This is a genomic window from Rhizobium sp. SG741, assembly GCF_012275435.1.
GTDB lineage: Bacteria > Pseudomonadota > Alphaproteobacteria > Rhizobiales > Rhizobiaceae > Rhizobium > Rhizobium lusitanum.
Map to the genome: position 1 here is coordinate 561,450 of NZ_JAAZQP010000003.1, position 56,052 is coordinate 617,501.

At 61.4% G+C, this 56,052-nt stretch carries 54 protein-coding genes and 1 tRNA gene (1 of these 55 cut by a window edge); 36 read left to right on the forward strand and 19 right to left on the reverse strand.

Annotation, left to right across the window (positions count from 1 at the left end; all coding sequences use genetic code 11):
* The first annotated feature begins 320 nt into the window (after positions 1 to 320).
* Both FHT29_RS11120 and FHT29_RS11125 read left to right on the forward strand, forming a co-directional pair.
* Positions 321 to 2,249 carry a DEAD/DEAH box helicase gene (locus FHT29_RS11120; protein WP_047640460.1) on the forward strand — a complete coding sequence of 643 codons (1,929 nt, stop codon included), beginning with the start codon at positions 321 to 323 and terminating at the stop codon, positions 2,247 to 2,249.
* 157 nt (positions 2,250 to 2,406) lie between these two features.
* On the forward strand, positions 2,407 to 2,808 hold the full coding sequence (locus FHT29_RS11125) for a GFA family protein (RefSeq protein ID WP_168599671.1): 402 nt from the start codon (positions 2,407 to 2,409) through the stop codon (positions 2,806 to 2,808).
* 93 nt (positions 2,809 to 2,901) lie between these two features.
* Here FHT29_RS11125 and FHT29_RS11130 read toward each other — a convergent pair whose 3' ends face one another.
* Positions 2,902 to 6,495, reverse strand: a complete 3,594-nt coding sequence (locus FHT29_RS11130; RefSeq protein ID WP_047561003.1) for an ATP-binding protein — start codon at positions 6,493 to 6,495, stop codon at positions 2,902 to 2,904.
* 221 nt (positions 6,496 to 6,716) lie between these two features.
* Here FHT29_RS11130 and FHT29_RS11135 point away from each other — a divergent pair, with 221 nt between their 5' ends.
* Together FHT29_RS11135 and FHT29_RS11140 are read left to right on the forward strand one after the other, a co-directional pair.
* Positions 6,717 to 7,166: a phasin gene (locus tag FHT29_RS11135; RefSeq protein ID WP_037199021.1), complete on the forward strand. Its 450-nt coding sequence runs from the start codon at positions 6,717 to 6,719 to the stop codon at positions 7,164 to 7,166.
* A 215-nt stretch (positions 7,167 to 7,381) separates the two neighbouring features.
* Positions 7,382 to 7,458 (forward strand) — tRNA-His (locus tag FHT29_RS11140).
* 49 nt (positions 7,459 to 7,507) lie between these two features.
* Here FHT29_RS11140 and FHT29_RS11145 read toward each other — a convergent pair.
* The 3 genes from FHT29_RS11145 to FHT29_RS11155 all read right to left on the reverse strand — a co-directional run bounded on the left by FHT29_RS11145 (position 7,508) and on the right by FHT29_RS11155 (position 9,746).
* On the reverse strand, positions 7,508 to 7,654 hold the full coding sequence (locus tag FHT29_RS11145) for a hypothetical protein (RefSeq protein WP_162693744.1): 147 nt from the start codon (positions 7,652 to 7,654) through the stop codon (positions 7,508 to 7,510).
* Positions 7,655 to 7,769: 115 nt separating this feature from the next.
* Positions 7,770 to 8,483, reverse strand: coding sequence for a hypothetical protein (locus FHT29_RS11150; protein ID WP_052212594.1), 714 nt, complete (start codon positions 8,481 to 8,483; stop codon positions 7,770 to 7,772).
* Positions 8,484 to 8,864: 381 nt separating this feature from the next.
* Positions 8,865 to 9,746, reverse strand: a complete 882-nt coding sequence (locus FHT29_RS11155) for a LysR family transcriptional regulator (RefSeq protein WP_047561005.1) — start codon at positions 9,744 to 9,746, stop codon at positions 8,865 to 8,867.
* A 112-nt stretch (positions 9,747 to 9,858) separates the two neighbouring features.
* On the opposite strand from FHT29_RS11155, the gene FHT29_RS11160 reads away from it, so the two are divergent.
* The 11 genes from FHT29_RS11160 to FHT29_RS11210 all read left to right on the forward strand — a co-directional run bounded on the left by FHT29_RS11160 (position 9,859) and on the right by FHT29_RS11210 (position 21,469).
* Positions 9,859 to 11,355, forward strand: a complete 1,497-nt coding sequence (locus tag FHT29_RS11160; RefSeq protein ID WP_047561008.1) for a CoA-acylating methylmalonate-semialdehyde dehydrogenase — start codon at positions 9,859 to 9,861, stop codon at positions 11,353 to 11,355.
* A 145-nt stretch (positions 11,356 to 11,500) separates the two neighbouring features.
* Positions 11,501 to 11,848 (forward strand): VOC family protein, encoded by a 348-nt coding sequence (locus FHT29_RS11165; RefSeq protein ID WP_092573029.1) that lies wholly within the window; start codon positions 11,501 to 11,503, stop codon positions 11,846 to 11,848.
* 228 nt (positions 11,849 to 12,076) lie between these two features.
* A complete protein-coding gene (locus tag FHT29_RS11170; RefSeq protein ID WP_047561011.1) occupies positions 12,077 to 13,144 on the forward strand; it encodes a YjgN family protein in 1,068 nt (355 codons plus the stop codon).
* On the forward strand, positions 13,116 to 14,219 hold the full coding sequence (locus FHT29_RS11175; RefSeq protein WP_080760636.1) for a M48 family metallopeptidase: 1,104 nt from the start codon (positions 13,116 to 13,118) through the stop codon (positions 14,217 to 14,219). Before FHT29_RS11170 ends, FHT29_RS11175 begins: the two co-directional genes overlap by 29 nt.
* A gap of 120 nt (positions 14,220 to 14,339) precedes the next feature.
* Complete coding sequence (gene rirA / locus FHT29_RS11180) at positions 14,340 to 14,828, forward strand: iron-responsive transcriptional regulator RirA (protein WP_037199013.1); 489 nt, start codon at positions 14,340 to 14,342, stop codon at positions 14,826 to 14,828.
* 342 nt (positions 14,829 to 15,170) lie between these two features.
* Positions 15,171 to 16,766, forward strand: coding sequence for an ABC transporter substrate-binding protein (locus FHT29_RS11185; RefSeq protein WP_047561014.1), 1,596 nt, complete (start codon positions 15,171 to 15,173; stop codon positions 16,764 to 16,766).
* A gap of 89 nt (positions 16,767 to 16,855) precedes the next feature.
* A complete protein-coding gene (locus FHT29_RS11190; protein ID WP_047561018.1) occupies positions 16,856 to 17,860 on the forward strand; it encodes an ABC transporter permease subunit in 1,005 nt (334 codons plus the stop codon).
* A gap of 9 nt (positions 17,861 to 17,869) precedes the next feature.
* Positions 17,870 to 18,763 (forward strand): ABC transporter permease subunit, encoded by an 894-nt coding sequence (locus tag FHT29_RS11195; RefSeq protein WP_047561021.1) that lies wholly within the window; start codon positions 17,870 to 17,872, stop codon positions 18,761 to 18,763.
* Positions 18,763 to 19,779, forward strand: coding sequence for an ABC transporter ATP-binding protein (locus FHT29_RS11200; RefSeq protein ID WP_037199007.1), 1,017 nt, complete (start codon positions 18,763 to 18,765; stop codon positions 19,777 to 19,779). Before FHT29_RS11195 ends, FHT29_RS11200 begins: the two co-directional genes overlap by 1 nt.
* Positions 19,776 to 20,729 (forward strand): peptide ABC transporter ATP-binding protein, encoded by a 954-nt coding sequence (locus tag FHT29_RS11205; protein WP_037199004.1) that lies wholly within the window; start codon positions 19,776 to 19,778, stop codon positions 20,727 to 20,729. The genes FHT29_RS11200 and FHT29_RS11205 overlap by 4 nt, the downstream gene beginning before the upstream one ends.
* Positions 20,730 to 20,941: 212 nt before the next feature.
* The gene (locus tag FHT29_RS11210; protein WP_168599672.1) at positions 20,942 to 21,469 is read left to right on the forward strand and encodes a gluconokinase; all 528 of its coding nucleotides are present in this window, start codon (positions 20,942 to 20,944) and stop codon (positions 21,467 to 21,469) included.
* 8 nt (positions 21,470 to 21,477) lie between these two features.
* Here the strand turns inward: FHT29_RS11210 and FHT29_RS11215 are convergent, their stop codons facing one another.
* The 3 genes from FHT29_RS11215 to FHT29_RS11225 form a co-directional block, all read right to left on the reverse strand.
* Complete coding sequence (locus FHT29_RS11215; RefSeq protein WP_168598396.1) at positions 21,478 to 22,725, reverse strand: FAD-binding oxidoreductase; 1,248 nt, start codon at positions 22,723 to 22,725, stop codon at positions 21,478 to 21,480.
* A 129-nt stretch (positions 22,726 to 22,854) separates the two neighbouring features.
* Positions 22,855 to 23,352 (reverse strand): isoprenylcysteine carboxylmethyltransferase family protein, encoded by a 498-nt coding sequence (locus FHT29_RS11220; RefSeq protein ID WP_047561081.1) that lies wholly within the window; start codon positions 23,350 to 23,352, stop codon positions 22,855 to 22,857.
* Positions 23,352 to 24,404 (reverse strand): type III polyketide synthase, encoded by a 1,053-nt coding sequence (locus tag FHT29_RS11225; RefSeq protein ID WP_168599673.1) that lies wholly within the window; start codon positions 24,402 to 24,404, stop codon positions 23,352 to 23,354. Before FHT29_RS11225 ends, FHT29_RS11220 begins: the two co-directional genes overlap by 1 nt.
* A 195-nt stretch (positions 24,405 to 24,599) precedes the next feature.
* On the opposite strand from FHT29_RS11225, the gene FHT29_RS11230 reads away from it, so the two are divergent.
* The 3 genes from FHT29_RS11230 (at position 24,600) to FHT29_RS11240 (ending at position 26,645) form a co-directional block, all read left to right on the forward strand.
* The gene (locus tag FHT29_RS11230) at positions 24,600 to 25,142 is read left to right on the forward strand and encodes a tetratricopeptide repeat protein (protein WP_037198995.1); all 543 of its coding nucleotides are present in this window, start codon (positions 24,600 to 24,602) and stop codon (positions 25,140 to 25,142) included.
* A gap of 62 nt (positions 25,143 to 25,204) precedes the next feature.
* The gene (locus FHT29_RS11235) at positions 25,205 to 25,849 is read left to right on the forward strand and encodes an RNA polymerase sigma factor (RefSeq protein ID WP_047561087.1); all 645 of its coding nucleotides are present in this window, start codon (positions 25,205 to 25,207) and stop codon (positions 25,847 to 25,849) included.
* Positions 25,842 to 26,645 (forward strand): anti-sigma factor, encoded by an 804-nt coding sequence (locus FHT29_RS11240; protein ID WP_246703022.1) that lies wholly within the window; start codon positions 25,842 to 25,844, stop codon positions 26,643 to 26,645. The genes FHT29_RS11235 and FHT29_RS11240 overlap by 8 nt, the downstream gene beginning before the upstream one ends.
* 144 nt (positions 26,646 to 26,789) lie before the next feature.
* Here the strand turns inward: FHT29_RS11240 and FHT29_RS11245 are convergent, their stop codons facing one another.
* Positions 26,790 to 27,143, reverse strand: coding sequence for an antibiotic biosynthesis monooxygenase (locus FHT29_RS11245; RefSeq protein ID WP_037198993.1), 354 nt, complete (start codon positions 27,141 to 27,143; stop codon positions 26,790 to 26,792).
* Between the two features lie 130 nt (positions 27,144 to 27,273).
* On the opposite strand from FHT29_RS11245, the gene FHT29_RS11250 reads away from it, so the two are divergent.
* The 4 genes from FHT29_RS11250 (at position 27,274) to FHT29_RS11265 (ending at position 31,081) form a co-directional block, all read left to right on the forward strand.
* A complete protein-coding gene (locus FHT29_RS11250) occupies positions 27,274 to 28,161 on the forward strand; it encodes a LysR family transcriptional regulator (RefSeq protein ID WP_168599674.1) in 888 nt (295 codons plus the stop codon).
* 176 nt (positions 28,162 to 28,337) lie between these two features.
* On the forward strand, positions 28,338 to 29,918 hold the full coding sequence (locus tag FHT29_RS11255; protein ID WP_037198990.1) for a Ppx/GppA phosphatase family protein: 1,581 nt from the start codon (positions 28,338 to 28,340) through the stop codon (positions 29,916 to 29,918).
* A complete protein-coding gene (locus tag FHT29_RS11260; protein ID WP_037198985.1) occupies positions 29,915 to 30,634 on the forward strand; it encodes an RlmE family RNA methyltransferase in 720 nt (239 codons plus the stop codon). The genes FHT29_RS11255 and FHT29_RS11260 overlap by 4 nt, the downstream gene beginning before the upstream one ends.
* 63 nt (positions 30,635 to 30,697) lie before the next feature.
* Entirely contained in the window at positions 30,698 to 31,081 is a 384-nt protein-coding gene (locus FHT29_RS11265; protein WP_037198982.1) for a VOC family protein, read from the forward strand.
* A gap of 25 nt (positions 31,082 to 31,106) precedes the next feature.
* On the opposite strand, the gene FHT29_RS11270 is transcribed toward FHT29_RS11265, so the two are convergent.
* Complete coding sequence (locus FHT29_RS11270) at positions 31,107 to 32,537, reverse strand: MFS transporter (RefSeq protein WP_037198979.1); 1,431 nt, start codon at positions 32,535 to 32,537, stop codon at positions 31,107 to 31,109.
* 347 nt (positions 32,538 to 32,884) lie between these two features.
* On the opposite strand from FHT29_RS11270, the gene FHT29_RS11275 reads away from it, so the two are divergent.
* The gene (locus FHT29_RS11275; RefSeq protein ID WP_037198977.1) at positions 32,885 to 33,757 is read left to right on the forward strand and encodes an MBL fold metallo-hydrolase; all 873 of its coding nucleotides are present in this window, start codon (positions 32,885 to 32,887) and stop codon (positions 33,755 to 33,757) included.
* 71 nt (positions 33,758 to 33,828) lie between these two features.
* On the opposite strand, the gene FHT29_RS11280 is transcribed toward FHT29_RS11275, so the two are convergent.
* Positions 33,829 to 34,716 carry an alpha/beta hydrolase gene (locus FHT29_RS11280; protein ID WP_168599675.1) on the reverse strand — a complete coding sequence of 296 codons (888 nt, stop codon included), beginning with the start codon at positions 34,714 to 34,716 and terminating at the stop codon, positions 33,829 to 33,831.
* Positions 34,717 to 35,044: 328 nt separating this feature from the next.
* Between FHT29_RS11280 and guaB the strand changes: the two genes are divergently transcribed.
* From guaB to FHT29_RS11305, 5 genes are all read left to right on the forward strand, one after another.
* Complete coding sequence (guaB, locus tag FHT29_RS11285) at positions 35,045 to 36,529, forward strand: IMP dehydrogenase (RefSeq protein ID WP_037198972.1); 1,485 nt, start codon at positions 35,045 to 35,047, stop codon at positions 36,527 to 36,529.
* A gap of 3 nt (positions 36,530 to 36,532) precedes the next feature.
* Positions 36,533 to 37,120: a hypothetical protein gene (locus FHT29_RS11290; RefSeq protein WP_168598391.1), complete on the forward strand. Its 588-nt coding sequence runs from the start codon at positions 36,533 to 36,535 to the stop codon at positions 37,118 to 37,120.
* 42 nt (positions 37,121 to 37,162) lie between these two features.
* Positions 37,163 to 37,585, forward strand: coding sequence for an MAPEG family protein (locus FHT29_RS11295; RefSeq protein WP_037198967.1), 423 nt, complete (start codon positions 37,163 to 37,165; stop codon positions 37,583 to 37,585).
* Between the two features lie 154 nt (positions 37,586 to 37,739).
* On the forward strand, positions 37,740 to 38,621 hold the full coding sequence (locus tag FHT29_RS11300; protein ID WP_168599676.1) for a dienelactone hydrolase family protein: 882 nt from the start codon (positions 37,740 to 37,742) through the stop codon (positions 38,619 to 38,621).
* Between the two features lie 208 nt (positions 38,622 to 38,829).
* Complete coding sequence (locus FHT29_RS11305; RefSeq protein ID WP_047640456.1) at positions 38,830 to 39,462, forward strand: TetR/AcrR family transcriptional regulator; 633 nt, start codon at positions 38,830 to 38,832, stop codon at positions 39,460 to 39,462.
* 39 nt (positions 39,463 to 39,501) lie between these two features.
* Here the strand turns inward: FHT29_RS11305 and FHT29_RS11310 are convergent, their stop codons facing one another.
* A complete protein-coding gene (locus FHT29_RS11310; protein ID WP_037198961.1) occupies positions 39,502 to 40,455 on the reverse strand; it encodes a LysR substrate-binding domain-containing protein in 954 nt (317 codons plus the stop codon).
* A gap of 201 nt (positions 40,456 to 40,656) precedes the next feature.
* On the opposite strand from FHT29_RS11310, the gene FHT29_RS11315 reads away from it, so the two are divergent.
* The 3 genes from FHT29_RS11315 to FHT29_RS11325 all read left to right on the forward strand — a co-directional run bounded on the left by FHT29_RS11315 (position 40,657) and on the right by FHT29_RS11325 (position 43,455).
* Positions 40,657 to 40,956, forward strand: coding sequence for a DUF1127 domain-containing protein (locus FHT29_RS11315; RefSeq protein WP_168599677.1), 300 nt, complete (start codon positions 40,657 to 40,659; stop codon positions 40,954 to 40,956).
* A gap of 190 nt (positions 40,957 to 41,146) precedes the next feature.
* The gene (locus FHT29_RS11320) at positions 41,147 to 41,725 is read left to right on the forward strand and encodes a dienelactone hydrolase family protein (RefSeq protein WP_037198958.1); all 579 of its coding nucleotides are present in this window, start codon (positions 41,147 to 41,149) and stop codon (positions 41,723 to 41,725) included.
* 119 nt (positions 41,726 to 41,844) lie between these two features.
* Positions 41,845 to 43,455 (forward strand): ABC-F family ATP-binding cassette domain-containing protein, encoded by a 1,611-nt coding sequence (locus tag FHT29_RS11325; protein WP_168599678.1) that lies wholly within the window; start codon positions 41,845 to 41,847, stop codon positions 43,453 to 43,455.
* A gap of 101 nt (positions 43,456 to 43,556) precedes the next feature.
* Here the strand turns inward: FHT29_RS11325 and FHT29_RS11330 are convergent, their stop codons facing one another.
* Entirely contained in the window at positions 43,557 to 44,435 is an 879-nt protein-coding gene (locus FHT29_RS11330; protein ID WP_092572979.1) for an aldo/keto reductase family oxidoreductase, read from the reverse strand.
* A gap of 110 nt (positions 44,436 to 44,545) precedes the next feature.
* Between FHT29_RS11330 and FHT29_RS11335 the strand changes: the two genes are divergently transcribed.
* A complete protein-coding gene (locus tag FHT29_RS11335) occupies positions 44,546 to 44,956 on the forward strand; it encodes a hypothetical protein (RefSeq protein ID WP_210255422.1) in 411 nt (136 codons plus the stop codon).
* Here the strand turns inward: FHT29_RS11335 and FHT29_RS11340 are convergent.
* Entirely contained in the window at positions 44,953 to 45,831 is an 879-nt protein-coding gene (locus FHT29_RS11340) for a DUF937 domain-containing protein (protein ID WP_037198953.1), read from the reverse strand. The genes FHT29_RS11335 and FHT29_RS11340 overlap by 4 nt on opposite strands.
* Positions 45,832 to 45,968: 137 nt before the next feature.
* Positions 45,969 to 47,342 carry a glutamate--cysteine ligase gene (locus tag FHT29_RS11345; protein ID WP_037198951.1) on the reverse strand — a complete coding sequence of 458 codons (1,374 nt, stop codon included), beginning with the start codon at positions 47,340 to 47,342 and terminating at the stop codon, positions 45,969 to 45,971.
* Positions 47,343 to 47,587: 245 nt separating this feature from the next.
* Here FHT29_RS11345 and FHT29_RS11350 point away from each other — a divergent pair, with 245 nt between their 5' ends.
* Complete coding sequence (locus FHT29_RS11350; RefSeq protein ID WP_168599679.1) at positions 47,588 to 48,199, forward strand: LysE family transporter; 612 nt, start codon at positions 47,588 to 47,590, stop codon at positions 48,197 to 48,199.
* Positions 48,200 to 48,314: 115 nt separating this feature from the next.
* Here the strand turns inward: FHT29_RS11350 and FHT29_RS11355 are convergent, their stop codons facing one another.
* The 3 genes from FHT29_RS11355 to FHT29_RS11365 form a co-directional block, all read right to left on the reverse strand.
* Entirely contained in the window at positions 48,315 to 49,052 is a 738-nt protein-coding gene (locus FHT29_RS11355) for a 16S rRNA (uracil(1498)-N(3))-methyltransferase (protein WP_168599680.1), read from the reverse strand.
* 18 nt (positions 49,053 to 49,070) lie between these two features.
* Positions 49,071 to 50,612 (reverse strand): inorganic phosphate transporter, encoded by a 1,542-nt coding sequence (locus FHT29_RS11360; RefSeq protein WP_168599681.1) that lies wholly within the window; start codon positions 50,610 to 50,612, stop codon positions 49,071 to 49,073.
* 97 nt (positions 50,613 to 50,709) lie between these two features.
* Entirely contained in the window at positions 50,710 to 51,207 is a 498-nt protein-coding gene (locus tag FHT29_RS11365; protein ID WP_037198946.1) for an NUDIX hydrolase, read from the reverse strand.
* 264 nt (positions 51,208 to 51,471) lie between these two features.
* On the opposite strand from FHT29_RS11365, the gene FHT29_RS11370 reads away from it, so the two are divergent.
* A complete protein-coding gene (locus FHT29_RS11370; protein ID WP_168598882.1) occupies positions 51,472 to 52,371 on the forward strand; it encodes a LysR substrate-binding domain-containing protein in 900 nt (299 codons plus the stop codon).
* Between the two features lie 109 nt (positions 52,372 to 52,480).
* Entirely contained in the window at positions 52,481 to 53,644 is a 1,164-nt protein-coding gene (locus FHT29_RS11375; RefSeq protein ID WP_168599682.1) for an adenosylhomocysteinase, read from the forward strand.
* A gap of 12 nt (positions 53,645 to 53,656) precedes the next feature.
* Here the strand turns inward: FHT29_RS11375 and FHT29_RS11380 are convergent, their stop codons facing one another.
* Complete coding sequence (locus FHT29_RS11380) at positions 53,657 to 54,220, reverse strand: O-acetyl-ADP-ribose deacetylase (RefSeq protein ID WP_051963984.1); 564 nt, start codon at positions 54,218 to 54,220, stop codon at positions 53,657 to 53,659.
* Between the two features lie 31 nt (positions 54,221 to 54,251).
* Entirely contained in the window at positions 54,252 to 55,151 is a 900-nt protein-coding gene (locus tag FHT29_RS11385) for a LysR family transcriptional regulator (RefSeq protein WP_037198940.1), read from the reverse strand.
* Between the two features lie 119 nt (positions 55,152 to 55,270).
* Between FHT29_RS11385 and FHT29_RS11390 the strand changes: the two genes are divergently transcribed.
* Positions 55,271 to 56,052, forward strand: the 5' portion of a protein-coding gene (locus FHT29_RS11390) for an FAD-linked oxidase C-terminal domain-containing protein (protein WP_037199062.1). 658 nt of this gene lie beyond the right edge of the window; the window shows 782 of its 1,440 coding nt (coding positions 1–782); it begins with the start codon at positions 55,271 to 55,273; the stop codon falls past the right edge of the window.

Consider the following 56,052-nt stretch of genomic DNA (forward strand, 5'->3'; position numbering starts at 1 on the left):
CCCTCTGCTAACTTCGCGTTAAGAAAGATTGGTCAAAGGTAAAAGCCGACTTGAGACCGTTCGCATGAGCTATGAGCGGATTGGAGCTTCCCCTGGCTCCCGAGACATGAAGTTAACCGACTCGAGCTTTCGTTAGGCAGCATCAACTTCAAAGGCAGCGCGTTCGCTGCCTTTTTTTCGTTCCGTCGCACGCAAATACGCGCCCGCTCTGTACATTGGCCTACCGACCAAGTATGTGCAGGCTTGAAGAAGAGGCCTGCGACGTGCGGGCCACGATGATCCGTGCCGCTTGGCACGCGAAGAATTCCGAAAGACAAGATATGACCGAATTCGAAGGCATCGTTCCTGCGATTGCCCAGGCTTTGGCAAAGCGCGGTTACGAAGTGCTGACGCCGGTGCAAAAAGCCATGCTCGATCCCGACCTTGCCGGCAAGGACGCGCTGGTCTCGGCCCAGACCGGCTCCGGCAAGACGGTAGCCTTTGGCCTGGCGCTTGCCCCAACCCTGTTGGATGGCGCAGAGCGCTTTGGCCGCGCCGGCACGCCGCTGGCCTTGGCGATCGCGCCCACCCGCGAACTGGCGCTTCAGGTCCAGCGCGAGCTGGAATGGCTCTATGAATTGACGGGCGCCACCATCGTCTCCTGCGTCGGGGGCATGGACATGCGCACCGAAAAGCGGGCGCTGGAGCGCGGCGCGCATATTGTCGTCGGCACGCCGGGCCGCCTTTGCGACCATATCCGCCGTAATTCGCTCGATATTTCCGAGCTGAAGGCCGTCGTACTGGATGAGGCCGACGAGATGCTCGATCTCGGCTTCCGCGAGGACCTTGAATTCATCCTGGAAACGTCGCCGGCCGAGCGGCGGACGCTGATGTTTTCCGCAACCGTGCCGCGCTCGATCGCCAAGCTTGCCGAGAATTACCAGCGTGACGCCGTGCGTATCGCCACGGCTTCGGAAACCAAGCAGCATGTCGATATCGACTATCGCGCCCTGACGGTTGCGCCGAGCGACAGGGAAAACGCCATCATCAACGTTCTGCGCTACTACGAGGCGCAGAATGCCATCGTTTTCTGCTCGACGCGTGCAGCCGTCAACCATCTGACGGCGCGCTTCAACAATCGCGGCTTCTCTGTCGTCGCCCTGTCGGGTGAGCTTAGCCAGAGCGAGCGCACACATGCGCTGCAGGCCATGCGCGACGGCCGCGCCCGCGTCTGCATTGCCACCGACGTCGCTGCCCGCGGTATCGACCTGCCGGGCCTCGATCTGGTGATTCACGCTGATATACCGACCAATCCGGAAACGCTGCTGCATCGAAGCGGCCGCACCGGCCGTGCCGGCCGCAAGGGCGTCAGCGCTCTGATCGTGCCGCTCAGCGCCCGCCGCCGCACCGAACGCCTGCTGGAGGCAGCTCGCCTGCGCGCCACCTGGGCGAAGCCGCCGTCGGCGGATGAAGTGAACGAACGCGACGACGAGCGTCTGCTCGCCGATCCGATTTTCTCCGAACCGCTACGGGATGAGGAGCAGTTGCTGGTAAAGCGGCTGCTGGAAAGCCATGGCGCCGAACAGATCGCGGCCGCATTCCTGCGTCACTATCGGGCGCGTCACTCCGCGCCGGAAGAGCTGCAGGACGTGCCGGCTGAAGGCGAGCGCAAAAAGCCTCGCCGAGACGATTTTCCTGTTTTCCGCGATGACGCGCCCGGCTCTTCTTCCTCTGGACGCAACGATTTCACCGACGGCGTCTGGGTGTCGCTTTCTGTAGGACGCAAGCAGAACGCCGAGCCGCGTTGGCTGATCCCGATGCTCTGCCGCAACGGCAACCTGACCAAGCGTGACATCGGCGCGATCAAGATGCAGCCGGAGGAAACCTTCGTCGAATTTTCACAGGAAGGCGCCGAGCGCTTCCTTGCAGCTATCGGGCCTGACAAGACGCTGGAAAGAGGCATCCGCGTGAAGCCGCTCGCCGGAGTGCCGGATTTTTCGCAGGCGAGGAGGGAAGGGGATTTCGAGAAAAAGAAACCCTTCGCCGACAAGGGCGCCCGCCCGCAGGAGGGCGGTAAGCCGAAATGGAAATCCGACCGCAAACCGGAACGGACGCAGGCAGGCGAGAGCGTTGCTTCGGAACGCCAGGATAAGAAGCCCTGGGTGAAGAAGCCCGGCAAACCGCATTTCGCCAAGAGCGATGCAGCCCCGGCGCCCGGCAAGCCGAATTCGCGAGCCAAGCGCAAGGCGACGAAGGTTCGGGGGGAGTGATTTCCGCTGTGCTGCGCCTGGGTCAGGCGCGGCGCATGCCGGCGCGATACGAATTGAGCTAGGGGTAGGCATAGAGAGAATGTCCGGCCCGCGCCATTTGCAGGCGCTCGAGGACTGAGGCAGAATGCCGCCATCGAATATGCGGCAGGATAGGCTCATGCTCATTGGTTCATGTCATTGCGGCAAGGCAAGTTGGACCCTCGAGGGTGATCCAGGCTCGATCACGGCATGCAACTGCACTCTCTGCCGGCGTTATGGCGCGTTGTGGGCCTATGACTACGAAGGAGAGCGTATCTCCATCGCCGGACAGACTGCCTCCTATACGCGCGCCGCAGAGAAGCAGCCCTCTCTCGAAATACTATTCTGCCCAGCCTGTGCCTGTGTATTGAGCTGGCGCGGCTTGAGGCTTCAAAGGGACGGCCGCCGGCGTATGGCCGTCAACCTGCGGCTTGCACCACCGGATCTTGTCTATGACCTGCCGATCGATCATTTCGATGGGCTGGACACGTTTGAAGACCTACCTTCCAAAGGCCGCTGTGTGCGTGATCTCTGGTTTTGACAGCGGCAGCCCCGCCGAAGGTTACGATGCACCTTGGCTGCAGCTATTGCCCGATAGTGGTGCGTTTCCACCACCATCAAACTAAGATCATCTTCAATTCGCCAGCACCCTCGGCGACGGGAAGGTGATTTCCACCAGCGTTCCTTCATTGGGCGCGGAGTTGATCGAGAAGCTCGCCCGGTTGGCGTCGACCATGGCTTTCGTCAGCGGCAGGCCGAGGCCGGTGCCGTCGCCGCGCTTGCGGGAATTGGTCGACACCTGTCGGAAAGGCTTCATGGCCTGTTCCAGTTCCGAGCGTGTCATGCCGACGCCCGTGTCCCGGATGCGCAAGACAACGCTGCCATTGCCTTCATAGGAGGTCGACACGACGATCTGGCCGCCTGAAGGCGTGAAGCGGATGGCGTTGGACAGGATATTCAGCGCGATCTGCTTGATCGAACGCTGGTCGGCCACGACATTCGGCACGGCTTGCGACAGCGCGGTGCGGATGATGACGCGCTGGCTGTTGGCCTGTGGCTGCACCAGCGAGACCGACTCGGTGATCGCCTCGTTCAGGCCGACCGACGCGAATTCCAGATCCATCTCGCCGGCCTCGATCTTGGAAATGTCCAGCAGATCGTTGACGATGTCGAGCACATGCCGGCCGGAGCGGCCGATATCGGTCGCATATTCGATATAGCGCGAATGGCCGATCGGCCCGAAACGCTCGCCGGCCATCATGTCGGAAAAGCCGATGATGGCATTGAGCGGCGTGCGGATCTCGTGGCTGACGCGGGCGAGGAAATCCGTCTTGTGGGCATTGGCGGTTTCGGCGGCGCGTTTGGCGTTGCGCAGCTCTTCTTCAGTCCGCTTCCATTGCGTGATGTCGCGGATGACGGCGCAGTAGCCGTTGGAGGAATTGAGCCGGCCCATGGTCATGAACAGCGGCACGAAGCCGCCAGACGCCTCGCGGCCGATCACTTCGCGGCCGTCGTTGAGCACGCTTGCGACGCCGTGGCCGGAAAGGCCGCTGAGATAATCGAGCACCGCCCTCTGGCTTTCATGGGCAAACAGCATGGTGAAAGGTTTGCCGCGGGTTTCCTGGTCGTCGTAGTTGAAGAGCGCGCTCGCCGAGCGGTTCACCGAGCGGATCTCGCCCTCCTGGCCGATGATGATCACCCCGTCGGTCGCCGTTTCCAGCGTCGAGCGCAATTCCTCGATCTCGACCTGCAGCTTGGCGACCTTTTCGAGGATGCGTTCGGGGCGGGCTTCCTCGGCAACCGGTTGCGGCGGGGCAGACGGCTCGCTCTTCTCCACCGGCATCAGCGCCAGCATCAAGGCGGTGCCGTCCTCCCAGCGGATCGATTGCAGCCGCGCGGTGACCGGCACCAGCGCGTCGTCGGCGCGCACGACCATCATCGTGCCCGGCTGCTCGGTCTTGCCTTCCAGATCGTTGCGCTGCAGGAGCGCGTCCAGACCGCCGACGTGCTCGAGATCCGTCAGGCTCTCGTAGCCGGTCAGCCGCAGAAATTCCGGATTGCCGTGGATCAGCCGATCGCCGGCATGAACGAGGATGGCCAGCGGCAACTGATCGACGATCTCAGCCGACAGGCCGGTGTGCATTTTTATGCGCGGCGGAATGGCGGTGCTCAGAACATCAAGCGGATCGAAATCCTCTTCCGGCTCGGCTGAGGCGCCTTGCGTTTCGGCGGGAGGATTGCCGGTGGCGGCATCGTCCGGCTCCTCCCCAGCGTCGGCGGGTTCCTGGCTCGGTTCGGATGCCAGTTCGCTCGCTTCCGCCGCAACGTCGGCATGCTGAGCGTCGACATTGTCGTTTCCGACGGTCGTTTTGGCCGTGTCGGACAGGATTTCGTCGGCCGCGTTCGGTTGCGGCGCGATGTCGACGCTTTCCTCAGATTGCTCCGTGGGCGGCTCAGTGCGCTTGCCGAAGGGTTCGAGCTGCCGAGCGATTTCCCGAAAGGCGGCCTGCTCGCTGGCGGAAAGGCCGGCCGGTGTCAGCGGACGGCGCTCGTAGAGCCGGATGACCTTGTCCGACTCGCGGCGGTTCGGCGTGTCGGCGATCTGTAGAGCCGGTGGCTCCTCGCTTTTGGTGGGGGCGTCTTCAATCGTTGCATGGCCGATATCCTCGGCTTGTTCGGTCGCCGCCTCTTCCATCTCCGGCGTTTGGTCGATAGCGGCAGGGGGCGTGGACTGGTCGTCCTGCTCGCCCAGGGTCATTCCACGCTTCGTCGGGTCTTCGATGGTATCCGCCAGACGGACGACGCCGAAGCCTCTGAAGCCGTCGAATTCGCGGCTGCGCGTATAGGTCGGCAAGGCGGCCAGGTCGACCGGTACCATCAGGCCCGTGCCTTCCACCGGCCAATAGATCGTCCGACCCGACCAGGTGTCGCGCCGCGCCAGCAGTTCGGCGATCTTGCCGTCCGGATCGAGATTGAAGCGGGCGGCGACATCGGTAAAGGCGGCGCCTGCAAGCTGCGCCGCGTGCGGTCCCACAGCATCGGCGAACTCACGCGAAACCTCGCTGAAGTGGCCTGCGGCATCGATCTTCCACACGAAGCGGGTGGCGCGGCCGTTGCGCTTGAAAGTGAAGCTCTCCGCGTGATCGTCTTGGGCAGCGGGCGCTTCGGACGCGGCGGCCGGCTCGGCGCTCACATCCGTTGGGGCATCGGCGATATGGTCTTCGCCATCATCTGCCGCTTCCATATTCGGTTCGTCGGATTGGGCGGCTGCTTCGACATCGGCGTCGCTTGCGCCATCCATCAGGGCCAGCGCATGCGTGTCTTCCGCTGCGCTATCGGTGGCCGGAGCTGCCTCGGCCTGTTCGTCCGGCTGATATTCCGGCGTCTCGTCCAGTTCCTGAATATGCGCCACCGCATCGATGACGTCGCCGAAGGGCGCTGTCGCAGCGGGGGTGGGGGCTTCCTCCAGGGCCGCACCTTCCAGTTCCCGGCGGGCCTCTTCCGCCTGCGGTTCGGCCGAAGCCGACGCGGCGCCGAGGCTACCTGTCGGATCGAGGTGACCGAGGGCGGTTTCGACGACGAACAGCAGGTGCAGGGCGGGGATTTCCGACAGCTTGCCGATGGCGGCCGGCAGATAGCCGCGACCGGTCGGGATCGGCCGCTTGATCAACCGGTCCGGCTGCGCGCCGGCCATGGTCGTCAGCATTCTCGCCGTCTGCGGCGTGACGCCCAGCGTGCCGAAGCGGGCGGATGCCGCGATCACTTCGCCGTCGCGGCCGACGACGGCCATGTGGGTATCGGGGTCGTCGAACCCATCGATCATGCGCTTGGCGCATTCGGCTGATGCCATCGGCTTGGCCGAGACCGGCGAGGAAAACAGGATCGCTTCCTCGTCCGCCTGAATGCGGATGAGTTCGACCGCCGCGTTGACGACCGCGCGCTGGAAGCCGGAGGCCATGCGGATCAGGAAGGTACGCTGGTCGCCAATGCCGCCAAGTCCGCGCGCCGTCGCTTCGATCTGGCGGAACGAGACGTCGCCGGGCTTCGGTCCCTGATCGAGGAAATCGTAGATGACGTCGTAGCCGAAGAGGTTGGCGCCGGCGCCATTAGCCCACAGCACGCGATCCATGCCGGTCGAGAACATTACCATGGCTTCACCACGGGCAAAGCGTTCCCGAACGCGCGGATGCACGGCAATGTCAATGAACGGATATTGAACTGCGGGCATATTCCAACCTGTTTTGCGGGCGTGACCGCCTCTCGTGTTTTAACGGTTTATTAATAACCGTACCCCGCTTTTGGGTCCAGCAAAGGCCCCATCTTTCGGCCGGAAAGGTTAATGCGTTGTGCGTCGCACAATTATGTTGCACTGCACAATTTTTTATATTATATAAGCCTCACACAGTTCACGAAGGGTGCCTCGAAGAGGACCCGTATAGGAGCGTAATCATGGCTACTGTAAAGAAAGACGACGTTTTTTCAACGGCTGCATTCGATCCTTCCAAGGTCTCCGAATCCTTCCGCGAATTCGCGGAAAAGGGTGCTGCCCAGTCCAAGGAAGCCTTCGCTAAGATGAAGGCTGCCACCGAGGAAGCCGGCAAGACCGTCGAAGCGACGGTGCAGACTGCACAGGCTGGTTCCGTTGAGATCGGCCTCAAGGCAATCGACGTTCTGCGCACCAATGCCGAAAGCTCGCTGGCACACATGGAAGCCCTGCTTCGCGTCAAGTCCGTTGCCGAACTCTTCGAACTTCAGACCTCCTTCATCCGCAAGCAGGCCGAAGTCACCATCGAACAGGCCAAGTCCATTCAGGAAACCACCAAGAAGGTTGCTGAAAAGCTGGCAAAGCCGGCCAAGGATGCAGCCGAAAAGGCAATGGCTTCCTTCAAGGTCGCCTGATTTCCCAAAAGCCTCCCAAGGCATGAACGTCCCGTTTTCAGGTGAAAGCTCTGAAGGCGGGACTTTTCGTTTAGGGATGGTTCCTGTTCGTGAAATGCCGGCGGCGCCCCACCATCCGGATATCTTTGAAGCTTTTTTGTATTGCGGGGAGATAGGACTTGAAATAATTTCAAAGTCCTCGTATGTCACCCCCGTTCGCGGCGACGCGAGCATGTGCGGTTGTAGCTCAGTTGGTTAGAGCGCAGGTTTGTGGCACCTGAGGTCGGAGGTTCGAGACCCCCCAACCGTACCATTCTCTCCCAGTCGATCAGACATGATAGTTCTCCCGGCACCGCCGAGGGCTATTCCTTGCTTTCAGGTTTCTTTACGACATGCCCCGGCGAGATCGGATCGCTTGCGGGAAAGGTTTCCTCGAGCGCCTCTTCAAGGTAGTCGTCCTGTTCCTTGTGGTCTTTCTCAGCCTGCTTCGGTTTCTTTTTCTCGCTCATCATCCTTACTCCCCAAAGTGCTCCTGAAATAACTAGACCACGGGATGCCCTTGTCCAGCGTAGCCTCATCTGAGCGCCGTGTCGCGCGCTTCTTGGGACTCACCGGGAGATGCTCTTAGAATGTAATCCGCGACACGATCGTAGCGCGGCCACGTGGTGGTATTGCGGGCGTCTCGGGGGGAACTCTGAATGTCTTTCGCACGGCGCGCGGCGCGGCGCCGGGGATGGCGCTTTCGACTGCGGCGATATCCTCGGGTTTGACTTTGGAGGCGCTGCAGGCACCCTGTTTGTTCCAGAGGCTTTCAGCAATGCTGCTGCCCACCGCGGCGGTGATGGCTGTTCCGGCTATATCGTTCTGCTGAACTTTATTTGCTTTCACCATCCCCCGGATGGCCTCGCCGAGTATCTTGGCGGAATCCTCGAACGACACGTTGCGTACCTGGTCGAACCGCTTGCTATTCTCGCCATCCACAATGCAATGGTGCGCCGTGAACAGCCAGTCGTGGATCATGTAGGCCGGCGCATAACCCCACGGCGACAATCCTTTGAAGACCTGCGCGATCTTCGGAATAGAGCCACCGTCCGTGTACATCAAGCCGGGCTGGATTTCGGCGCCGGGTAGGGAGCGATCAGCTCGGCGGAACGTCAAGGGATCGGCAGGATCGGGAACGAAGACGAACTTGCCATCTCCGCTGGAATCGCCCTCGCCAACCCACATCACGAACAGGCTGCCGGTTAGCGTCGCCGGAGCAAGCTGTGAAAAGTCGACAGTCGTGCATGCGCTGAGACCAACGGCAAGCGCCGTGAAGAATACCCCGCCTTTCAGCATCAAGCGCTCCCTCGGAATCTGCTCGAATGAAATGAAAGCCTGCCACTCTACTTATGCACGAGCTGGCCGCATGCGCAAATAAAACCGAAAGTCTTGCACGGCGAGGACACGGTGCCGGCTTCCGACGATGGACCAGCGAGATTTCCCATGGAACCCTGCCTGCTCCCGACCGTTAGCCAATATCAGCAACAAGACGGAAGGAACTGGCATGTCCGTGCCGCGCGAGCCGATTCCCGAGACGCCACCGATGCCTGATCCGGGTTGGGCACCGAAGCCGCCGATTGAGGAGCCGGATCCGGATAGGATGCCGGATGAAATTCCCGTGCCCAATCCTGATGAGAACGAGGAGCCGCCGAAACATGCTTAGGGCGAGGCGGGCCTTTACAGGAACATCCGCCGTTCTTCGCTGACCAGTTCCTGCAGGAAATCCGACACGGTGCGCACTCGCACGAGATCGCGGGCACTTTCGTGATAAACAGTCCAATAGGCGCGCTTGATGGAGATATCGGGCAGGATGCGGGTGAGTTCCGGGAATTGCCTGGCGATGTAATCGTGCAGGATGCCGATGCCGGCGCCGGAGCGAACCGCTTCCGTCTGGCCGATGGAGGTGGAGATTTCGAAAGAGGCATCCCAGCTGCGCATGATCTCGCCGGAGAAATTCAGCGAGGCGGTGAAGATCAGGTCCTCGACATAGCCGATGCGCGGATGCAGCTTCAGCGCTTCCACGCTATCGGGCAGGCCTGCCTGCTCCAGATAGGTCTTCGAGGCATATAGGCCGAGCGTGTAATCCGTCAGCTTGGAGGAGACCAGGCGGCCCTGCTCGGGGCGCTCCAGCGTAATGGCGATATCGGCCTCGCGCTGGGACAGTGAAAAGGAACGAGGCACCGGCACAAGCTGGATGCGCAGCTCCGGATAGCGCGCGATCAGACGACCGAGGCGCGGCGCGAGGAAGGAGACGCCGAAACCGTCCGGCGCGCCGATGCGCACCGTGCCGGTAATGGCGCTGTCGAGGTGGCCGACGCTTGCCTGCGCGCGCAGCATCTCGGTTTCCATGCGCTCCGCCGCATGCAGGAAGATCTCACCCTCTGCCGTCAGCTCGCAGCCATTGGTGCGGCGCACCAGCAGCCGTGTCTTCAGCCGCTCCTCCAGCGTCGTCACCCGCCGGGAGAGCGTGGCATGGTTGACGCCGAGCCGCTTGGAGGCCGCCAGAATTTGCCCCGTGCGGGCGACGGCGAGAAACATGCGGACATCATCCCAATCCATATGCACATCCAGGGCTTTAATTTTTGCACAACGGTTGCTTATAACAGCTCATTGATTTGTGCAAATTGAAGTGCGATCCTGTATACATCCAAGAAAACGAGGAGGCACATCCATGCAAGAGATCGGTCATTTCATCGGCGGCAAGCACGTCGCCGGCACCAGCGGACGCACCAGCAATGTCTACAATCCGGCAACCGGCGAAGTGCAGGCGACGGTAGCACTCGCCAGCGTCGCGGAGATCCGCGCAGCGGTCGAAAATGCCAAGGCAGCGCAGCCCAAATGGGCGGCCACCAATCCGCAGCGCCGCGCCCGCGTCTTCTTCAAATTCGTCGAGCTTCTAAACAAGCACATGGACGAACTGGCCGAGATGCTCTCCAAGGAGCACGGCAAGACGATCGAGGATTCCAAGGGTGACATCATCCGTGGCCTGGAAGTCTGCGAATTCGTCTGTGGCATTCCGCATCTCGCCAAGGGCGAATTCACCGAGGGCGCCGGCCCGGCGATCGACATGTATTCCATCCGCCAGCCGGTTGGCATCGGGGCCGGCATCACACCGTTCAATTTTCCGGGCATGATCCCGATGTGGATGTTCGCTCCGGCGATCGCCTGCGGCAACGCTTTCATCCTGAAGCCTTCCGAGCGCGATCCTTCCCTGCCGATCCGCCTGGCCGAACTCATGATCGAAGCCGGCCTGCCGGCAGGCATCCTCAACGTCGTCAACGGCGACAAGGCTGCGGTCGACGCCATCCTGGCCGATCCGGATATCGCTGCGATTTCCTTCGTCGGCTCCACGCCGATCGCCCGTTACGTCTACGGCACGGCTGCCATGAACGGCAAGCGCGCCCAGTGCTTCGGCGGCGCCAAGAACCACATGATCATCATGCCGGACGCCGACATGGATCAGGCCGTCAACGCCCTGATGGGCGCCGGCTATGGCTCGGCCGGCGAGCGCTGCATGGCGATTTCTGTCGCGGTACCGGTCGGCGAGGACACGGCCAACCGCCTTGTCGAGAAGCTGGTGCCGAAGATCGAATCCCTGCGCATCGGTCCTTATACCGATGACAAGGCCGATATGGGTCCGCTCGTCACCAAGGACGCTTATAACCGCGTCAACGGCCTGATCGATCGTGGTGTCGAAGAGGGCGCCAAGCTCGTCGTCGACGGCCGTGGCTTCAAGCTGCAGGGATATGAAGACGGCTATTTCGTTGGCGGTTCGCTGTTCGACCACGTCACGCCGAGCATGGATATCTACAAGACCGAGATCTTCGGACCGGTTCTGTCCGTCGTCCGTGCCAAGAATTATGAAGATGCGCTCGACCTGCCGATGAAGCATGAATACGGCAACGGCGTCGCCATCTACACCCGCGACGGCGATGCTGCCCGCGATTTCGCCTCGCGCATCAACATCGGCATGATCGGCGTCAACGTTCCGATCCCGGTTCCGCTCGCCTATCATTCCTTCGGCGGCTGGAAGGCTTCCAGCTTCGGCGATCTCAACCAGCACGGCACGGACTCGATCAAGTTCTGGACGCGCACCAAGACGATCACCGCCCGCTGGCCGTCCGGCATCAAGGATGGCGCCGAATTCGTCATGCCGACGATGAAATAAGGATCGTCATTATCGAATGATTTCAACCGCCGTCCGACATATTTCCGGGCGGCGGTTTTTTGTTGCGATTGTTTTGGGTAGAGTGAGCTTGTCTACGCCATTGTTTTGCTCTAGAACAAAACAAGAACAGTGGGAGGGCCGCATGGTGTCCGTGACCTATCAGATCGACTATCTTGAATTTCCGTCGAAAGATGGCCTGAAAACCCGGCGCTTCTTCCAGGAAGCTTTCGATTGGAGCTTTGTCAGCTACGGGCCGACCTACCATGTTATCGAGGCGGCGGGTATAGACGCCGGCATCGACGGCGATGCGGGGGAAGCGGCCGGCGCGCCGCTGCCTGTGGTGCGCACCACCGATCTGGAAGAGGCCCAGCGCGCAGTCGAATTCGCCGGCGGCGTCATAACCCGTCCCGCCTTCGATTTCCCCGGCGGCCGACGCTTTCACTTCCGCGAGCCGGGCGGCTGCGAAATGGCCGTCTGGGTCTCCGCGCCCTGAGCACCAGGCCAGTGTGGCATTAAGGTTGCAGCTACGGGGGCTATTTGCCCCCCTGGCGGGGCGAATGCTGCCGTCGGATATTTTTCCGTTGATCGGCGCTTATTTTCCTGCTCTCAAGTGCAACGATAAGGCGAGTGATGTGGTGCGCAACACATCTCCCTGCGGCCCGTGCTCATGTGGAGTGCCTCCGGGAAACGCTCGTCCTCTCGTGGGGTAGGGGACTACAATATGGCAACTGTCGAGCAAAGCTATCCGTTGGGCGGAAAGCCCTTTTTCCAAAGGGCTTCCTTCACGGGCAACGCCTCCGAATATTTCGGCATCTGGATCGTCAATATTCTGCTGACGATCGTTACGTTGGGCATCTATTCGGCCTGGGCAAAAGTACGCCGCAACCGGTATTTTTATGGGAATACCGCCCTTCTGGGCCACAGCTTCGAATATCATGCCAAGGGCAAACAGATACTCATCGGCCGGCTGATCGTGTTCGGCTTTCTTATCGTGGTGAATATACTTTCACACGTGGCGCCGTTGGCGGTGCTTGCGATCTGGCCTGTCATGCTTGTGGTATTCCCATGGTTTCTCATGCGCGGACTGAGGTTCAATGCGCGCGTGACAAGCTATCGCAATGTGCGCTTCGATTTCGTCGGGACCTATGGCGGCGCGTTCAAGGCGATCTTCCTGGGTACCCTGGTAACGATGATATCGGTCGGGCTGCTGTCTCCGGTCGCAACCCGCTGGTTCTATAAATACGTCTTCGACAATCTGCGTTATGGAGATCGACCCTTCTCGACCGAGCCGCGATTGGGCGCGCTGTACGAGGCGTTCATCACCGTAGTCGCGATTGTGATCGCCGGCCTCGTGATTTTGGGACTTTTCGGTGCTGCCGCAGGCGGTTTCAGCGGCAACTCGATGGGTCGGGGAATGGGTAGCATCAGCCTGTGGCATTGGATGATTGTGCTTATTTTCCCGATTTACATATTGGCCGGCCTCTACTATCGCGCGACGGTGCGCAACATCATCTGGTCGGCCGCGATGATCGATCATCGCCATCAGCTCAGAAGCGATCTCGGTCGCCGGCGCTATGCGTGGATTGCGATTTCCAATGTCGTTGTCACCTTGGTAACCCTCGGATTGATGCGCCCCTGGGCGGCCGTGCGCATGCAAGTTTTTCTTACCGAGCATACTGCTGTCCATGTCGACGGTGAAATCGGCGTGGTCTTCGACCAGATCCGCTCGACCGGCAACGCCATCAGCGCGGAATATCTCGATGTCGATGGATTCGACTTTGGCTTCTGATCCGCAAGCGATCGCGACGGGCATCTGGCATCCGCCGCATTCCAGCCGGGAGGTTCCGGCCCGGCTGTTGGATGTCGGCGGATCGCTCATCGTGCTGTCTGACGAAGAGGGAGACGCGAGCAAGCGGCTTGCCTGGGGCATCCGCTCCGATATCGACGTCAGCCAGCGCGTGGGCTCCATCCCGCGCCGTATCGTGTTCGGAAACGAATCGGTTTTCGAAACCCGCGATAACGACGCCGTCGATGCCTATCTGCAAAGCCGCGGCGAAAAGCGCAGCAGCTTTGTTCATCGGCTCGAGATCGTCCGCCCCCGGCTGATCGCCTTCGCCCTGGCGGTATTCTTCCTGGCCTCGATCATCTATCGTTATGCCCTGCCGGCCCTCGTGGAAGTCGCCGTCCTGGTAACGCCGCCGGTGGTGCCGGAGATGATGTCGGCGGGAACGCTGAAGACATTGGATCGAGTGACCTTCGGCCCCAGCAAGCTTCTCGAGGCGCAGCAGGCGGAAATTCGCGATGATTTCATCAGGATAGCCGCGAACGCTGAGGGCGGTGCGGGCCGCTATCATCTGAATTTCCGCGATGGCGGCCTCATCGGCCCCAATGCCTTCGCGCTGCCGGACGGCAATCTCGTCCTGACCGATCAGCTCGTCGAACTGGCCGGCGGCGACAAGGAGATGATCACCGCGGTGCTCGGCCATGAGATCGGTCACGTCGAATACAAACACAGCCTCCGCCAGCTGTATAGGGCCGCCGGTGTCGCCGGTCTCGTGTTGCTGATCGCCGGAGACGTGGGCTCTGGCGTTCACGACGTATTGACACAGGGCGGCGGCCTTCTCGCGCTTTCCTACTCCCGGCAAGCCGAGGCGCAGGCCGACCGCCGCTCGGTGGAGCTGATGCTGGCCGCCGGCAAAGACCCGGCAGCGTTGTCGCGCTTCTTCGATCTCCTCGAAGCCAAGCTCGATGATCATAGTGACACCAGCATGCTGTCGACCCATCCGGGTACGCCGGAGCGCAAGCAGGCGATCCTCGATTATGCCAGGGAACTGAAGGAGAAGCAGGCGAGGACGGGCGGATGAGGAGGTCGGCGCCGTCAGAATAACGTGAATATGAATTTCATATTTTGGAATTGTTCAAAACTAAGAAAGTCTCTATATACGGATCGACCCCCTAAGCAGCCTCGATTCCAGGAGATCGGCATGCGCTTGACGAAACAGACCAATTACGCGGTGCGCATGTTGATGTATTGCGCCGCCAACGACGGCCATTTGAGCCGCATCCCGGAAATCGCCAAGGCATACAGCGTTTCCGAGCTTTTCCTCTTCAAGATTCTGCAGCCGCTGACGAAGGCAGGTCTCGTCGAAACCGTACGCGGCCGCAACGGCGGCGTGCGCCTCGGCAGGCCTGCGACCGCCATCAGCCTTTTTGACGTCGTTCGTGTCACCGAGGATAGCTTCGCCATGGCGGAGTGCTTCGAAGAGGGCGTGGTGGAATGTCCGCTGGTGGATAGCTGCGGTCTCAATACGGCGCTGCGCAAGGCTTTGAACGCTTTCTTCGATGTTTTGACGGAATATTCCATCGACGATCTGGTCAAGGCGCGTCCGCAGATCAACTTCCTGCTCGGCCTGACTGATCTGGATCACCGGGCGATCGCCAAGAAGCCGCGGATCGCCGCTCCCGCAGCCTGATCGCCCTTCGCGAATTCCATCATGTTTGCGATCCGCAGTTGCCTCCGGCCGCTGCGGATTTTTGTTGGTATTGCCTCCTATCGAGGCAATAGAGGGTTAGCCGATTGCAAGAGTAAAATGTCAAATCATTCTGAAACTGCTAAATCGGCGCAAAATTTTGCCAGATTATTACCAATTCAAAGGCTTTTTTGTCCAAAAATTTCCAAACTCCATAATTTGGAAAAAATTTAGGCGGCGCTTGTTGCTTTCAAACTTAAAATAAAGTTCCATCGGCCCGATCCGGAAGGGAACCTCTGGGGTGTCCACGGCTTCAAAAGAATAACAAACCTGGGAAACGATATCATGAAAAAGATCTCTGTCCTGCTGGCAGTGACAGCCTTGACTTCGGTCATGGCGACGTCCGCCTGGTCGAAAACACTCGTTTATTGCTCGGAGGGCTCGCCGGAAGGATTCGATCCGGGAATTTATACTGCCGGTACCACATTCGATGCTTCTTCGCGTACGGTCTACAGCCGCCTCGTCGAATTCAAGCACGGCAGCACCGAGGTCGAACCTGGCCTTGCCGAAAGCTGGACCGTTTCCCCCGACGGCAAGGAATACACCTTCAAGCTGCGCAAGGGTGTAAAGTTCCAGACGACCGATTTCTTCACGCCGACGCGTGACCTCACTGCCGATGACGTTATTTTCTCCATCGGCCGTCAGATCAGTGCAGACGGCCCCTGGGCCAAGTATGTCGCCGGCGGTTCCTACGAATATGCTGACGGCATGGGCTTCACCAAGCTGATCAAGTCGATCGACAAGGTTGACGACCTTACCGTCAAATTCGTGCTGAACCATCCGGAAGCCCCGTTCCTCGCGGACCTCGCTATGGACTTCGGCTCGATCCTGTCGAAGGAATATGCAGACAAGCTCCAGACCGACAAGAAGATGGAGCAGATGAACCAGCAGCCGCTCGGCACCGGCCCGTTCACCTTCGTCGCCTACCAGCCGGATGCCGTCATCCGCTACAAGGCAAACGAGACCTATTTCAAGGGCAAGGAAAAGATCGACGATCTCGTCTTTGCGATCACGCCGGATGCATCCGTCCGCGCGCAGAAGCTGAAGTCCGGCGAGTGCAATATCATGCCGTACCCGAACGCGGCCGACATCAAGGATCTGAAGGCTGACAAGAACCTCAAGGTTCTCGAGCAGGCCGGCTTGAACGTTTCTTACCTCGCCTACAACACGCTGATCGCGCCTTTCGACAAGGTCGAAGTGCGCAAGGCGCTCAACATGGCCGTCAACAAGCAGGCCATCGTCGACGCCGTCTTCCAGGGTTCGGCTTCGGTCGCGACCAACCCGATCCCGCCGACCATGTGGTCCTATAACAAGGACGTCAAGGACGATAAATACAACCCTGACGAAGCCAAGAAGATGCTTGAAAAGGCTGGCGTCAAGGATCTCAGCATGAAGATTTGGGCGATGCCTGTGTCGCGTCCCTACATGCTGAATGCACGCCGCGCTGCCGAGCTGATGCAGGCTGACCTTGGCAAAATCGGCGTCAAGGTCGAGATCGTCACCTATGACTGGGCTCAGTATCTGAAGCTTTCCTCCGCCAAGGACCGTGACGGCGCGGCCATCCTCGGCTGGACCGGCGACAACGGCGACCCGGACAACTTCCTTGACACGCTGCTCGGCTGCGATGCCGTCGGTGGCAACAACCGTGCGCAGTGGTGCAACAAGGAATTCGACGACCTGGTGAAGAAGGCCAAGCAGACGGCCGACGTCAAGGAGCGCACCAAGCTCTACGAACAGGCCCAGGTCGTGTTCAAGCGTGAAGCACCGTGGATGACCATCGACCATTCGGAAGAGTTCATCCCGATGACGAAGAATGTCACCGGCTACTTCCAGGATCCGGTCGGCGTTCACCGCTTCGACGGCGTCGATATCGCCGAATAACAAAAAGTCTGTGAGAATGCCCGGCTAGAACCGGGCGACCCGGCGGTCAGGCAATCTGCCTGACCGCCGGAAAAATTTGGACAACTGTCATGTTGCGATTTCTTTTCAGCCGTCTTGTGGTGCTGATCCCGACATTCCTCGGCGTATCGATCGTCGCCTTCTCTTTCATCCGTCTGCTTCCCGGCGATCCCGTCATGCTGCTGTCGGGCGAACGCGTGATGTCGCCGGAACGCCATGCCCAGATCTCGCACGATCTCGGCTACGACCAGCCGATGGTCGTTCAGTACGGCAAATACATCTGGAGCGCCTTGCACGGCGACCTCGGCACCTCGATCACCACCAAGCGTGACGTGCTGACCGACTTCTTCACCTTCTTCCCGGCAACGCTCGAGCTGTCGATCTGCGCCATGATCCTGGCGATCTGTCTGGGCATTCCGGCCGGCGTTTTCGCCGCCGTCAAACGAGGGACATGGTTCGACCAGACCGTCATGGGCGTCGCCCTCGTCGGCTATTCCATGCCGATCTTCTGGTGGGGCCTGCTGCTGATCATCGTCTTCAACGGCTATCTGCACTGGACGCCGGTTTCGGGCCGCATCGGTCTCATCTACTTCTTCAAGCCGATCACCGGCTTCATGCTGATCGACAGCCTGCTGTCCGGTCAGAAGGGCGCTTTCTGGTCCGCGCTCAATTCGCTGATTCTGCCGACGATCGTTCTCGGCACCATTCCACTTGCCGTCATCGCGCGGCAGACGCGTTCGGCCATGCTGGAAGTGCTCGGCGAGGATTATGTGCGCACCGCCCGCTCCAAGGGCCTGTCGCCGCTGCGGGTCGTCTCCGTGCATGCGCTGCGCAACGCCATGATCCCTGTGGTCACCACCATCGGCCTGCAGGTCGGCGTGCTGCTCGGCGGCGCCATCCTGACGGAGAGCATCTTTTCCTGGCCGGGCATCGGCAAATGGATGATCGACGCCGTCTTCAAGCGTGATTATCCGGTGGTGCAGGGCGGCCTGCTGCTGATCGCCGGCATCGTCATGCTCGTCAATCTGGCTGTCGACGTGCTCTACGGCTTCGTCAATCCACGCATTCGTCATTAGGAGCGGCTCATGAGCACGGTTAGCGTCAAATCCGACCGCCCCTCCGCTCTGGCGGAGTTCTGGTACTACTTCTCTCGCAACAAGGGCGCCGTCATCGGCCTTGCGATCTTTCTTTTCGTCCTGTTTCTGGCGATCTTCGCCGGCCTCGTCGCTCCGCATGATCCCGATGCCGCCTATGGCAGCGACATGCAGCGCCTGCCGCCGTTCTGGGCGCAAGGCAGCAACAGCAGCTTCCTGCTGGGCACCGATGCCAACGGCCGCGATCTCCTGTCGCGCCTCATCTACGGCACACGGTTTTCGCTGTTCATCGGCCTCGTGGTCGCCTCGCTTTCGGCAATCGCCGGCATTCTTATCGGCCTCCTCGCCGGCTATGTTCGCGGCCGCACCGATACGATCATCATGCGCATCATGGACATCATCCTGGCCATCCCGTCGCTGCTGCTTGCCCTGGTGCTGGTGGCGATCCTCGGGCCTGGCCTGACGAACGCCATGATCGCGATCTCCATCGTCAACCAGCCGCATTTTGTGCGCCTGACGCGCGCATCGGTCATGACCGAACGCGACAAGGAATATGTCATCGCTTCGCGCGTCGCCGGTGCTGGTCCGCTGCGGCTGATGTTCAAGACGATCCTGCCGAACTGTCTGGGGCCGCTGATCGTGCAGGGCACGCTCGCGTTCTCCTCTGCCATTCTCGATGCCGCGGCTCTCGGCTTTCTCGGCCAGGGCGCCCAGCCGCCGACGCCGGAATGGGGCACGATGCTCGCCGACTCGCGCGAGTTCTTCCAGAGCAACCCCTGGCTCGTCACTTTCCCCGGTCTCTGCATCCTGATCACGGTCCTCGCCATCAATCTGATGGGCGACGGCCTGCGCGATGCCTTCGACCCGAAGCTGAAGAGGTCGTAATGGCGCTTCTCGATATTGAAAATCTCACCGTTGAATTCCAGACCTCGTCCGGCCTGTTCCGGGCAGTCGACGGTGTCTCGCTCACCTGCGACAAGGGAGAGATCCTCTCGATCGTCGGTGAATCCGGTTCCGGCAAATCGGTCTCCATGCTCGCCATGATGGGGCTCTTGCCCTGGACGGCGAACATCACCGCCGACCGCATGATGTTCGACGGCAAGGACCTGCGCGGCATCTCCGCGCGCCAGCGCCGCAAGATCATCGGCAAGGACATGGCGATGATCTTCCAGGAGCCGATGTCGAGCCTCAATCCGTGCTTCACGGTCGGCTTCCAGCTCGGCGAGACCCTGCGCATCCATATGGGTCTCGACCGCAAGGCGCGCCGCCAGCGTTCGATCGAGCTTTTGAATCTCGTCGGCATTCCGGCGCCCGAAGATCGCCTGTCGAACTTCCCGCACCAGATGTCGGGCGGCATGAGCCAGCGTGTCATGATCGCCATGGCGCTCGCCTGCAATCCGAAGCTTTTGATCGCCGACGAGCCGACCACCGCGCTCGACGTGACAATCCAGGCGCAGATCCTCGATCTGCTCGCACGCCTGCAGCGGGAGCACGGTATGGCGCTGGTGCTCATCACCCATGACATGGGCGTCGTCGCCGAAACGGCTGAGCGCGTGCAGGTGCAGTATGCCGGCCAGAAAGTGGAGGAACAGCCGGTCAAGGCGCTGTTCCGCGATCCGCATCATCCCTATACGGCCGCGCTTCTCTCGGCGCTGCCGGAGCGTGCCGTGGTCGGCGAGCGCCTGCCGTCCATCGCCGGCGTCGTCCCCGGTCAGCACGATCGGCCCACGGGCTGTCTCTTCGCACCGCGTTGTTCCTTCGCCACGCCCGAATGCGACAAGGGCGTCACACGCCAGGGCGTCGATCTCGGCAGGACCCTTTGCAACTATCCGCTGGAACATGGCAAGCCGCTCGGCCATCCCGGCATTGCCGCCACGCAAGCAGCAGGAGGTGCCGCATGACCGGCGCTGTTCTCGAAGGGCGCGATCTCGCCCGTTTCTACACCATCAAGCGCGGCAGTTTCAAACCGGAGGCGACCGTCAAGGCGCTGAACGGTGTCAGCTTCAGCCTGCAGTCGGGCCGCACGCTCGCCGTCGTCGGTGAATCCGGCTGCGGCAAGTCGACGCTCGCCCGTCTGGTGACGATGATCGAACACCCGACATCAGGCGAATTGCTGATCGACGGCAAGCCGGCGAAGCTCGGCGATCGCAGCCTGCGCAGCGCCGTGCAGATCGTCTTTCAGAACCCCTATGGCTCGCTCAACCCGCGCCAGAAGGTCGGCTCCATTTTGGAGGAGCCGCTGAAGATCAACACAGATGACGATGCCGCCACCCGCCGCCGCAAGGCCGAGGAGATGATGGCGCGCGTCGGCCTGCGCCCGGAGCATTACGACCGCTACCCGCATATGTTCTCCGGCGGCCAGCGCCAGCGCATCGCCATTGCGCGCGCCCTGATGCTGCGGCCGAAGGTGCTGGTGCTCGACGAGCCGGTTTCCGCGCTCGACCTGTCGATTCAGGCGCAGGTTCTCAACCTCTTGATGGATCTGCAAAAGGAGATGGGTCTTGCCTATCTCTTCATCTCGCACGGCCTTTCCGTCGTCCGCCACATCGCCGATGACGTGATGGTGATGTATCTCGGCCGACCGGTCGAAACCGGCACGGCCGAAGAAGTCTTCAGCCGCCCGCGCCATCCCTATACCGCGGCACTTCTGTCTGCGACGCCGATCGCCGATCCGGAGCGCGAGAAGAACCGCATCCGCCTGCAGGGCGAGCTGCCGTCGCCGCTCAACCCGCCGACCGGCTGCCACTTCAACCCGCGCTGCTGGCGTGCGCAGGACAAATGCCGGCAGACCGCGCCGGAATTGACCGGCGAGGGAACGCATAAATTTTCCTGTTTCTTTCCGCTGGATTGATCCAAGTTGTGAAACAGGCAGGTCCGGCTTTCCCGCGCCTTTTTGCCCGGCACTGCCTCCGTCCTAGTTGCAGATGCCGATTGGCTTGCTCACCCTAACCCTCTTCCCGCGTGCGGGGAGAGGGTTAGGGTGAGGGGCCAGGCACTTGGATGCGTCAACGGCGGAACCCGCCTGACTGTCATTATCGGCCATGGTTCAAGGCAGAAAACAATATGAGTGAAATATCCAAGATTCCCCTTGCCATCATCGTCATGGGTGTGAGCGGCAGCGGCAAATCCTCGATCGGCGAGGGCGTGGCGGCTCGGCTCGACATACATTTCATCGAGGGCGATGCGTTGCATCCGGCGGCCAATGTCGAGAAGATGAGCAAGGGCATCCCGCTGACCGACGAGGATCGCTGGCCGTGGCTCGAAAAGATCGGCCAGGAGATCACGGCAAGCCTTGCCAAGGGCGAGGGGATCGCCGTTTCCTGCTCGGCGCTCAAGCGCATCTATCGCGAACGCCTGCGTGCTGCTGCCGGCGGCCATCTCTATTTCATCTATCTTGACGGCTCCAAGGAGCTGCTGACCAAGCGCATGGGCGAACGCAAGGGCCATTTCATGCCCGCCTCGCTATTGGAAAGCCAGTTGCAGACGTTGGAAGTGCCGACCGGCGAGCCTGGTGTCGTCACCGTCGATATCGACGACACGATCGACGGCATTGTCAAAGCTGCTCTCAAGGGCCTTGCGGCAATCCGCTAGGCTGAAGATCACGGCGCGAATCGATCCGGCGCATAGGCTGAAATATCGATGAAAGGCTTCTCGCCGGTGATGAGCTCGGCGAGCACGCGGCCGGTCACGGGGCCGAGCGTCAGGCCATGATGCGCATGGCCGAAGGCGAACCATAATCCCTCGTGGCGTGGCGCCTTGCCGATGATGGGCATCATGTCGGGCGTGCAGGGGCGGGCGCCCATCCAGGGTTCGGGGTCGAGCCGTTCGCCGAGCGGGAAGACGGTGCGGGCGACGGCCTCGGCGCGGTCGAGCTGCACCGGCGTCTTTGGTGCGTCGCGCAGCGCGAATTCCGCCCCCGTCGTCAGCCGGATGCCGCGGCTCATCGGCGCGAGCAGATAGCCGCGTTCGGCATCCAGCGTCCAATTGTTGAGAACGGCATTGCCCTCGGCGGCATAGTGCATGTGATAGCCGCGCTTCACGCCGAGCGGAAAGGCATAGCCGAAGCGTTTCGTCACCAGGTCCGCCCAGGGTCCGAGCGCGACGACGACATCCTCCGCCTCGATCGACCCTTCCGCCGTCACCATTCTCCAGGCCGAGCCGGATCGGCCAAGCGAGACGGCGTCCCCCGTCGTCACGCGGCCGCCGATGCTTTCGAAGTAACGGCGATAGGCTGATGTCAGCCCATGCGGATCGACCACCGACCATGGGTCGCGCCAGCGCAAGGCGCCGGCGAAGCTGTCTTTGAGATGCGGCTCCGCCGTCGCCACGTCCGCGCTGGTCAGCGCATCGTAGGCGATGCCGAATTCGCGGTTGAGACGTTCGGCTTCGGCAAACTCCGCGTCGCGTTTCTCGTTCGAGCGGAAGAGCTCCACCCAGCCGTTCTTGCGGATCAGCTCGTTGGCGTGGGCGGCTTCGATGAGGTCGTTGTGTTCGCTCACGGAATGCTCGATCAATGGTGCATAGGCGCGCGAGATCATCTCATGGCGCTTGGTGTTGGAATTCCACCAATAGCGGGCAAGGAAGGCGATCTGCGCGGGGAGCGCGCGTAGATGGTAATGCGCATCGACGCGATTGTTGAAGGCGTAGCGCAGCAGCAGGCCGAATTGCTGCGGAAAGCCGTAGGGCACCACGCCCTCGCGCTGGATGAGGCCGGCATTGCCGAAGGACGTTCCCTGGCCGGGCTCCTTCCTGTCGACGAGGACGACCTGGCGTCCCCGCCGCTGAAGGTGGATTGCCGTCGATACGCCGACGATGCCGGCGCCGAGAACGATTGCGTCCTTTGTCATTTTCCCCTGCTATCCGCATGCTCATTGCACTCAGCGCGATCTCACGGAAGGCTTGATATCGTTGCGTGGACCGCGCCCTAAGCATCGAAAATGCCTGCCAAATTTCAGCGGCGCAAATGAAAAATGCGGTCAGGCCGCAGTCTGTCTCAGGCAGGCGTTCTCGGCGCGGATGCGGATAGTGAGAATGATGCCGTTCAGCAGCGAAAAGATCGCTGCATAGAGCGGCATGCCGAAGCAAAGCGGCAGCACGGCTATCTCGGCGACGACAATCACATAGTTCGGATGATTGAGGAAGCGATAGGGCCCATTCGTCACAAGGGGCGCTCCGGGCAATATGATGATGCGCGTCGTCCAGCGCTCCTTGAGTGTGGCCAATACCCAGAGACGCAATCCCTGAAGCACCATGAACAGGAGGAGCCAGACGGGATCGACCGGCCGGCCGGTGGCGAGCAGCCACAGGCCGACGAGCCATGCCGCATGCATCGCCACCATGAAGGGATAGTGCTCCCCAGCGCATTCCCGGGCGCCGCGGGCAAGGAGGGCGGCGGTGTTGCGCTTCGCATAGGCCAGTTCCGCCAGCCGCTGCAATGTCACGAAACTCAGAAGAGCGATCGATGGCCACAGCATCATGCGACCCTCTTCAGCGTGATGCAGCTCGCCGTAAACCCCGGCCCCATCGCAACCAACGCCGAACGTTCAGGCAATCCAGCGGCGATCGCGCGTTCGAGCACGAACAATACGGTTGGGGAGGACATGTTGCCGTAATCACCGATCACCTCGCGTTCTATATCGAGCGAGCCGGGCTCGAGACCGAGCGCGCTTTCCAGCGCCGCAAGCACCCTGGCGCCGCCGGGATGGCAGATGAAACGGTCGACATCCAATAGCGAGAGCCCGGCTCGATCGAGAATGCCTTCAATCGCGGCTCTGACATGGGTCTCGGCAAAGACTGGCAGCGATTGCTCGAGGACGATGCCGAAGCCGGTGTCGTCGATCTTCCAGCCCATGATGCCGAGACTGTCGGGGAAAAGATGCTCGCCCGTCGATTCGATTTCGGCGATGCCACCATCTCCGGCCCTCAGGACGCAGGCCGCCGCCCCGTCGCCGAACAGGGCCGTGGCGATGATGTTGGGTCTGGTCAGCTCGTCCAGGCGGAAGGCCAGCGAGCAGAGTTCGATCGAGACGAAGAGGACGACTGCGCCCGGCCGGCTTCTCGCCATTTTCGAGGCAATGGCAAGGCCGGAAACGCCTGCCGCGCAGCCGAGCCCGAAGATCGGCACCCGCTCGATATCGCAGCGAAAGCCGAGCTCGCCGGCGAGCCGCGCTTCGAGGCTTGGTGTCACAACGCCGGTGGAAGAGACCGTGACGATGCAATCCACCTGATGAGCTTCGATCCCGGCGCGTTGCAGCGCCCCTGTCGCGGTCCGCCGGAAGAGCTCGGTTGCGACTTCGACATAGGCTGCCATCCGATCCTGCCAGCCATGCGGCTGTTCAAACCAGGAAAGCGGCCGCGCCACATGGCGCTTGCGGATGCCGGTGCTTTCGAAGACGCGGGCCAGATATTTGAAATCCTGGAATCGCTCGGAAAACAATCGGCCCGCCGTTTCGGCGGCCTCCGATTGGAGAATGATGTTGTCGGGGGTTGCGACGGCAAGGCTTAGAAGTTTGACGGTATCGATCACGAGTTTCTCCTGCTGCCCTTGGAGGGCGTGCCCTGTGAAACACGCAACGATCGACATCTATTCGATGCCGGGGCGGTCACAAAAGAGTGACGACCGCCAAAGGTCTGAAGAAAAAATATTCTCAGGCGATCCGAATAAAAGCAGCAGGCGGTGTGTTCTCTCCTCGCAACGTCCATTTTGCCAAGGAGACATTCCATGACGACCACCGCATTCCGCCTGGCTTCCATTGCCCTCGGCGCAGGCCTCGCCCTCAGTGCCTTCACCGTTCCGGTTTTCGCAGCCGGCGACAATTCCAGCACGACGCCGACCTGCAAGAAGGGCGAGATCTACGACCAGAAGACGAAGAAATGCGTCAAGCAGCAAGGTGCCAACGTCACCGACGAAAACCGCGCTGACTATGCATATTCGCTGGCCAAGAAGGATCATCGCTATCAGGAAGCGTTGGCGGTCCTCGACACCATGCAGAACCCCAACACGGCCGAAGCGCTGAACTATCGCGGCTATGCCACCCGCAAGCTCGGCCGCACCGATGAAGGTATTTCCTACTATACGAAGTCCGTCGCCATGGATCCGAAATACACGCTGGTCCGCGAATATCTCGGCGAAGCCTACGTCATCAAGGGTCAGATGGATCTCGCCAACGATCAGCTGAGCACGATCAAGGCGCTCTGCGGCAACACGACTTGCGAGGAATACCGCGATCTTCATGCGGCTATCCTGAACCCGTCGAGCCTTTGAGGTCGGGATCGGTTCAACGACAAATGTCATGAGCAGGGAGCTTCGCGAGAAATATGGGAACCATGCCGGTCGCTCGTACCGCAATTTCTGCTTATAGTCTGATAGCATCGGAGTCGCCGAGAAGGCCGGCGGCTCCTGCAAGCGCTGATGTCGCGGAGGTTGCCATAGCGAGCGAAGAGGATATTAGGGCGGGCCTGTCCCAACATCTGACGCGGCTGTGGCGCTATGGCGTGGTGCTGTCGCGCCAGCGTGACGTGGCCGACGATCTTGTTCAGGCGACCTGTGTCAGGGCGCTGGAGCGGGCGGCCCAGTTTACATCAGGCACGAGGCTGGATCGCTGGCTGTTTGCGATCCTTCATTCCATATGGCTGAACGAGGTTCGTTCGCGGCGGGTGCGCCTGGGACAGGGCTTTGTCGATGCCGATGAGACGCTGGTTTTCGACGGCGCGCGGGAAACAGAGACGCATATTCTCGCCGGCCAGGTGTTGCGGCGAGTGCAGGCGCTTCCGGAGGCGCAGCGCACCGCTGTATTTCTCGCCTATGTCGAAGGACTTTCCTATCGCGAGGTGGCCGACATTCTGGCTGTGCCGATCGGAACCGTGATGAGCCGGCTGGCGGCGGCGCGGGCAAAGCTTGCTGAAGGCATGGGGGCGATGGACGACGGACGACCTTCGGGGGGCGGGCGACTGGGGAACGGAAATGAGTGAATTGAACAAAGGAAACATGCCCTCGGACGAGCAGCTCACCGCCTTCATTGATGGCGAGCTGGATGCGTCCGATCGCGAAAGGATCGAACGACTGATCGCCGCCGACGAGCGCGTGGCGGAGCGATTCGATCTCCTGTCGCACAGCGCCCTGCCGTTCCGCCAGGCGTTCGAGCCGCTGCTTGCCGAGGCCCCGGCTGCCAAGCTGGAAGCCATGCTCGCCGCCATTCCCGCAGTCCAGGAGCGCAAGACCGGTGCCTTCGATGTCAGCCGCCGAGGCTTCCTTGCGGCAATTGCCGCGAGCTTCGTAGCGGCCATTGCGGTAGACCGCGCGGTGATCGGCATTGGCCATCGCCTCGCCGGGCCGGACGAAGACACCGAATGGCGTGCCGTGGTTGCCGAATATCTCTCCCTCTATACGGCGGATACATTGAGCGCACCGGGCGGCGACCGGGCGCAGCAGACAGCGCAGCTGAACGAAGTTGGCGCTAAGCTGGGCCTGTTGCTGGTGCCCGAAACCGTCGTCATGCCGGGCGTCGACTTCAAGCGTGCCGAGATATTGAATTATGACAGCAAGCCCCTCGCGCAGATTGCCTATCTCGATCCGCAAACCGGACCCATGGCCCTTTGCATCGTCCAGTCCGCCAGGGGAGCGGCTGCGCCGGATATGGAAAATCGCCGCGGCATGAATATCGTCTACTGGTCGAGCGCCACACACGCCTTCATGCTGATCGGCCACGCACCGATCGATCGGATGAAGGCATTGGCGGATAACGTCATGGGCAGGCTCACGGCCTGAGATAATCGGCCTCTTGGAGAGTGCTCTGTTCATCGGCTCAAATCGCGCCGTTCGGTCGCGGCTGCCATCAACGCAAACGGCGGTTTGCGCTGATGTGGTCGTTTCTTCCGATCTCTGATGCGCGGTCGGAAGAAACGGAAATGCTTATCCCACGAGTGGACGCGGAAGCACGAGGTCAGAAACCTTGTAGATGTGAAATTCGCTTTCAGAGACGGTATCGAGCTTCTTAAATTTTTCAAGAAAGGCCGGATCGGAAAAGAATTCGTCGACATTGTTCTCGTCGCGGATCGCCTCGATATTCACGACGGTTTTGCCGTCCGTACTTTTCGACAGGTTACTCCATAGAAATCCTTCCTTCCGTTCCGCAACATAGTGCACGACATCCTGGATGATTTTGAATGCTTCCTCCTGCTTGCCCGGATGGGCATGAATGACGTTCACGACGAACACGGTGGGCTGAGAAGCGAATTGGAATTCGGCTTTTTGGGGATGGGTCACGCGATCTCCGTTCAAAAGTTGTCAGGCGGAATTTGCCGCGTTGCTAGAGATAGCCGGCGACAAAGGCGGAAAAAATGGGCTAGTCATCCGCAGATAGTGGACGTTGACGTCCGCAATGGGATTTCTCGCCATGGACAATATCGCCGCGTTGAATGTGTTCGTGATTGCGGCGGAAACCCGCAGTTTTGTCCGCGCAGGAGAGATACTCGGCGTTTCCTCGTCGGCCATCGGCAAAACCATGGCCCGCTTGGAGAAAAGGCTTGGCGTACGCCTGTTTCACCGAAACACCCGCAGCATCGCGATTACAGCCGAGGGTATTATGTTTCTCGAGCGCTGCAGGCGAATTTTCTCCGAGATAGAAGCGGCAGAACAGGAATTGTCGCAAACTATCGCCGCGCCCCGTGGCTGGCTCCGCGTGAGCTTGCCCCTCGCCGGCATGCTTTTCATGCCCACGATCACCAAATTCATGCGCGCGTTCCCGGACGTGATGATCGACCTCGATTTTACGGATCGCCTGGTCGATGTGATCGAAGAGGGGTTCGACGCAGTGGTGCGAACTGGCGAAATGACCGACAGCCGCCTGATGGTGCGGACGCTCGGAAGATTCTCCCACCGTGTTGTCGGGTCGAAGGAGTATTTCGACCGCTTCGGGATTCCCAAAAGGCCGGAAGACCTCGCCGCACACATGTGTCTCCACCACAAATATCCGTCAACCGGCAGGCTGGAACGCTGGCCGCTACGCCACGATGCTGGGGTGGGAAAATTGGAGCTGCCTGTATCGTCGATGGCAAGCACGCTCGAGCCGCTGATCAGTATGGCTGAGGCTGGGCTTGGTGTCGCCTGTCTGCCGCTCTTTACCATCAGCAGGCAAATTGCGGAGGGAAAGCTCGTCTCCGTTCTGGCCGACTATATCGAGGATGTCGGCGAATTCCGCATTCTCTGGCCGTCGAGCCGTCAATTGTCGCCAAAAATACAAGCCTTTGTAAAATTCATGGTGGAAAATCTGTTTCGTCCCTGATGGCCGCCGTTTCGGGTTAGGGGGATGCTGGAAGCAGCGCGACCGAATAGCTAAAATGGCGCGATCTAAAAAGAATTTGGCGAAAACCCATCCTGCTGGTATTCTCGGCCCAACGAAAATCGAATGAGCGCCTGCAGCATGCCGGAAGGCGTCGCTCGGCGCGGTGGAAAAGATACGTGAGTGACCCCGACAGCGGCAAAGCGCCGCAGGCAGACGGGGCGTCGGAAGCAGAGCGCAGGAAGGGTAAATCCTCCCGGCGCGCGAAGCGCAAGCGTGGCGGCCATGGCCGTCCGACCGCTCATTCTGCCGAGGCCAGTCAGGCAGGCAAGCCCAGCCCGGCGGCGACGCGCCCAACAGAGGATGAAGCCGGTTCCCCGGCCAAAAAGCGAAAGCGCCGACGCCGCGCCCGCGGCGGAGCCCATGGTGATGGGCAGCATGCTTCTCCGATACAGCAGCCCTTGTCCGCGCCGGAACACCGTGCCGCGTCGGATCATGGGCATCCCTCATCGCACAAGAGCGGCAAGAACCGGCGCAAGCACCGCAGCAAACGCGGTTTGCAGGGCCGGCCGCTGGCGCATGAGAAGACCGCACAGATTGTCGCCCCGACGAACGCGTTTGCCGCCGGGCATGTGCAGGTCCATGAGGATCATCGCCATGACCGGCAATCGATGCCGCGGCGCGAGGGGCATGCGCAGCACCATCATGCCGAAGGCGATTCCCGTCCGGTCGACCTTTACGCCGCGCTTGATCTCGGCACCAACAATTGCCGCCTGCTGATCGCGCAGCCGACGCGCCCGGGGCAGTTCCGGGTCATCGATGCATTCTCGCGAATCGTGCGTCTCGGCGAGGGGCTTGGTGCCAGCGGACGGCTGTCCGGCGATGCCATGGACCGGGCCGTCGAAGCGTTGCGCATCTGCGCCGCCAAGCTGAAGACGCGTGAGATCCGCCGCATGCGGCTGATCGCGACCGAAGCTTGCCGTGCGGCTGACAATGGCGAGGCCTTCCTCGAGCGCGTCACCGCCGAAACGGGATTGCAGCTGGAGATCATCGACCGCGAGACCGAAGCGCGGCTTGCCGTCTCCGGTTGCTCGTCGCTCGTCGGGCCGGAAGCGCGTTCGGTCGTGCTTTTCGATATCGGCGGCGGCTCCTCCGAGATTGCCGTCATCCGCATCGGCGAAAACCGCTCGAGCCGGCTTGCCAATCATATCACCCATTGGACCTCACTGCCCGTCGGCGTGGTGACGCTTTCGGAGCGGCACGGCGGACGCGACGTAACGCCGGAGCTGTTCGAGACGATGGTGTGCGAGGTTGAGCGCATGCTCGAACATTTCGATTGCCCGCCGGTACAGGGGGCCGCACGCGATAGCGGCGATTTCCATCTGATCGGCACGTCAGGCACGGTGACGACACTTGCCGGTGTGCATCTCGATCTGCCGCGTTACGATCGGCGCAGGGTCGACGGTGTCTGGCTGTCGGACGACGAGGTGAGCGCGATGCAGGCGAAGCTGCTCTCGTGGGACTTTGCCGGCCGCGCCGCCAATCCCTGCATCGGGCCGGATCGCGCCGATCTGGTTCTTGCGGGCTGCGCCATTCTGGAGGCGATCCGCCGCCGCTGGCCGAGCCCGCGCATGCGCGTTGCCGATCGTGGCCTGCGCGAGGGATTGCTTACCGACATGATGGCGGATGACGGCGTTTGGCGGCGGGGCCGCTCGCGCCGCGGTTATCGACCGAGGGACGTAAAGGGGCCGCAGACTTGAGTAAGCCAACCATCGCCGGCAACCGCACGGGCCGCAAGCTCGGCCAGCGCGTCAAGAAAAAGAAGCTGAAGGCCTCCTCGCGGGAGTGGCTGCATCGGCACATCAACGATCCCTATGTGCAGCGAGCCCAGCTTGAAGGCTATCGCGCCCGCGCCGCCTTCAAGCTGCTGGAGATCGACGAGAAGCACCAGATCCTGAAGGGCGCACGCCGCATCATCGATCTGGGTGCGGCACCGGGAAGCTGGTCGCAGATCGCGGCCAAGGTGACCGGCTCGACGGAAGACGATATTCGCGTCGCGGCCATCGACTTTCTGGAAATGGCGCATCTGCCTGGCGTCACCATCCTGCAGCTCGACTTTCTCGACCCGGACGCGCCGCAACGGCTGGTCGATGCTGTCGGCGGTGAGCCGGACTTGGTGATGTCGGATATGGCGGCGCCGACGACGGGCCATCACCGCACCGATCACCTGCGCACTATGCATCTCTGCGAGGTCGCGGCGCATTTCGCAATCGAGGTTCTGGCCGAGGGCGGGCATTTCCTCGCCAAGACCTTCCAGGGCGGCACGGAGCGCGACCTGCTGAACCTGCTGAAGCAGAACTTCCGCCAGGTCGTCCATGTGAAGCCGGGTGCATCCAGGGCGGAATCGGTCGAAATGTTCCTGCTGGCAAAAGGCTTCAAGGGACGCAATGTCGAGCACGGCACAATAAGCGCTTGATTGAGCAGTCGCTTTTGGTCGATGATGTGGTCCCCTCGATACTGAAGGCGGCTCATCATCACCATGCTTCTTTACGTCACGCTCGGTTCCAACGACATTCCGCGTGCCCGCGGCTTCTATGACGCAGTTCTGCCGATCCTCGGCTACCGGCGTCAACGCGAATCGGACGAGGAAATCGGCTATGCCGCCGATGGTGACGTCCGTTGCCGGTTCTGGGTGGTGACTCCCTATGATCACCGCGCCGCAACGATCGGCAATGGCTCGATGGTTGCTCTGCATGCGGAAAGCCGCTCGGATGTCGACGCCTTCCATGCCGCGGCCCTGGCCAATGGCGGCACCGATGAGGGCAAGCCCGGCCTTCGCTCCTTCCATGCCAATTTCTATGCTGCCTATGTGCGCGACCCCGATGGCAACAAGCTGAGCGCCGTCTGCGAAAGACCGGAATAGGCGCCGACGCCTGACTGACGCGTCATCATTTTGCGGCCGGCTGCTGCACCTGTGTCTGCGGGGTGGCTACGCGCTTCAGGCCGGCCTTGTGGCCGGAGACCGTGGCGCCGGCGCTGCGATCCATTCTGATGAAGGGAATAGTGGCAAGCACGGTCAGGGCCGAGATGCAGAAGAAGGCGATGTGGAAATCGCTGACCTGCAGTTCCGTACCGCGGAAGAAAGTCGAGGTTTCCAGGATCATGGCAGCGACCGCGACGCCGAGCGCCAGGCTGATCTGCTGCATGACGGAGCTCATGGAGGTCGCCTGGCTCGCCTGCTTGTCGCTGATATCGGCAAAGGCGAGCGCATTGATCCCGGTGAAGAAGAACGAGCGCGAGAAGCCGCCGATCAACAGCACTCCGATGATGATGAGATGCGACGTCCACGGCTGGAAGAGGCCGGTGCAGATCGTCGTAATTGTCGTGACGGCCGCAGCCGAAAGAAGTGCTGTCTTGAAGCCGACAGCGGTAAAGACCCGGCGCGCGATGAACTTGGTGGAGATCGCGCCGATCGCGCCGGCAAAGGTGATCAGGCCGGACTGGAACGGATTGAGGCCGAAGCCGAGCTGCAGCATCAGCGGCGTCAGGAAGGGCATGGCGCCGATGCAGATGCGAAACAGCGTGCCGCCGGTGACGGAAGCGCGGAAGGTGCCGTTCTTCAACAGAGACAGATCGAGGATCGGTGCGGGGTGGCGACGTGCGTGGCCGATATAGAGGAAGCCGCAGACGAAGCCGATGACGATGGCCGAGATGCCGATGTATGGCGGGAGCGCCGGCAGGCTGATGACCGACATGCCGAAGACGACGCCGGCCGCCGCGAAGGACGTCAGCAGGAAGCCGATAGCATCGAGCTTCGGCGGCATGGTGGCCTCGACTTCCGGCAGGAAGATTGACGACAGGATGACGCCGAGAATGCCGACGGGCACGTTGATCAGGAAGATCCAGTGCCAGGAGGCATAGGTAGTGATGAAACCGCCGAGCGGCGGGCCGGCCAGCGGGCCGACAAGTGCCGGAATGGAAAGAAGCGCCATGGCCGAGACCAGATCGCTCTTCTGCGTGGTGCGCACCAGCACCAGGCGCCCGACCGGTGTCATCATCGAGCCACCGACACCCTGCAGGAAGCGGGCAAAGACGAATTCCAAGAGGCCGCCCGAAAAGGCGCACATGATGGAGCCGATGACGAAGACGCAGATGGCGATGCGGAAAATGTTCTTCGCACCGAAGCGGTCCGCCATCCAGCCGCTGATCGGGATGAATACCGCGAGCGACACCATGTAGGAGGTCAGCGCCAGTTTGAGGGTGATCGGGCCGACATGCAGATCGTTGGCGATCGCCGGCAGCGCTGTCGCGATGACCGTGGAATCCATCTGTTCCATGAAGAGAGCGACGGCGAGGATCAGCGGAACGATGCGATTCATAGGCGCTTGCCTTGATGGGTCTTATCTTCGGGAAGGCGGACCGCTGGGGAGGCAGCCAGCCGCTCTGTAGTCCTATGTGAAGCCGCTGCCAATCCCGGATTCTGCTCCATGATCGCTCGGAGATCACGTCTTCGTGATGTCCGCCGCCGCGTGGCGCGGAACGCAGGATTTGACATATGCTAAGAGCATGGAAATGCTAAACGCATAAAACGCCGCCCGTGTATTAGCGGAATTGGATTGCCTTGTCATGACCAAATTATCGGTCACGCAAGATCATATTCCCGGCCCTCGTTGCCGGCGGCGATGATAGGCGCAGCTTACGCTGCCCCAGTACAAGGAGTGACATCATGACTGCCGTTCCGCCCCCAGACGCGCACCAGTTCAAATTGGGATCCTGCACCGTCACCGTCATCAAGGACGGTGCCAGTGTCATGGACAACCCTTGGGAAATCTTCGGCTCGAACCAGGCACCGGATACGGTCCGCAAACTGCTGGAGCAGAATCTCCTGCCGACGGAAAAGCTTGTGAACAGCTATACGCCCGCCATTATCGACACGGGTTCCGACGTGATCGTCGTCGACACCGGCATCGGCGCCGCCGGCCGCGCCCGCGGTCTTGGCCGCTTTCGCGAGGGCCTGAAGGCCGTCGGCTATACGCCGGAACAGGTGACCGTCGTCGCCCTGACGCATCTGCACGGAGACCATATCGGCGGGCTGATGGAGGATGGCGTTCCGGCATTTCCGAACGCCCGCTACGTTGCCGGCGAGATCGAATATGGCTTCTGGACCGACAAGGCGCGCGAAGGCACGCCCGCCGAAGGCGGCCAGAAGTCCGTGCTTGCCAATGTGGTGCCCTTCGCCGAAAAGATGACCTTCCTTAAGGATGGCGACCAGATCGTCAGCGGCATGACCGCCATGCTCGCGCCTGGTCACACGCCCGGCCATCTCGTGTTTCATCTGGAATCGGACGGCAAGCAGCTTGTCATGACCGGCGATACCGCCAATCACTATATCCTGTCCGTCGGCCGTCCGGACTGGGAAGTCCGCTTCGATGTGGATAAGACTCAAGCCGCCAAAACCCGGCGGCGCATCTTCGATATGATCGCCGCCGACCGCATTCCCTTCCTCGGCTTCCACATGCCTTTCCCCGCCGTCGGCTTCGTCGAGAAGCAGCCGGAAGGCTTCCGCTACATTCCGAAGACCTATCAGTTCGACTTGTGAGGGCAGGGGATAGTCCTGCCTTGGCTCCCGGACATAAGCCTTACGCTACAGTCGTGGAATAGATCATCACCCTATCTCGCGACGGAACGGATGGCGGCTGCAAAGGCGGCCGGCGCTTCCTGCGGCAAGTTGTGACCTACCTTGGGAATGATGCGGCGCTCATAAAATGGTGTTGTGAAATGGCTGGCGGCGTAGTCGATCGCATCTGGTGGATCGACCCCGTCGTCTGCTCCCTGCAGCACGACAGTCGGCACGGTGATGTCAGGCTGTTTCGCTAGTAGCGCCTCGATGGGCTGCAACGCAGGATCCCCAGGGATGCCACCGAAGCGATGCCGATAGGAGTGAATGACGATGTCAACGAAATCGGGATTTTCAAACGCGAGATAGCTCTGTTCGAAGGTGGCGTCATCGAATGTCCATGTCGGAGACCATATCCGCCAGATGAAACGGCAAAAGTCGCGACGATTCTGAGCAAGCCCGGCTCGGCCGCGTTCCGAGTGGAAATAATACTGATACCAATAACGGCATTCTTCCTCCGGCGAGACCGGGTGTTCGGCCATGGCGATATTCTGGATGTTGTATCCCGTTCCGCAGCTCACCAGCCCTCGAACGCGCTCGGGCCAAAGTGCTGCGACGATGCAGGCTGCCCGTCCGCCCCAATCATAACCCCCGAGCACGGCTGAAGGGATGGATAGCGCATCCATGAATGCCAGCAGATCGGCGCCGAGCGCCGCTTGCTCTCCGGAGCGGAAGGTCTCGTCTGACAGGAAACGGGTCGGGCCGTAGCCGCGCAGGAACGGCACGAGACAGCGCCAGCCCTCTGTTGCAAGCTGTTGTGCGACCTCGTCGTAGGCATGGACATCATAGGGGAAGCCGTGCAGCAGGATGACCGGCTTGCCGTCGAGCGGTCCGGTTTCGTGATAGGCGATTTCCAGGACTCCGGCGGTGACTGTCTTCATCCCCGATCTCTCTTCCGTTCAAAGCTGCGCGCCCAGTATGTCCCAGCATGGCAAAGTGAACCTCATACGGCAATCGAAATCCCGGATGCCTGCAACGGTTGCATGCCTAGAGAGCGGATTTCCATAAAAGCCGCCCAAACACTCGCCGTTTGCAGTTTCATGGCACGGTGTGGGGGATGGTGTTATCCACCGGGCGCTTTTCCCTATTCCCTTCCTGTCATAGACGTGTTACCAGCCCTCGCCAACTTCCAAGCAACACTTGCAAGATCGCCCGGTAGACGATTCGTTCCGGAGCCTTGCTGTTTTTCACAGACGAAGGAATTTGGCCATGGCACGCATTATTGAAACGTCAACCGGGTTGGATGCTCTGACATTCGACGACGTGCTCCTGCAGCCGGGACACTCCGAGGTCATGCCCGGCCAGACGAATATTGCCACCCGCATCGCCCAGGACATCGAACTGAACCTGCCGATCATGTCAGCCGCGATGGACACGGTGACGGAAAGCCGTCTTGCCATCGCCATGGCACAGGCCGGCGGCCTCGGCGTTATCCACCGCAACCTGACGCCGGTCCAGCAGGCCGAAGAGGTCCGCCAGGTCAAGAAATTCGAAAGCGGCATGGTGGTCAATCCGGTGACGATCGGTCCCGACGCGACGCTTGCCGAGGCACTCGCCCTGATGAGGGCGCATGGCATTTCCGGCATTCCGGTCGTTGAAAAGTCGCAACTCCCCGTTGGCATCCTCACCAATCGCGACGTCCGCTTCGCTTCCGATCCTCAGCAGAAGATCTACGAGCTGATGACCCGTGAAAACCTCATCATGGTCACGGACGGCGTGCAGCAGCAGGAAGCCAAGCGCCTGCTGCACAAGCATCGCATCGAGAAACTGCTTGTTGTAGACGGCGAAGGTCGCCTCGTCGGCCTGATCACGGTCAAGGATATCGAGAAGTCGCAGCTCAACCCGAATGCCTCGAAGGATGCGCAGGGCCGCCTGCGCGCCGCCGCCGCCATCAGCGTCGGCGACGACGGCTTCGAGCGCGCCGAACGCCTGATCGAAGCCGGCGTCGACCTCCTTGTCGTGGATACCGCCCATGGCCATTCGCAGCGCGTTCTCGACGCCGTCACCCGCGTCAAGAAGCTCACCAACTCGGTCCGCATCATGGCCGGCAATGTCGCCACCTATGACGGCACGCGAGCGCTGATCGATGCCGGCGCGGACGCCGTCAAGGTCGGCATCGGCCCCGGCTCCATCTGCACGACCCGCATCGTCGCTGGCGTCGGCGTGCCGCAGCTCGCGGCCATCATGTCGGCGGTCCAGGCCGCTCAGGACCAGAACATCCCCGTCATCGCCGATGGCGGCATCAAGTTCTCCGGCGATCTGGCCAAGGCCATCGCCGCCGGCGCTTCCGCCGCTATGGTCGGCTCGCTGCTGGCCGGCACGGATGAAAGCCCGGGCGAGGTCTATCTCTACCAGGGTCGCTCCTTCAAGGCCTATCGCGGCATGGGCTCCGTCGGTGCCATGGCGCGCGGCTCGGCCGATCGCTACTTCCAGGCTGAGGTCCGCGACACGCTGAAGCTGGTGCCGGAAGGCATCGAAGGCCAGGTACCCTACAAGGGCCCGGTCTCGGGCGTGCTGCATCAGCTCGCCGGCGGCCTCAAGGCTGCGATGGGCTATGTCGGCGGCGCCGATCTCAAGGACTTCCAGGAGCGCGCCACTTTTGTGCGCATCTCCGGCGCGGGCCTGCGTGAAAGCCATGCCCATGACGTCACGATCACCCGCGAAAGCCCGAACTATCCGGGTGGAGGCGTCTGATTGATGGCAGATCAAGCCCAAGGCAGCGTCAGGTCCCTGCAGGGCCTGACGGCGATCCTCGCGGCTCTCTGCCTGGCGCTGTTTGCCTGGATCTATGCCGGCTTCGTCACTGCCTTTCGCAATGCGGCGGGGCAGCAGATGCTGGATGCGCGCATCGGCGGCTACGAGCAGGGTGATGTCATTGCCATGGTGCGCTATCTCAAGGATCATCCCGATCCGGCTGCAATCCTGCATTCCATGTATCTCGGACCGGAACTGGTCTTTCCGCTGGTGCTGGCCGGCCTGTTGTTCTGCCTGATGCGTCTGATCGGTCCCGGCGGTTTCTTCTTCGGCCGCCCCCTTCCGCCGGGCGCGACCACAGTCATTTTCTGTCTGCCGGTCTTTTATGGGGTTGTCGATTATGCCGAGAATATCGCCGGCCTCATGCTTTATCCGCCGGCGATGCCAGCGGACTCGACCGTAACGCTTCTTTCAAGCGTGCTGCCAATCATCGTGAGGCTGAAGTTCCTGACGCTGGTAGTGACCGTTATTCTGCTGGCCCGTTTCGCGATTTTTCGCTACCTCTCGCCGGACGGCTCCAGACCGTCCTGATCGACCGTTTCGGCTTTCGGAAATTCCAAAGGAGTTGGCGACTTGACAGGCTATGAAATGTTCTGGCCGATGGTGGCGCATGCGGTGCTTGTTTTCATTCTCTATGCATTGCTGGGTTGGCGTCGCCGCGTTCTGGTGAACGACGGCCGGATCAAGCCCTCACAATTTCGCGAAAACCATGCCGGCGACGAGCCTGCGGAAAGCCTGGTGGTGCGCAACAGCATCGCCAATCAGTTCGAGCTTCCCTTGCTCTTTTACGTCTGCTGCATCGTGCTCTATGTGACCCAGGCGGATAACCTGCCTGCCGTGATCCTTGCCTGGCTGTTCGTCGCCACGCGCTATGTGCATGCCTTCGTGCATGTGACCAGCAACAACCTGCGCTACCGCAGCCCGCTCTTTGCCCTGGGCTATATTGTGCTGGCCGGCATGTGGGTCTGGCTCGGCGTCTGGCTCGCCTTCTCCTAAGCGGCGTGCGGCGTGCGTAATCGCTGATAGCAACCTGCGGTAACGTATTTGTGTTCTTCCTTTGTCGTTACGCCGCGACCCGGCGACCTATCTTGTCAGCGGGTGGCTTGCGGCAACGTGCCGGCTGCCGGAGAAAAATAGGGAGAACAGGACCATGAGCACGGACAAGCCCATCGTGACGCAGGCGATGATCAACGCCTATGACGAATATACGCATCTGACGCTCGATCGTCGGGGCTTCATGGAAAAGCTGACGAAGCTTGCGGGCTCGGCCGGAGCTGCCGCCGCCATCGCGCCGCTGCTTGCCGCCAACAAGGCGAGTGCCGAGGTCATCGCCGCCGACGACAACCGGGTGGAAGGCAAGGATGTCACCTACGCCGGCAGCAAGGGCGAGATGAAGGGGTATCTCGTCCGTCCGAAGAATGCGGCCGGCAAGCTCGGCGGCGTCATCGTCATCCACGAAAATCGTGGCCTCAATCCGCATATTCGTGACGTGGCGCGCCGCATGGCACTGGAAGGTTTTATCGCGCTGGCGCCGGACTTCCTGTCGCCGCTCGGCGGCACGCCCGAGGACGAGGACAAGGCGCGCGACATGTTCACCAATCTCGACCCGGCGCTGACGGCAGCCAATGCCGAGGCGAGCCTCGCCTATCTCGCCAAGCTCGACGGAGCCAACGGCAAGGTCGGCGCTGTCGGCTTCTGCTGGGGCGGCGGCCTTATCAATCGCTTCGCGACCATTTCGCCGGAATTGAAGGCCGGTGTCGCCTATTACGGCGCGCAGCCGCCGGCGAGCGATGTCCCGAACATCAAGGCCGCTCTTCTGCTGCATTATGCCGGCCTGGACGATCGCATCAATGCCGGTATCGATGCCTATCGCAAGGAGTTGCAGGCCGGCGGCAAGACCTTCGAGATCTTCGTCTATGACGGGGTCAACCACGCCTTCAACAATGATACGTCCGCCGCCCGTTATGACAAGAAGGCTGCGGATCTGGCCTGGGGCCGAACAGTCGAGTTCCTGAAAAAATACGTGGCGTAGGGCGCATCATACGTCGTCGATGCCTCCCGATGAGGCAATCATCATGCACCAAGGCCGAGACCATGGCCGGCCTTGGTCGTCGCAGCCGCAGCGTGCATCTCGACTATACTTAAAATTGGAATTTTCCCTTTTACGCGCGTTGAACGCGTGTGTGCCATAGCGTCTCCACGCCCCGCGTCGTTCCGCATGACAAGGAAACGGGAAATGCATGAGTCCTGATAGCCCCGCCCACACCACGTTCCGCAAGAGGCCGCAGCAGGAACGAAGCATCCAGCGTGTCGACGCCATTCTCGCCGTTGCCGCCAGGCTGATCGCGGAGAAGGGCGTCAGCGCGGTGAAAATGACGGAGCTGGCCACCGTGGCCGGGATCCCGATCGGTTCGATCTATCAGTATTTCCCGGACAAGGCCGCGATTGTCAGGGCCTTGCTCGAGCGTCACGCCAATCTCATCCAGCAGAAGGTCGGGGAAGCCTTCGCCGCCGTAAGGTCGCTTGACCATGCCGTAGAACTGGTTTGCGGCATGATCGATTGGTACTACCGCGAATTTCGCGGCGATCCGGCCTATCTGGGCGTATGGTTGGGAACGGAGATAGACAGGGATATCCTGCAGCTCAACATGCAGCACAGCAATCACGTCGCTGAAATATTCCTCAGTAATATCCAGCCCTTCCTGCCGGCCGAAAGCCGCATCGACCTGAAGGCGCGCACGCAGCTCTTCAGCCATTTGATCGGCGCATCCGTCCGCTTTGCCATCATGAGCGACCATGGAATGTCGATACGCTTGCTGCATGAATGGAAACAGGTGATCCGCGCTACGCTGCTGGCAGAGCCGGCACCGTAGCAAGATCGGGCAATGAGGCGCCGGTTGCCGAAAAGGCGCTTACCAGCCCGGCAGAATATGCCCGGCGCGCAGCCTTGGAGAATAGCGGGTGTAGGTCTTCACCTCGCCATCGAGGTCGTCGTCGACCGCTGCCGGCGTGATGTTGTCCAGGCAGGCGGAGATATGGGCGGTGATGGCGTTCATCAGCGACACGGAAAGGCCCGCCCGCTTCATGATGCCGATCTGCACCGGCGGCAGGGGTGGGAAACCGTCGGCCTGGGTCAGCACTTTCATGCCGGTCCTGAGCGCCGATTCCGGCATGACCGAAACCGCCATCCCGGCGAGCACCGCCGCCGCAACCACGGTGCAGGACCAGCTGGTGAACAGGATCTGATAGTCGCGGCCGCCGGCATCGAGCGCCGAGCAGGCAAGCTGGCGCCACTGACAGTCGCGCCGCCCGACGGCGAGCGGGATGGGTGCATCGTCGCGCAGCGGATGGTTGGCCGAGCCGACCCAGCAGAGCGGCTCCGTCCGCACGACATCGGACATTCTCTCACGCGGATTGTGCGTGACGAGCGCGATATCGAGCTCGCCGCGATGCATGCGCTCGGCAAGATCGACCGAGGGTTCGCAGACGATGTAGAGCTCGACGTTCGGATGCGTCTTGGCGAAGCGGCCGATGATCTCGGGCATGTAGCGGTCGGCGTAATCATCCGGCGTGCCGATCCGCAACGTCCCTTCGAGACGGTTGTCGTCGAAGGCGGCCATCGCTTCGTTGTTCAGGCGGATGATGCGGCGGGCGTAGTTGAGCAGTTTTTCGCCTTCGGCGGTCAGGCGGTTGCCGCGGCCGTCCTTGATGAAAAGCTGCTTGCCGACGCGCTCTTCCAGCCGGCGCATCTGCATCGAAACCGCCGACTGTGTCTTGAATACCCGGTCGGCGGCCTTGGTGAAGCTGCCGGAATCCACGATTGCGATGAAGGTCTGCAATTGGTCGAGGTCGAGCGGCGCGGCCATGGTCTCACCTATAAAGGAGTTTGATAGTTATCATTAGAAACATTCGTTGGACTGATCAATAGGGCTTTGGCATCTTCCTGATGCAATTCAGCATACCAATCGAACAGAAACTCTTGTCGAACTTCTCCCGGCCGACGCCCCTTTCCCAGACCATCGGGAAGGGGCTTGGCTAGCGTGTGCCTCAAGGAAAGGACTACGGAAATGCGCACGACAGATCGGACACTTCACCTCGGCCCTGCAACACGGTCGCTGCCGTTGACGGCACGCTTGATGCTTGCTTTCGCCAATGTGGCATCCGGCTGGCGCGCAATCCGCAATCGCCGCGAGATCCACTATCTGAATGAGCTGAACGACAGCCAGCTGAAGGACATCGGCCTGACCCGCCAGGACCTCCACGCCGCGCTGATCACCTCGACTTTCTTCGAGGACCCGTCCAGCCACCTGACCAATTCCGCGCGTCGCCGCACGCGCCTCTCCGCCTTCCGCAGCTTCCGCGACTGAAGTCGGAAAATAGTTTCCCCGCAGGGTGATAGCCAATAAGCCCTGCCTCTTTCCCGGTGTTCGGCCTCAGGCCAACACCGGGTTTTTTCTTTTTGTGGATATTGTTCCGACGACAGACCATGGGCGGACAAGTTGCCTGCAGCGGCAATTGCCTTATGTTACCGCTGATCGAAATTGCAGGGATATGGCGATGGCAACCGTGATCTTCTTCCACTCCGTCTATGGCTTGCGTTCTCTCGAAAATGAGGCGGTCGAGCGCGTGCAGGCGGCCGGACACAAGGCTTTCGCACCGGATCTCTATGAAGGGCTGATCGCCCGATCGATCGAAGAAGGCTTTGAATTCAAGGACGAAATCGGCTGGCCGACGATTTGCGAACGCGCGGAATGGGCGATGGCGGGCCTGCCTGCATCGACTGTGCTCGCCGGGTTTTCGATGGGCGCCGCCGTTGCGGCGAGCCTCTGGCCGAAACGGCCGAAGACCGCCGGCGTCCTTTTCCTGCATGGCATCGCCGGAATTGCCGACAATGCCCGCAAGGGCCTGCCCGTTCAGCTCCATCTTGCCGAACCGGATCCGTTCGAACCGGAGGAGGATGTTGCCGCCTGGCGATCGGCGGCCGCGCGGTCCGGGATCGCGGCGGATATATTCACCTATCCCGGCGGCGGCCATCTTTATACCGATGCCAGCCTGCCCGATTATGATGCCACGGCTGCCGACCTCACCTGGAAGCGAGTCATAAGCTTTCTTGATGCCGTCGACGCCCAAGCTTGAACTGAAACTATTTGTCGCCTAACTTATGGGCATCAGTCATTCAAACAGGATGTGTGCCGCAATGGATTCCAACCCGACCGCAATGCCGTTCAGCCTTGCCATCGGGGACATTCGTATCCATGCCTTCATCCATCGTTCTATCCAATCTTTCTTGGTCCACGCCTGACGGCCGGCCGCTTCTTTCCAATCTCGATCTGAGCTTCGGCACCGAACGCACGGGCCTTGTCGGCCGCAACGGCGTCGGCAAGACGACGCTGCTCAAGCTCGTTGCCGGCGAATTGCAGCCCCGGTCCGGCACGGTCTCCTTCAACGGCAGACTGGGCATCCTGCGTCAGAGCGTTCAAGTGCAGGCCGGTGAAACCGTCGCCGATCTCTTCGGGGCGAGCGAGGCACTGGCCGTCCTGAAGCGTGCGGAGGCTGGCGGGGCAACGGCCGAAGAGCTCGCCTCGGCGGACTGGACGCTGGAGGCCCGCATCGCCTCGGCGCTCCATCGCGTCGGGCTCGATGTCTCGCCCGAGACACTTCTCGTCACCCTGTCTGGCGGGCAGCGCACGCGATGTGGCCTTGCGACGCTGATCGTCGACGATCCCGACTTCCTCATTCTGGACGAACCGACCAATAATCTCGACCGCGACGGCCGTGCCTCGGTGATCGATCTGCTTTCGAACTGGAGAGCGGGCGCGATCGTGGTCAGCCATGACAGGGAGCTGCTCGATGCGATGGATGCGATCGTCGAGCTGACCTCGCTCGGGGCGACACGTTACGGCGGCAACTGGAGCCAATATCGTGAACGCAAGGCCCTGGAGCTGGCGGCGGTCGAGCATGAGTTCGCCGAGGCCGAGAAGCGCGTAGTGGAGGTCGCACGAAGCGCGCAGGCAACAGTCGAGCGGCAGGCCCGCCGGGACAAGGCCGGCCGGAAGATGGCGGCCAAAGGCGGCATACCGCGCATCATGCTCGGCGGATTGAAGGAGCGAAGCGAGACGACGGGCGGCGAGAACGCGCGCCTTGCCGAGCGCCGGCGCGCCCAGGCTTTGCAGGATGCCGCAGCCGCCCGCGAAAATATCGAGATCCTGCAACCGCTGACGGTCAAGCTGCCGACATCGGGATTGCCGGCAAGCCGGATCGTTCTGAAGATGGAGAAAGTCACCGCCGGCTATCAGCCGGAACGACCGATTATCGGCGATTTCGATTTCGTCATCACCGGCCCGGAACGCATTGCGGTCACCGGGCCGAACGGCTCGGGCAAGACGACTCTTCTGGCACTCATCTCCGGTGCGTTGGAGCCATGGAGCGGGACGGTGCGCGTCGTCTCCTCAGCCATCCTGGATCAGCGCGTCAGCCTGCTCGATCCATCGCTTTCGATCCGCGACAACTTCCGGGACATCAATCCGGATGCGGACGAAACGGCCTGCCGCGCCGCGCTCGCGCGCTTCATGTTCAGGGCGGATGCGGCGCTGCAGATCGTCTCCACCTTGAGCGGCGGACAGCTGTTGCGCGCAGGCCTTGCCTGCGTGCTCGGCGGAACGGTGCCGCCAGCACTGTTGATCCTCGACGAACCCACCAACCATCTCGATATCGATTCGATCGCAGCCGTCGAGGCGGGATTGCGCGCTTATGACGGCGCGCTGCTGGTGGTCAGCCACGACGAGATATTTCTGGAGAGCATCGGGATATCGCGTCGGCTGGAATTACCCTTGCGGACGACCGATTGGGCAGGGACCGTGGAATGAGGAAAAACTGCGTCATGCGGTTAAGCTCGTGACGTGTGGAACACCCCCGCCTCCGCCATGAGCGGGGCGGGGGGCTCCAAAACAATCGGATCCAGAGAGCGTCAGGCGGCGCCGACGCCCGCGATGCGATCCAGCTCCGCAATCTCGTTCTTCGGCAGCACGAGCCCGGCGGCGGCGAGATTCTGCTGCAAGTGCTCGAGAGACGAGGTGCCGGGAATGAGCAGGATATTCGGTGCGCGTTGAAGCAGCCAGGCGAGCGCCACCTGCATCGGCGTAGCCTTCAGGCGTGCGGCGACATCGGACAGGGTGGAGGATTGCAACGGGGAGAACCCGCCGAGCGGAAAGAACGGCACATAGGCGATACCGTCGCGGGCAAGCTCGTCGATCAGAGTGTCGTCGGCCCGATGAGCCAGATTATACTGGTTCTGCACGCAGACGATCTCGGTGATCCCACGTCCCTCGGCGATCTGCTTGGCGGTGACGTTGCTGAGCCCGATGTGACGCACGAGACCCTGCCTCTGAAGATCAGCCAGGATTGTCAGGGGTGCCTCGATCGACCCCTCGGCGGGGCCATGCACATCGAGCATGATGCGAAGGTTGACGACATCAAGCACATCCAGCCCCAGATTGCGGAGATTGTCGTGCACCGCCTGCGTCAGCTCCTCGCGGGAGAAGGCCGGCAGCCATGAGGCATCCGTGCCCCTCCGGGCGCCGATCTTGGTGACAATGACGAGATCGTCACGGTAGGGGTGGAGCGCTTCGCGGATCAGCCGGTTGGTGACGTGCGGGCCGTAGAAATCGCTTGTGTCGATATGGTCGACGCCAGCAGCGACCGCTGCGCGCAATACGGCGAGCGCCGTCTCATGATCCTTGGGTGGCCCGAACACGCCGGGGCCTGCAAGCTGCATGGCGCCGTAGCCGAGACGTTTGACGCTGTAGTCGCCGAGGGTAAAGCTGCCGGATTGATTGATGTTGGACATGATTATCTCCATTCAAGATGGAACAGAGATATGCGCAATCCCGCTGTTTGATAACCGGGTGCAATCAGTACGGGTTGTGCGGAATTTCGAACAATGGATGTCGAGTTTGCTTGAGATCGTTGTCTCTCCATGTCGCGCTGTTCGGTGCGACGGTGGATTATCATGAGCTGCTCCGCCCGCGTCTCGCCGGATCATATATCATCGGCGGTGGGCTCACTCAGGCGCGTGCGGAGGAGCTCTTAAGGGAAGGCAAAGCCGACGCGGTGGTTTTTGGCACGGTCTTTCTCGCCAACCCGGATTTGCCGGAGCGTTTTCGCCGCAATGCGCCTCTAAACGAACCGGATCGTTCGACCTTCTATGCGCCCGGAGCCAAGGGCTATATCGGCTATCCGACGCTTGCCGCGCAGGCCCATCGGTCGCCTCCAGCCGGCGCGCCGCGGGTGGCAGCGCGGTTAGAGCATTTCCAGGAAAAGTGCGAAGCGGTTTTCCGTCTGGAATGCGTAAAGAAACAAACGCTCTAGGACTTGCCTTCGGGCGTCTTGGCCGGGCTGCCGTTCTGCATATAACTATCGAAGATCGTTTCCATGTTCTTCTGGTAGTTCTTCTGCACTTCCAGGCCGCTGTCGAACATGGCGTTGAACATGTCGGTATAGGCGGCCATGTCGACGCCGGCTGCGGGCTTCGCCTTGGGTTCTTCCTTCGGCGGTTCGACCGGCGACATCGGAAAGTTGCGCATCATGTCCTGAAACGCCTTGGCAAAAGGATTGTCGAGGAAGGGATTGGCGGGTTCGGCCTTCCCGTGCTTGGCCGGATCGCCGCCGAACATCAGTTCCATCGCCTGGGTGAAGGGGTTGTTGAAGATGTTTGCCTGCGGAGACGGCCGCTGCTTCGGCGCGAAACCGATGGTCTGCAGCCAGCCTTGCATCATCTCGCCCATCGCCGTGTTGAGGAAGGGATTGGCCATTGGCGGTATCTGGCCGCTGGTCTCCTTGAACAGGCCGCCCATTAGCGTATCGGCCATGGCGGGCAGCATGCGCTTGTAGATCTCCTGGCCGACGCCGGTCATTTGTGCGGCCTGCGCCGCGATCGCACGGGAGACTTCCTTGGAGCCGAAGAGGCGCGCCAAGACGGCGTTGCCATCGGCAATGCCTTCCGGCGTGAAGGCCTTGCCCATGTCCTCGAAATATTTGGCATAGTTGCCTGAGGTGATGTCCTGCATCACGCCCATGAAATTATAGGGGTCCGCCGCGCTGCGCTTGAAGCCGGTCGAGAAGGCCGGCATCAGCGCCGCCATCGCCTTGGTCGCCTGTTCCTGCGCAAGGTTGAACTGCTTGGCCATGGCCTCAGTCGCGGCGCCGTTCTGTGCCTGCATCATCATGTCGAAGAGTGGCAGCATCGAAGTCCCTTTCCCCGCAGTAACGCCGCTTCGGAATCACGCGGCGCATGATTCCGATAGTATAGCGGGAAAAAAGAGAGCGCATACCGGTTTCTGCCGTCGTACCGTCCAGGCGATGAAGGCAGGCAGATCCGCTATCAGTATTGATATTCTTCGAAGATCGGCTCGACCGACTGGTTCCAGCGGCCGTTGTAGAGCATCAGCAGATCGTCGGCGAGCGTGCCCTTCTTGGCAAGCACCTCATCGAGCGGTGCTAGGAAGACGGTTTCGTCCTGCCCGTCGCCATTCAGCCGCGCGCGGTTCTTCAGGCCGATGCGGGAAATGCCGACGACTTCGCGGGCAATGTCCATCAGGCCATGCCCCTTGATCACAGCCTTCAGGCCTTGCGCCGGCACGACGTTGCGCAGCGCATTGACCTCGTCGAAGCTCCAGTCCTTGGTCAGCTCGTCGGCAGCCGTCAGCGCGGCATCGTCGTAAAGCAGGCCGACCCAGAAGGCCGGCAGGGCACAGATGCGCCGCCAGGGGCCGCCGTCGGCGCCGCGCATCTCCAGGAAGCGCTTGAGACGCACGTCGGGGAACAGCGTCGAAAGATGGTTCGTCCAGTCGCCCATCGTCGGCTCCCAGGCCGCGATCTCGCCCTTCAAGGCGCCGTTCATGAACTGGCGGAAGGTGACATGCGTACAGTCATGGTAGCGACCGTCGCGGACGACGAAATACATGGGAACGTCGAGCGCCCATTTCACATAGTCTTCGAAGCCGAAATCATCCCGGAATGTGAAGTCGAGCAGGCCGCCGCGGCTGTTGTCGGTATCGCGCCAGATGTCCCCGCGCCAGGAGGAAAGGCCGTTTGGCTTGCCCTCGGTGAAGGGCGAGGAGGCGAAGAGCGCCGTTGCCAGCGACTGCAGCTTCATCGACACGCGCATCTTGCGGCGCATGTCCTCTTCCGACGAAAAATCGAGATTCACCTGGATCGTGCAGGTGCGGTACATCATGTCGAGACCCTGGGTGCCGACCTTCGGCATGTAACGGCTCATGATCTCGTAGCGGGATTTCGGCATGCGCGGGGTTTCGGCCAGGGTCCATTTCGGGCTGCCGCCAATCCCGAGGAAGCGAATGCCCATCGGCTCGGCGATCTCGCGCACGGTCGCCAGATGGCTGTTGGATTCCTTGCAGGTCTCGTGGATGGTTTCGAGCGGCGCGCCTGACAATTCGAACTGGCCGCCTGGCTCGATCGAGATCGCGCCCATGCCTGTGGGCTCACTGAGGCCGATGATGTTGCCGCGATCCATGATCGGATCCCAGCCGCTCTTTTCCTGCAGCCCCTTCAGGAGTGCGGAAATGCTGGCTTCGCCGAAATAGGGCACGGGGCTGTTGTCGGCGCGGAAGAACACGAACTTCTCGTGCTCCGTACCGATGCGGAAGTCCTCCTTGGGCCTGCTGCCGGCGGCCAGATAGGCCGTCATTTCCGAGACCGATGAGAGCGGAGTCTGGTCGGTGGTGTCGCGCGCCATGGTATTACCTTAGATCTCGGAAAGAGAACCCGCGCCAGCCGCAGGCCAATTGGAAGGGTGATTGACGCGGATTGAGGTACGGTGCAAGTGAATTTCTTTCAAGGGTCGTTCAAAAAAATAGGATTTTGTGTCTTAGAGGTCGCATCGCGACTGTGCCACTCGCCGGCATATTTGCACAAGTGTTCAAGACCTCCAGCCATTCCCGCGGATAGTTTGCTTCGACTGACAATGAACGGAGCATATCCATGTTCGGTGAAAATGGCCTTTATCCCATCCTGACGCTGCTTCTGGCGTCCTTGGTCATCATGGGGAGCCCCGGTCCTTCGACGATCAGCGCGACGGCGATGGGTGCTGCCTATGGCTTCCGGCGATCGCTTGGATATGTGTCCGGCCTCATCGTCGGCACTGTTGCGGTATTGCTGGCCGTGGCAGCCGGCGTCGTTGCCGTATTGCTCTCCGTGCCGCATGGCGCGCTCGTGCTGACGGTGGTTTCGGCTGTTTACATCCTTTACCTCGCCTTCAGGATCGCCACGGCGCCGCCGCTGGCACGCAGTGACGATCAGGTCGCCGCCCCCGCATTTTCCGGTGGCTTCCTTTTGGCTGTCGCCAATCCGAAGGCCTATGTGGCGATCGCCGCAGTCTTCGCCGGTGTCAACGTCTTTCAGGATCGACGGCTGCTCGATACCACAGTGAAGATCGCGCTGCTGACGGGGATGATCGTCGCCATCCATATCGTATGGCTTCTCGTCGGCGCCTCTCTGTCGCGCTTCCTTCAGCATCCCACGGTTTCGCGGGCGGTCAACATCTCCCTGGCTGTCCTGCTGGTCGTTGCGACGGTGTTCGCCGTGGTGGGCTGACGGCGAGGCGAGCCTAGAGCGGTTACGCGTTTCACGGAATCGCCTGACCGCTCTATGCTATTGTTTTTACGCAATTCCGGACGGAAAACCGCTACGCACTTTTCCTGGAATTGCTCTAGTTCCAGTCGCCGATCGCGGCCTGGATCACGGCCATGGCCGCGACGGCGGCCGTGTCGGCGCGCAGGATGCGCGGTCCCAAGGGGATGGCCGTGACGAAATCGAGGCTGCGCAGCAGCGCGCGCTCTTCTTCCGAAAACCCGCCCTCGGGGCCAACCAGCAACGCCAGATGCTTCTCCTTGATCTTCGTCAGCAGCGGCAGCGGATTCTGGCCGGCATCGCCTTCGTCGCAATAGATGATGCGCCGCTCGCGCGGCCAGCGGGCGAGCAGATCGGCAAGCTTCACCGGTTCGGCGACATCGGGAATGCCGAGGATGCCGCATTGCTCCGCCGCCTCGATGACATTGGCCCTGACCTTGTCCAGATTGGTGATTTTGCCCTGCACATGCTGGGTCATGACCGGCTGCAGCAGGCCCGCGCCCATTTCCACGGCCTTCTGCACGAGATAATCGAGCCGCCCGACCTTCAGGGGCGCGAAGAGATAGTGCAGGTCGGAAGGGGCCGGCTGCGGCCGTGCTTCCTCGACGGGCGTGAGCTGTATGCGCTTGCGGGAGGGGAAGGAGATGCTGGCTCTCCATTCGCCGTCGCGGCCGTTGAAGATCAGCAGCTCCGCGCCGTCCTCCATGCGCAGCACGTTGGCGAGATAGTTGAACTGATCCTGATCGGCTTCGATGGCACTGCCCGCCTCGATGTCTGAAGTCACGAACAGCCGCTGCATGCGGAAATTGGCGCGCATGGATACCTCTCGAATCCCTTAGATGAAGAGCGCGACCATAACCCAATACACGACGGCGGCAAGCACAGCCGACATCGGAAGGGTGATCGCCCAGGCGGCGATAATGGTCATGAAGTGCGAGCGGCGCACCAGGCGCCGGCGATGGATTTCGTCAGGGTTGCGTTCGTCGGTATTATTGGCCTCGTGCCAGGGGATGCCGGCGGCTTCAGCCTTGCTGCGCATGTAGGCGAGCCTCCGCCTGGAGTGGCTGGTATACCATTCGCGGAAGAAGCCGACGCCGAAGACCGACCCGACAGCGATATGGGTCGAGCTCACCGGAAACCCGAACCAGGCCGCGACGATGACGGTGAGCGCCGCCGATGTGGCGACGCAATAGGCCCGCATTGGATTGAGCTTGGTGATCTGTTCGCCGATCAGGCGGATCAGGCGCGGGCCGTAGAGCAGCACGCCGACGGAAATGCCGCAGCCGCCGATGAGGACGACCCAGTATGGGGCGTTCCGCGTGGTGGTTTCCGCCACTACGCTGAGCGAGCCGCCGAGGCCGATATCGCGAACGATCGCCGCAAGCGGACCGATTGCATTGGCGACGTCATTGGCGCCATGCGCAAAGGACATCAGCGCTGCCGCACCGATCAGCGGCAGGCGAAAAAGCTTGCGCAACGAACTGTTCTTGTTTTCGAGCCCGGTCGATTGCGCCGCCACCAGCGGTCGCGCGCCGAGCCATGTTATGACGCCGACGCCAAAGCCAAAGCCGATTGCGATATTCAGCAGGCCTGAGATCGCCCCCTTGGGCACGAGCTGCACGATGAGATAAGCGGAGAAAGCGCCGGCCATCAGCCCGATCAATATTGGGATCCAGTATCTGGCAGCTGCGAGCTTGTCGTCGCGATAGATGATGGTGCTCTTGATGAAGAAGAGGATGCTGGCGGCGATGGCGCCGCCGAGAAAAGGCGTCACGACCCAGCCGGCGGAGATGGCCGCCAGCATTCGCCAATTGACCAGTTCCGGACCGACGGCCGCGGCGCCCGCGCCGACAACGGCGCCGACGATCGCATGCGTGGTCGAAACAGGGGCTTTCAGCCAGGTGGCGAAGTTGATCCAGAGTGCAGCCGCCAGAAGTGCCGCCATCATCAGCCATGCGAGCTTGCCGCTGCTGATGATGCGGTTGGTGTCGACGATATGCGTCGAGATGGTGTTGATGACCGGCCCGCCCGAGATCGCTGCGCCGAGAACTTCGAATATGGCCGCCATGATCAGCGCTTGCGTCATGGTGATCGCGCGTGCGCCCACCGCCGCACCGACATTGTTGGCCACGTCCTTGGCGCCGATATTCATGGCCATGTAGCCGGCGAGCGCCACGGCGGCGAAGATCAATGTCGCGCGCGGCTGGTCGAGTACGTAGATACCGGCAAAAACCATGGCGAGGCCAAGGAAGATCAGGCCGATGCCGGGCGCAACCAGACGCTTGGTGACATGATGGGTCGCATCCTCGACATAGGTGAATCTGTCGAGGTCCTTGTCGAGTGTCCGCTTTACTGGTGTTGCCGGTTGGTCGGGCATGCCATTCTCTGAATCGAAACCTCTCGTATTGCGCTGCCCGACGGGCGGCGCAATATGCACCCTGCATCCTGGCACAGTTTCTTGTGAGTATTGTGGCTTACTTCGTCTGTTCCACGGCGGATGTTTGCGTCATCCGCTGTGCGAAGACAAGGATGAGGTCGCGCAATTCCGGCTCGCGAACGCGCTTGACCGCTTCGTCGCTAGAGACCCATTCGATGGAGCGCTCGCCTTTTTCCTTGAAGTTCTTGACGAGTTCGCTGACTTCGAGTGCATAGACCTGCACACGGCACGGCACTTGAATGCCGTCCTTCAGCACCTTGTCGTAGCTGAACGCGCCGAGCGGCGCGGTTTCCACGGTGCCGCGCACGCCGGCCTCCTCGAAGGCTTCACGCGCCGCGACTTCATGGGAGAGCTTGCCCGGCATCGGCCAACCCTTGGGAATGACCCAGCGACCTGTATCGCGGCTGGTCAGCAGCAGCACTTCGAGATCGCGTGTCTTCTTCTTCACCCGATAACAGAGCGCGGCATACTGCTGTCGCGGCGGACGCCGAAACATCAGTTGCACATCATTCGCTATGCGGCTGAAAATGGCCAATTGTCGGTTCACCTTTTGGGGCTGGAGTGAAGGTTGTATTCTATAATAACATCGTGTGGAAAAGTTTTGCGGTCCATATGGCGGTATATGGTATTTCCCCACAAATTTATTGAGTGGTGAGTAGTTAAAAGTGGCAGGATTTGCCTTCTGATATTCGCCGGCGATTGTGCTGAAAGCGACATTCAACAGCATTTTTATGCCGCAGACGGCGCAGTTGCTTAAACGGGCCTGCTATCATACTGGAAAAAAAGATAAATCCTTGTCATGTCCCAACATGCTTCGTCCAGACGCCTGCCACCCTTGAACGCGCTGCGCGCTTTTGACGCCGTCGCGCGTCGTGGCAGCATCCTGAAGGCGGCCGATGAACTCGGCGTCGTGCGCGGCGCCGTCAGGCAGCAATTGAACGTGCTGGAAGCTCATTTCGGCGTGTCTTTGTTCGATCGGGAGAACGGCCGGCTCGTCCTGACGGCGAAGGGCAGGGCGTTCGCCGATTCCATCGGTGTCGCCTTCGGCATCCTGGCGCGGGCCTCGGCGGAGCTTGCGGCCGGGAACCGGCGCTCCATCCGGCTCGGCGTTCCCTCGGCCTTTGCTGTCTGGTGGCTGATGCCGCGCGGTGCCGATCTGCAGGCGGCACTTCAGGACATCGACATAGACATCGTGCCGATGGCGATGGTGGAGCCTCTGGCCAGACGTCCCGATCTCGAAGCGGTGGTCATGGGTGGCGAATACAGGCCGACGCGCGATATCACGGCCGTTCGCTTCATGGAGGATGAGTTCGGCCCGGTCGCGACTGCGGAGGTTGCGGCTCGCCTCGGCCTTGCCGCCGGCGTTCCGGCTTTGGCCGGCGCTGTCGCCTTGGGTAGCCGTTCCGCCCCAAGCCTTTGGAATGACTGGTTCGCGGAAAGCGGCCATGCGCTCGTCCGGTTTGCCGGCAATCGTGAGTTCGAGGATCTGCTGCTTGCGATCGGCGCCGCCCGCTCCGGCCTTGGGGTCGCCATCGCGCCGCGCACGGCTATCGGCGAGGACCTCGAGCGCGGTACTTTGGTAGCGCCCTACGGCTTCATTCGCCGGCCGGCCGGCTACAGCCTCAGCATCCGCAGCGGCGACGCAAAGGACCCGGCTTTGGCCCGGCTGGTGGATTGGTTGATCGCCGCAGGCGCTTAGCGAGCCAGTATGGCAGATTTTCTGCCATGCTGTGCATTCCAATGTCCATCGACAGGCCGCCGACCGGCATGCCAGATCACCGCATGAAACCAGCCGCCAGGAGCGCATCATGGATCAGTCTTCTTCTTTGTCCCGCATCGATTGGGTTGCCGGAAGCTGCAGGCTGCTGGCGGCGACGACCAAGGAGTTTCATGCGACGAAGCCCTTTGCCGGTCTCACCATCGGCACCGGCATTCATCTGGAGCCGAAGACGGTCGCCCTGTTGATGACGCTGCGCGCTGGCGGCGCTGACCTCGTCTGCACCGGCAATCTCAACAGCACCCAGCCGGAAACCGTCGATTATCTCCGCGCTCAGGGCATCACCGTCTTTGCCACGCAGACAAGCAATGCCGATGAGCATGGCGCGAGCCTCGATGCGATCCTTGCCGAGAAGCCGAACTTGCTGCTCGACAATGGCGGCGACCTATTCGTTCGCGCCGCCGAAAAGCCCTATGCCAATCTTCTCGGCGGCACCGAAGAGACGACGTCAGGCCGCACCCGGCTGCTGCCCCTGCGCGACAAGCTCAACATGCCGATCCTGGTTATCAACGACAGCCCGATCAAGCAATTCGCGGAAAACCGGCATGCCGTTGGCCAAAGCCTGTTCGAGAGCTATCTGCGCTTTACCAACCGCTCCACCAATGGCAAACGCGTCACCGTCTTCGGCTACGGCGCCTGCGGCAAGGGGACGGCGGCATGCTTCCGCAACGCTTTTTCCGCGGTCAGCGTCGTCGATATCGATCCGGTGACGACGCTGGAGGCGCATCTGGACGGCTTCTCGACACCGCTGCGCGAGGCGGCAATCCGCTCTGCCGATATCCTCATCACAGTCACAGGCTATCCGGATATCATCACCGCGGCCGATCTGCCGCTGATCAAGGACGGCGCAATCCTGATGAATGGCGGCCATTTCCCGCATGAGATCGATGTCGAGGCGTTCCGCAACAGCCCCGAAGTCGCCGGCGTCGATCGTTATGCCGCCGAGCATATCGAGACCGTGCGCATGCGTGACGGCCGCGCCCTCCACATCCTCGGCAGCGGCCATATGGCCAATCTGGCCGGCCCGCGCCCGCTCGGCAATAGCGTCGAATCCATGGATCTTGGCTTCACCTTGCAGGCCCGCTGCCTGGAGCGCGTTGCCAAGGGCGGTCTCGGCAAGGAGGCCTGCGTCATTCCCGTTCCCAAGGATATCGACGCCATGGTCGCTTCCGCCTATCTGGACCTGGCGCGCTAGCAGGCCATGCGGTCAGGCCCTGGCCAGAGCCTCCGGCAGCCATCGGTCATAGAGCCCGGCCATCTCGTCGCCGAAGCAGCAGAAGATGATTTCGTCAAAGGCGCCGTCTTGGCTTTCGGCAACGGCGGTGCGTGTCGCGATCCCGGCGGCCGGTGCAGCGGGAAAGCGATAGATGCCCGTGGAAATGGCAGGAAAGGCGATAGTCTTCAGGCCGTGCTGCCGAGCAAGGCCGAGGCTGTTGCGATAGCAGCTTGCGAGCAGGTCCTCCTCGCCGTCGCCGCCACCATTCCAGACGGGGCCAACTGTGTGGATGATATGCCTTGCCGGCAGGCGATATCCTTTGGTGATCTTCGCCTGTCCGGTCTTGCAGCCGTTCAACATTCTGCATTCCGCAACGAGTTCCGGTCCTGCTGCGCGATGGATCGCACCATCGACGCCGCCTCCGCCGAGCAGGCTGCTGTTTGCCGCATTGACGACAGCGTCGACCGAAAGCTTGGTGATGTCGCCAAGAATGACGGTGAACCGCGTTCTGGTTGTGGGGGATAGATCGGAGCGGATGCTTTCAAGGGCGGACATGCTGATCTCCTCGATCCTCGGAAAAGCTCTTCTACCGCTCCCAATAGGGCAAGGGGCCGTAAAGTTCCGTCAGGAAATCGATGAAGACCCGGACCTTCGCCGGCAGGAACTGCCGGCTCGGATAAACGGCCGAGAGGGTGACATTGTGCGACCCTTCATAGGCCGGCAGCACCTGCACGAGGCGGCCGTCCCGAAGCTCGGGGCCGACGTCCCAGGTGGAGCGCAGCGCGATGCCGAGACCGGCAATGACGGCTTCGCGGATCACCTCGCTGGAATTGGTGATCAGCTTTCCCTCCGGCCGGAAGGTCAGCCCTCCCTTCGGACCGTCGAGCCGCCACGGATCGTGATTATGCGCCGGCAGGCAGGTATGCCGGCGCAGATCCTCGATATCCTCGGGCATGCCGTGGGCAGCGATATAGGCGGGCGAAGCGCAGAGCACCCTGCGCACCGGCGCCAGCCGGCGGGCCACGAGGCTGGAATCGGTGAGTTCGGCAATGCGGATGGCAAGATCGTAGCCGCCGCCGACGATATCGACGAATTCGTCGCTCAACACCAGATTGATCGCCAGTTCGGGATGGGCCTGCATGAAGGATATCAGGTGTGGGGCGATGTGCAGCCGGCCAAAGGACGTCGGGGCCGATATCTTCAGTGTGCCCTGCATCTGCGCCGAACGGCCGGCAATATAGGCTTCCGCCTCTTCCAGCCCGGCGAGGATGGCAAGCACCCGGTCGTAGAAGCCCTGGCCGGCTTCCGTCAGCGAAATCTGTCGTGTCGTGCGCTGCAGCAGCCGCGTGCCAAGCCTGTCTTCCAGGCGCTTGATGCGCTTGGAGATGACAGCCGGCGAAAAGCCGAGCGCGCGGCCGGCGAGCGACATGCTGCCCGTTGCGACGACGCTGGCGAAGATTTCGAGATCCCCTAGGTTTGTGGTCATTCGCAACTATTTCCTGTTTTGGAATAAATGCTTATCATTTGCGCCGATTTTGGGAAGGCGGTAAGCGTGTTATGCGTTAAAAGAGGCTGCGTCGAAGTCGGATGCAGGAGGAGGACGACATGGCCGAGGCCATTTCATTTCTGGAGCCGCGCGCGGACGTTCTTGCCCGCCGCAGCGCCATCGTTGCCGACCTTGCCGATCTTCTGGCGCCCGAATGTCTGATCCATGAGGCGCGCGAGCTCGTCCCGTTCGAAACCGATGCCTTCGTCTCCTACCGTCGCGTGCCGCTCGCCGTTGCGCTGCCGCGCTCGACGGCTGAAGTGGCGGCCGTGATGAAATACTGCCATCGCTACGGCATTCCCGTCGTGCCGCGCGGCGCGGGCACCTCGCTTTCCGGCGGCGCCATTCCGCAGGAAGACGCCGTTGTGCTCGGCCTTTCCAAGATGAACCGCATCCTCGACATCGATTTTGCCAATCGCACGGCGACGGTGCAGGCCGGCGTCACCAACTTGAGCGTCTCTGAAAGCGTCTCGGCCGATGGTTTCTTCTATGCGCCGGACCCGAGCTCTCAGCTCGCCTGCACCATTGGCGGCAATGTCGGCATGAATTCCGGCGGCGCGCACTGTCTGAAATACGGCGTCACGACAAACAATCTGCTCGGCGTCAAGCTGGTGCTGAGCGACGGCACGATCATCGATCTCGGCGGCAAGGCGCTGGATGCGGCAGGCTACGATCTGCTCGGCCTCGTCTGCGGCTCGGAAGGCCAGCTCGGCATCGTTACCGAGGCGACGGTACGGCTGATTGCCAAGCCCGAGGGCGCCCGGCCGGTGCTGTTCGGCTTCGACACATCGGAGGAGGCGGGTGCTTGCGTCGCCGATGTCATCGCGGCCGGCATCGTTCC

Excerpts from the sequence above, each read along its gene's own strand:
- guaB (WP_037198972.1), top strand. The coding sequence starts at position 35,045 with ATGGCACGCATTATTGAAACGTCAACCGGGTTGGATGCTCTGACATTC.
- rirA (WP_037199013.1), top strand. The coding sequence starts at position 14,340 with ATGCGCTTGACGAAACAGACCAATTACGCGGTGCGCATGTTGATGTAT.
- FHT29_RS11385 (WP_037198940.1), bottom strand. The coding sequence starts at position 55,151 with ATGACCACAAACCTAGGGGATCTCGAAATCTTCGCCAGCGTCGTCGCA.
- FHT29_RS11150 (WP_052212594.1), bottom strand. The coding sequence starts at position 8,483 with ATGCTGAAAGGCGGGGTATTCTTCACGGCGCTTGCCGTTGGTCTCAGC.
- FHT29_RS11280 (WP_168599675.1), bottom strand. The coding sequence starts at position 34,716 with ATGAAGACAGTCACCGCCGGAGTCCTGGAAATCGCCTATCACGAAACC.
- FHT29_RS11250 (WP_168599674.1), top strand. The coding sequence starts at position 27,274 with ATGGACAATATCGCCGCGTTGAATGTGTTCGTGATTGCGGCGGAAACC.
- FHT29_RS11175 (WP_080760636.1), top strand. The coding sequence starts at position 13,116 with ATGTCGATGGATTCGACTTTGGCTTCTGATCCGCAAGCGATCGCGACG.
- FHT29_RS11230 (WP_037198995.1), top strand. The coding sequence starts at position 24,600 with ATGACGACCACCGCATTCCGCCTGGCTTCCATTGCCCTCGGCGCAGGC.
- FHT29_RS11190 (WP_047561018.1), top strand. The coding sequence starts at position 16,856 with ATGTTGCGATTTCTTTTCAGCCGTCTTGTGGTGCTGATCCCGACATTC.
- FHT29_RS11325 (WP_168599678.1), top strand. The coding sequence starts at position 41,845 with ATGCCTTCATCCATCGTTCTATCCAATCTTTCTTGGTCCACGCCTGAC.
- FHT29_RS11235 (WP_047561087.1), top strand. The coding sequence starts at position 25,205 with ATGCCGGTCGCTCGTACCGCAATTTCTGCTTATAGTCTGATAGCATCG.
- FHT29_RS11310 (WP_037198961.1), bottom strand. The coding sequence starts at position 40,455 with ATGGCCGCGCCGCTCGACCTCGACCAATTGCAGACCTTCATCGCAATC.
- FHT29_RS11330 (WP_092572979.1), bottom strand. The coding sequence starts at position 44,435 with ATGTCCAACATCAATCAATCCGGCAGCTTTACCCTCGGCGACTACAGC.
- FHT29_RS11195 (WP_047561021.1), top strand. The coding sequence starts at position 17,870 with ATGAGCACGGTTAGCGTCAAATCCGACCGCCCCTCCGCTCTGGCGGAG.
- FHT29_RS11350 (WP_168599679.1), top strand. The coding sequence starts at position 47,588 with ATGTTCGGTGAAAATGGCCTTTATCCCATCCTGACGCTGCTTCTGGCG.
- FHT29_RS11375 (WP_168599682.1), top strand. The coding sequence starts at position 52,481 with ATGGATCAGTCTTCTTCTTTGTCCCGCATCGATTGGGTTGCCGGAAGC.
- FHT29_RS11185 (WP_047561014.1), top strand. The coding sequence starts at position 15,171 with ATGAAAAAGATCTCTGTCCTGCTGGCAGTGACAGCCTTGACTTCGGTC.
- FHT29_RS11240 (WP_246703022.1), top strand. The coding sequence starts at position 25,842 with ATGAGTGAATTGAACAAAGGAAACATGCCCTCGGACGAGCAGCTCACC.
- FHT29_RS11205 (WP_037199004.1), top strand. The coding sequence starts at position 19,776 with ATGACCGGCGCTGTTCTCGAAGGGCGCGATCTCGCCCGTTTCTACACC.
- FHT29_RS11210 (WP_168599672.1), top strand. The coding sequence starts at position 20,942 with ATGAGTGAAATATCCAAGATTCCCCTTGCCATCATCGTCATGGGTGTG.
- FHT29_RS11270 (WP_037198979.1), bottom strand. The coding sequence starts at position 32,537 with ATGAATCGCATCGTTCCGCTGATCCTCGCCGTCGCTCTCTTCATGGAA.
- FHT29_RS11135 (WP_037199021.1), top strand. The coding sequence starts at position 6,717 with ATGGCTACTGTAAAGAAAGACGACGTTTTTTCAACGGCTGCATTCGAT.
- FHT29_RS11320 (WP_037198958.1), top strand. The coding sequence starts at position 41,147 with ATGGCAACCGTGATCTTCTTCCACTCCGTCTATGGCTTGCGTTCTCTC.
- FHT29_RS11315 (WP_168599677.1), top strand. The coding sequence starts at position 40,657 with ATGCGCACGACAGATCGGACACTTCACCTCGGCCCTGCAACACGGTCG.
- FHT29_RS11120 (WP_047640460.1), top strand. The coding sequence starts at position 321 with ATGACCGAATTCGAAGGCATCGTTCCTGCGATTGCCCAGGCTTTGGCA.
- FHT29_RS11355 (WP_168599680.1), bottom strand. The coding sequence starts at position 49,052 with ATGCGCGCCAATTTCCGCATGCAGCGGCTGTTCGTGACTTCAGACATC.
- FHT29_RS11265 (WP_037198982.1), top strand. The coding sequence starts at position 30,698 with ATGCTTCTTTACGTCACGCTCGGTTCCAACGACATTCCGCGTGCCCGC.
- FHT29_RS11370 (WP_168598882.1), top strand. The coding sequence starts at position 51,472 with ATGTCCCAACATGCTTCGTCCAGACGCCTGCCACCCTTGAACGCGCTG.
- FHT29_RS11300 (WP_168599676.1), top strand. The coding sequence starts at position 37,740 with ATGAGCACGGACAAGCCCATCGTGACGCAGGCGATGATCAACGCCTAT.
- FHT29_RS11305 (WP_047640456.1), top strand. The coding sequence starts at position 38,830 with ATGAGTCCTGATAGCCCCGCCCACACCACGTTCCGCAAGAGGCCGCAG.
- FHT29_RS11275 (WP_037198977.1), top strand. The coding sequence starts at position 32,885 with ATGACTGCCGTTCCGCCCCCAGACGCGCACCAGTTCAAATTGGGATCC.
- FHT29_RS11290 (WP_168598391.1), top strand. The coding sequence starts at position 36,533 with ATGGCAGATCAAGCCCAAGGCAGCGTCAGGTCCCTGCAGGGCCTGACG.
- FHT29_RS11130 (WP_047561003.1), bottom strand. The coding sequence starts at position 6,495 with ATGCCCGCAGTTCAATATCCGTTCATTGACATTGCCGTGCATCCGCGC.
- FHT29_RS11220 (WP_047561081.1), bottom strand. The coding sequence starts at position 23,352 with ATGCTGTGGCCATCGATCGCTCTTCTGAGTTTCGTGACATTGCAGCGG.
- FHT29_RS11160 (WP_047561008.1), top strand. The coding sequence starts at position 9,859 with ATGCAAGAGATCGGTCATTTCATCGGCGGCAAGCACGTCGCCGGCACC.
- FHT29_RS11215 (WP_168598396.1), bottom strand. The coding sequence starts at position 22,725 with ATGACAAAGGACGCAATCGTTCTCGGCGCCGGCATCGTCGGCGTATCG.
- FHT29_RS11145 (WP_162693744.1), bottom strand. The coding sequence starts at position 7,654 with ATGAGCGAGAAAAAGAAACCGAAGCAGGCTGAGAAAGACCACAAGGAA.
- FHT29_RS11345 (WP_037198951.1), bottom strand. The coding sequence starts at position 47,342 with ATGGCGCGCGACACCACCGACCAGACTCCGCTCTCATCGGTCTCGGAA.
- FHT29_RS11125 (WP_168599671.1), top strand. The coding sequence starts at position 2,407 with ATGCTCATTGGTTCATGTCATTGCGGCAAGGCAAGTTGGACCCTCGAG.
- FHT29_RS11170 (WP_047561011.1), top strand. The coding sequence starts at position 12,077 with ATGGCAACTGTCGAGCAAAGCTATCCGTTGGGCGGAAAGCCCTTTTTC.
- FHT29_RS11200 (WP_037199007.1), top strand. The coding sequence starts at position 18,763 with ATGGCGCTTCTCGATATTGAAAATCTCACCGTTGAATTCCAGACCTCG.
- FHT29_RS11380 (WP_051963984.1), bottom strand. The coding sequence starts at position 54,220 with ATGTCCGCCCTTGAAAGCATCCGCTCCGATCTATCCCCCACAACCAGA.
- FHT29_RS11360 (WP_168599681.1), bottom strand. The coding sequence starts at position 50,612 with ATGCCCGACCAACCGGCAACACCAGTAAAGCGGACACTCGACAAGGAC.
- FHT29_RS11340 (WP_037198953.1), bottom strand. The coding sequence starts at position 45,831 with ATGCTGCCACTCTTCGACATGATGATGCAGGCACAGAACGGCGCCGCG.
- FHT29_RS11155 (WP_047561005.1), bottom strand. The coding sequence starts at position 9,746 with ATGGATTGGGATGATGTCCGCATGTTTCTCGCCGTCGCCCGCACGGGG.